Origin of the sequence: Devosia crocina (genome assembly GCF_900116545.1) — a bacterium.
GTDB lineage: Bacteria > Pseudomonadota > Alphaproteobacteria > Rhizobiales > Devosiaceae > Devosia > Devosia crocina.
The window spans coordinates 909,781-964,807 of the sequence record NZ_FPCK01000001.1 but is presented as its reverse complement, the minus strand read 5'-3'; the positions used below and the strand labels follow the sequence as shown (position 1 = coordinate 964,807).

At 61.5% G+C, this 55,027-nt stretch carries 59 protein-coding genes (2 of these 59 running past the window's edge); 32 read left to right on the top strand and 27 right to left on the bottom strand.

All coding sequences use genetic code 11. The features are described 5' to 3' along the window. Nucleotides 1-180: the 5' end (the start) of an RNA polymerase sigma factor RpoD gene (rpoD, locus tag BM364_RS04490; RefSeq protein WP_092421425.1), read on the bottom strand. 1,881 nt of this gene lie to the left of the window's left edge; only the first 180 of its 2,061 coding nucleotides appear in the window; its start codon is at nt 178-180; the stop codon falls past the left edge of the window. A 188-nt stretch (nt 181-368) separates the two neighbouring features. After that, nucleotides 369-2,300 carry a DNA primase gene (dnaG, locus tag BM364_RS04485; protein WP_092421422.1) on the bottom strand — a complete coding sequence of 644 codons (1,932 nt, stop codon included), beginning with the start codon at nt 2,298-2,300 and terminating at the stop codon, nt 369-371. 55 nt (nt 2,301-2,355) lie between these two features. On the opposite strand from dnaG, the gene BM364_RS04480 reads away from it, so the two are divergent. Continuing rightward, the gene (locus BM364_RS04480; RefSeq protein WP_139232482.1) at nt 2,356-2,748 is read left to right on the top strand and encodes a hypothetical protein; all 393 of its coding nucleotides are present in this window, start codon (nt 2,356-2,358) and stop codon (nt 2,746-2,748) included. A gap of 6 nt (nt 2,749-2,754) precedes the next feature. Here the strand turns inward: BM364_RS04480 and BM364_RS04475 are convergent, their stop codons facing one another. Beyond that, nucleotides 2,755-3,315, bottom strand: a complete 561-nt coding sequence (locus BM364_RS04475; RefSeq protein ID WP_092421417.1) for a DUF308 domain-containing protein — start codon at nt 3,313-3,315, stop codon at nt 2,755-2,757. Nucleotides 3,316-3,488: 173 nt separating this feature from the next. Between BM364_RS04475 and BM364_RS04470 the strand changes: the two genes are divergently transcribed. Both BM364_RS04470 and BM364_RS04465 read left to right on the top strand, forming a co-directional pair. Then, nucleotides 3,489-4,673, top strand: coding sequence for an MFS transporter (locus BM364_RS04470; protein ID WP_092421414.1), 1,185 nt, complete (start codon nt 3,489-3,491; stop codon nt 4,671-4,673). A 102-nt stretch (nt 4,674-4,775) separates the two neighbouring features. Continuing rightward, on the top strand, nt 4,776-5,924 hold the full coding sequence (locus BM364_RS04465) for a GGDEF domain-containing protein (RefSeq protein ID WP_175528459.1): 1,149 nt from the start codon (nt 4,776-4,778) through the stop codon (nt 5,922-5,924). Nucleotides 5,925-5,982: 58 nt separating this feature from the next. Here BM364_RS04465 and BM364_RS04460 read toward each other — a convergent pair whose 3' ends face one another. Then, a complete protein-coding gene (locus BM364_RS04460; RefSeq protein WP_244542765.1) occupies nt 5,983-6,465 on the bottom strand; it encodes a GatB/YqeY domain-containing protein in 483 nt (160 codons plus the stop codon). A 163-nt stretch (nt 6,466-6,628) separates the two neighbouring features. On the opposite strand from BM364_RS04460, the gene carA reads away from it, so the two are divergent. From carA to BM364_RS04445, 3 genes are read left to right on the top strand one after another with little or no spacing between them, the layout of a single operon-like run. Continuing rightward, nucleotides 6,629-7,834 carry a glutamine-hydrolyzing carbamoyl-phosphate synthase small subunit gene (gene carA, locus BM364_RS04455; protein WP_092421408.1) on the top strand — a complete coding sequence of 402 codons (1,206 nt, stop codon included), beginning with the start codon at nt 6,629-6,631 and terminating at the stop codon, nt 7,832-7,834. A 27-nt stretch (nt 7,835-7,861) separates the two neighbouring features. Beyond that, entirely contained in the window at nt 7,862-8,560 is a 699-nt protein-coding gene (locus BM364_RS04450; protein ID WP_092421405.1) for an AzlC family ABC transporter permease, read from the top strand. After that, the gene (locus tag BM364_RS04445) at nt 8,557-8,874 is read left to right on the top strand and encodes an AzlD family protein (protein WP_425284876.1); all 318 of its coding nucleotides are present in this window, start codon (nt 8,557-8,559) and stop codon (nt 8,872-8,874) included. The genes BM364_RS04450 and BM364_RS04445 overlap by 4 nt, the downstream gene beginning before the upstream one ends. Here BM364_RS04445 and BM364_RS04440 read toward each other — a convergent pair. Continuing rightward, nucleotides 8,871-9,377: a cupin domain-containing protein gene (locus BM364_RS04440; protein ID WP_092421399.1), complete on the bottom strand. Its 507-nt coding sequence runs from the start codon at nt 9,375-9,377 to the stop codon at nt 8,871-8,873. The two genes, BM364_RS04445 and BM364_RS04440, sit on opposite strands and share 4 nt — an antisense overlap. A gap of 9 nt (nt 9,378-9,386) precedes the next feature. After that, on the bottom strand, nt 9,387-10,307 hold the full coding sequence (ypfJ, locus tag BM364_RS04435; RefSeq protein ID WP_092421396.1) for a KPN_02809 family neutral zinc metallopeptidase: 921 nt from the start codon (nt 10,305-10,307) through the stop codon (nt 9,387-9,389). A 267-nt stretch (nt 10,308-10,574) separates the two neighbouring features. On the opposite strand from ypfJ, the gene BM364_RS04430 reads away from it, so the two are divergent. Next, nucleotides 10,575-12,551: a bifunctional 2',3'-cyclic-nucleotide 2'-phosphodiesterase/3'-nucleotidase gene (locus BM364_RS04430; RefSeq protein ID WP_092421393.1), complete on the top strand. Its 1,977-nt coding sequence runs from the start codon at nt 10,575-10,577 to the stop codon at nt 12,549-12,551. 104 nt (nt 12,552-12,655) lie between these two features. Further along, a complete protein-coding gene (locus BM364_RS04425; protein WP_092421390.1) occupies nt 12,656-13,651 on the top strand; it encodes a ribonuclease T2 family protein in 996 nt (331 codons plus the stop codon). Nucleotides 13,652-13,683: 32 nt separating this feature from the next. Here BM364_RS04425 and BM364_RS04420 read toward each other — a convergent pair whose 3' ends face one another. Beyond that, nucleotides 13,684-14,127: a MarR family winged helix-turn-helix transcriptional regulator gene (locus BM364_RS04420; protein ID WP_092421387.1), complete on the bottom strand. Its 444-nt coding sequence runs from the start codon at nt 14,125-14,127 to the stop codon at nt 13,684-13,686. A 105-nt stretch (nt 14,128-14,232) separates the two neighbouring features. On the opposite strand from BM364_RS04420, the gene BM364_RS04415 reads away from it, so the two are divergent. Both BM364_RS04415 and BM364_RS04410 read left to right on the top strand, forming a co-directional pair. Continuing rightward, nucleotides 14,233-14,673 (top strand): organic hydroperoxide resistance protein, encoded by a 441-nt coding sequence (locus tag BM364_RS04415; protein ID WP_092421384.1) that lies wholly within the window; start codon nt 14,233-14,235, stop codon nt 14,671-14,673. Between the two features lie 89 nt (nt 14,674-14,762). Continuing rightward, entirely contained in the window at nt 14,763-15,230 is a 468-nt protein-coding gene (locus BM364_RS04410) for a GNAT family N-acetyltransferase (RefSeq protein WP_092421381.1), read from the top strand. 9 nt (nt 15,231-15,239) lie between these two features. On the opposite strand, the gene BM364_RS04405 is transcribed toward BM364_RS04410, so the two are convergent. The 3 genes from BM364_RS04405 to motA form a co-directional block, all read right to left on the bottom strand. Continuing rightward, a complete protein-coding gene (locus BM364_RS04405) occupies nt 15,240-15,413 on the bottom strand; it encodes a DUF1328 family protein (RefSeq protein WP_092423865.1) in 174 nt (57 codons plus the stop codon). A gap of 65 nt (nt 15,414-15,478) precedes the next feature. After that, on the bottom strand, nt 15,479-16,420 hold the full coding sequence (locus BM364_RS04400; protein ID WP_244542764.1) for a flagellar motor protein MotB: 942 nt from the start codon (nt 16,418-16,420) through the stop codon (nt 15,479-15,481). Nucleotides 16,421-16,459: 39 nt separating this feature from the next. Then, on the bottom strand, nt 16,460-17,323 hold the full coding sequence (motA, locus tag BM364_RS04395) for a flagellar motor stator protein MotA (protein ID WP_092421376.1): 864 nt from the start codon (nt 17,321-17,323) through the stop codon (nt 16,460-16,462). Between the two features lie 185 nt (nt 17,324-17,508). Between motA and BM364_RS04390 the strand changes: the two genes are divergently transcribed. From BM364_RS04390 to BM364_RS04380, 3 genes are all read left to right on the top strand, one after another. Further along, nucleotides 17,509-17,940 carry a hypothetical protein gene (locus tag BM364_RS04390; RefSeq protein WP_139232481.1) on the top strand — a complete coding sequence of 144 codons (432 nt, stop codon included), beginning with the start codon at nt 17,509-17,511 and terminating at the stop codon, nt 17,938-17,940. A 135-nt stretch (nt 17,941-18,075) separates the two neighbouring features. After that, nucleotides 18,076-19,179 carry a THUMP domain-containing class I SAM-dependent RNA methyltransferase gene (locus BM364_RS04385; RefSeq protein ID WP_092421370.1) on the top strand — a complete coding sequence of 368 codons (1,104 nt, stop codon included), beginning with the start codon at nt 18,076-18,078 and terminating at the stop codon, nt 19,177-19,179. Between the two features lie 102 nt (nt 19,180-19,281). Beyond that, nucleotides 19,282-19,650: a DNA-binding transcriptional response regulator gene (locus BM364_RS04380; protein WP_092421367.1), complete on the top strand. Its 369-nt coding sequence runs from the start codon at nt 19,282-19,284 to the stop codon at nt 19,648-19,650. 43 nt (nt 19,651-19,693) lie between these two features. On the opposite strand, the gene BM364_RS18355 is transcribed toward BM364_RS04380, so the two are convergent. Then, complete coding sequence (locus BM364_RS18355; protein ID WP_175528458.1) at nt 19,694-19,831, bottom strand: hypothetical protein; 138 nt, start codon at nt 19,829-19,831, stop codon at nt 19,694-19,696. A gap of 233 nt (nt 19,832-20,064) precedes the next feature. Between BM364_RS18355 and BM364_RS18150 the strand changes: the two genes are divergently transcribed. The 4 genes from BM364_RS18150 (at nt 20,065) to catB (ending at nt 25,089) form a co-directional block, all read left to right on the top strand. Continuing rightward, the gene (locus BM364_RS18150) at nt 20,065-20,289 is read left to right on the top strand and encodes a hypothetical protein (protein WP_139232479.1); all 225 of its coding nucleotides are present in this window, start codon (nt 20,065-20,067) and stop codon (nt 20,287-20,289) included. After that, nucleotides 20,289-20,597, top strand: coding sequence for a hypothetical protein (locus BM364_RS04375; protein ID WP_092421364.1), 309 nt, complete (start codon nt 20,289-20,291; stop codon nt 20,595-20,597). The genes BM364_RS18150 and BM364_RS04375 overlap by 1 nt, the downstream gene beginning before the upstream one ends. Nucleotides 20,598-20,813: 216 nt before the next feature. Continuing rightward, complete coding sequence (gene carB, locus BM364_RS04370; RefSeq protein ID WP_092421361.1) at nt 20,814-24,125, top strand: carbamoyl-phosphate synthase large subunit; 3,312 nt, start codon at nt 20,814-20,816, stop codon at nt 24,123-24,125. A 340-nt stretch (nt 24,126-24,465) separates the two neighbouring features. Further along, nucleotides 24,466-25,089, top strand: coding sequence for a type B chloramphenicol O-acetyltransferase (gene catB / locus BM364_RS04365; protein ID WP_092421358.1), 624 nt, complete (start codon nt 24,466-24,468; stop codon nt 25,087-25,089). A gap of 1 nt (nt 25,090) precedes the next feature. Here catB and BM364_RS04360 read toward each other — a convergent pair whose 3' ends face one another. The 3 genes from BM364_RS04360 to BM364_RS04350 all read right to left on the bottom strand — a co-directional run bounded on the left by BM364_RS04360 (nt 25,091) and on the right by BM364_RS04350 (nt 27,825). Continuing rightward, entirely contained in the window at nt 25,091-25,690 is a 600-nt protein-coding gene (locus tag BM364_RS04360; protein ID WP_139232478.1) for a hypothetical protein, read from the bottom strand. Between the two features lie 89 nt (nt 25,691-25,779). After that, nucleotides 25,780-26,796 carry a low-specificity L-threonine aldolase gene (gene ltaE, locus BM364_RS04355; RefSeq protein ID WP_092421352.1) on the bottom strand — a complete coding sequence of 339 codons (1,017 nt, stop codon included), beginning with the start codon at nt 26,794-26,796 and terminating at the stop codon, nt 25,780-25,782. A 51-nt stretch (nt 26,797-26,847) separates the two neighbouring features. Continuing rightward, a complete protein-coding gene (locus BM364_RS04350) occupies nt 26,848-27,825 on the bottom strand; it encodes a class I SAM-dependent methyltransferase (RefSeq protein WP_244542763.1) in 978 nt (325 codons plus the stop codon). 499 nt (nt 27,826-28,324) lie between these two features. Between BM364_RS04350 and BM364_RS04340 the strand changes: the two genes are divergently transcribed. Further along, a complete protein-coding gene (locus BM364_RS04340) occupies nt 28,325-28,534 on the top strand; it encodes a cold-shock protein (RefSeq protein ID WP_092421346.1) in 210 nt (69 codons plus the stop codon). Between the two features lie 60 nt (nt 28,535-28,594). Here BM364_RS04340 and BM364_RS04335 read toward each other — a convergent pair whose 3' ends face one another. Continuing rightward, nucleotides 28,595-29,740, bottom strand: coding sequence for a PQQ-dependent sugar dehydrogenase (locus BM364_RS04335; RefSeq protein ID WP_092421344.1), 1,146 nt, complete (start codon nt 29,738-29,740; stop codon nt 28,595-28,597). Between the two features lie 289 nt (nt 29,741-30,029). Between BM364_RS04335 and greA the strand changes: the two genes are divergently transcribed. The 5 genes from greA (at nt 30,030) to BM364_RS04305 (ending at nt 35,716) form a co-directional block, all read left to right on the top strand. Continuing rightward, the gene (gene greA, locus BM364_RS04330) at nt 30,030-30,503 is read left to right on the top strand and encodes a transcription elongation factor GreA (protein ID WP_092421342.1); all 474 of its coding nucleotides are present in this window, start codon (nt 30,030-30,032) and stop codon (nt 30,501-30,503) included. Between the two features lie 154 nt (nt 30,504-30,657). Continuing rightward, complete coding sequence (gene trxB, locus BM364_RS04325; protein WP_092421340.1) at nt 30,658-31,608, top strand: thioredoxin-disulfide reductase; 951 nt, start codon at nt 30,658-30,660, stop codon at nt 31,606-31,608. 113 nt (nt 31,609-31,721) lie between these two features. Next, nucleotides 31,722-32,615: a LysR family transcriptional regulator gene (locus tag BM364_RS04320; RefSeq protein WP_092421338.1), complete on the top strand. Its 894-nt coding sequence runs from the start codon at nt 31,722-31,724 to the stop codon at nt 32,613-32,615. 21 nt (nt 32,616-32,636) lie between these two features. After that, nucleotides 32,637-33,344, top strand: coding sequence for an HAD family hydrolase (locus BM364_RS04315; RefSeq protein ID WP_092421336.1), 708 nt, complete (start codon nt 32,637-32,639; stop codon nt 33,342-33,344). A 1,259-nt stretch (nt 33,345-34,603) separates the two neighbouring features. Continuing rightward, complete coding sequence (locus BM364_RS04305; protein WP_092421332.1) at nt 34,604-35,716, top strand: hypothetical protein; 1,113 nt, start codon at nt 34,604-34,606, stop codon at nt 35,714-35,716. 10 nt (nt 35,717-35,726) lie between these two features. Here BM364_RS04305 and BM364_RS04300 read toward each other — a convergent pair whose 3' ends face one another. Further along, complete coding sequence (locus BM364_RS04300) at nt 35,727-36,929, bottom strand: pyridoxal phosphate-dependent aminotransferase (RefSeq protein WP_092423861.1); 1,203 nt, start codon at nt 36,927-36,929, stop codon at nt 35,727-35,729. A gap of 176 nt (nt 36,930-37,105) precedes the next feature. Here BM364_RS04300 and BM364_RS04295 point away from each other — a divergent pair, with 176 nt between their 5' ends. Both BM364_RS04295 and BM364_RS04290 read left to right on the top strand, forming a co-directional pair. Further along, nucleotides 37,106-37,405: a hypothetical protein gene (locus BM364_RS04295; RefSeq protein ID WP_092421330.1), complete on the top strand. Its 300-nt coding sequence runs from the start codon at nt 37,106-37,108 to the stop codon at nt 37,403-37,405. Nucleotides 37,406-37,537: 132 nt separating this feature from the next. Continuing rightward, nucleotides 37,538-37,969 (top strand): CBS domain-containing protein, encoded by a 432-nt coding sequence (locus BM364_RS04290; protein ID WP_092421328.1) that lies wholly within the window; start codon nt 37,538-37,540, stop codon nt 37,967-37,969. A gap of 153 nt (nt 37,970-38,122) precedes the next feature. On the opposite strand, the gene BM364_RS04285 is transcribed toward BM364_RS04290, so the two are convergent. The 7 genes from BM364_RS04285 to BM364_RS04255 all read right to left on the bottom strand — a co-directional run bounded on the left by BM364_RS04285 (nt 38,123) and on the right by BM364_RS04255 (nt 43,847). Next, the gene (locus BM364_RS04285) at nt 38,123-38,767 is read right to left on the bottom strand and encodes an SH3 domain-containing protein (protein WP_175528456.1); all 645 of its coding nucleotides are present in this window, start codon (nt 38,765-38,767) and stop codon (nt 38,123-38,125) included. 106 nt (nt 38,768-38,873) lie between these two features. After that, complete coding sequence (locus BM364_RS04280; RefSeq protein WP_092421324.1) at nt 38,874-39,512, bottom strand: SH3 domain-containing protein; 639 nt, start codon at nt 39,510-39,512, stop codon at nt 38,874-38,876. A 110-nt stretch (nt 39,513-39,622) separates the two neighbouring features. Continuing rightward, nucleotides 39,623-40,306, bottom strand: coding sequence for a beta/gamma crystallin domain-containing protein (locus tag BM364_RS04275; RefSeq protein WP_092421322.1), 684 nt, complete (start codon nt 40,304-40,306; stop codon nt 39,623-39,625). A gap of 79 nt (nt 40,307-40,385) precedes the next feature. After that, nucleotides 40,386-40,778 (bottom strand): acyl-CoA thioesterase, encoded by a 393-nt coding sequence (locus BM364_RS04270; RefSeq protein WP_092421320.1) that lies wholly within the window; start codon nt 40,776-40,778, stop codon nt 40,386-40,388. Continuing rightward, nucleotides 40,775-41,371, bottom strand: a complete 597-nt coding sequence (locus tag BM364_RS04265) for a thymidine kinase (RefSeq protein WP_092421319.1) — start codon at nt 41,369-41,371, stop codon at nt 40,775-40,777. The genes BM364_RS04270 and BM364_RS04265 overlap by 4 nt, the downstream gene beginning before the upstream one ends. Before the next feature lie 110 nt (nt 41,372-41,481). Next, nucleotides 41,482-42,387 (bottom strand): DMT family transporter, encoded by a 906-nt coding sequence (locus tag BM364_RS04260; protein WP_092421318.1) that lies wholly within the window; start codon nt 42,385-42,387, stop codon nt 41,482-41,484. 236 nt (nt 42,388-42,623) lie between these two features. After that, on the bottom strand, nt 42,624-43,847 hold the full coding sequence (locus BM364_RS04255; protein WP_092421317.1) for an aminotransferase class V-fold PLP-dependent enzyme: 1,224 nt from the start codon (nt 43,845-43,847) through the stop codon (nt 42,624-42,626). Between the two features lie 142 nt (nt 43,848-43,989). On the opposite strand from BM364_RS04255, the gene BM364_RS04250 reads away from it, so the two are divergent. Continuing rightward, a complete protein-coding gene (locus BM364_RS04250) occupies nt 43,990-44,181 on the top strand; it encodes a hypothetical protein (RefSeq protein ID WP_092421316.1) in 192 nt (63 codons plus the stop codon). Between the two features lie 224 nt (nt 44,182-44,405). Here the strand turns inward: BM364_RS04250 and BM364_RS04245 are convergent, their stop codons facing one another. Then, on the bottom strand, nt 44,406-44,711 hold the full coding sequence (locus BM364_RS04245) for a PRC-barrel domain-containing protein (protein ID WP_092421314.1): 306 nt from the start codon (nt 44,709-44,711) through the stop codon (nt 44,406-44,408). Nucleotides 44,712-45,144: 433 nt separating this feature from the next. Here BM364_RS04245 and uvrB point away from each other — a divergent pair, with 433 nt between their 5' ends. Together uvrB and BM364_RS04235 are read left to right on the top strand one after the other, a co-directional pair. Further along, on the top strand, nt 45,145-47,523 hold the full coding sequence (uvrB, locus tag BM364_RS04240) for an excinuclease ABC subunit UvrB (RefSeq protein WP_425284875.1): 2,379 nt from the start codon (nt 45,145-45,147) through the stop codon (nt 47,521-47,523). 425 nt (nt 47,524-47,948) lie between these two features. Then, nucleotides 47,949-49,520: an ORC-CDC6 family AAA ATPase gene (locus tag BM364_RS04235; protein WP_092421312.1), complete on the top strand. Its 1,572-nt coding sequence runs from the start codon at nt 47,949-47,951 to the stop codon at nt 49,518-49,520. A 112-nt stretch (nt 49,521-49,632) separates the two neighbouring features. Here BM364_RS04235 and BM364_RS04230 read toward each other — a convergent pair whose 3' ends face one another. After that, the gene (locus BM364_RS04230; protein ID WP_092421311.1) at nt 49,633-49,989 is read right to left on the bottom strand and encodes an endonuclease domain-containing protein; all 357 of its coding nucleotides are present in this window, start codon (nt 49,987-49,989) and stop codon (nt 49,633-49,635) included. Between the two features lie 145 nt (nt 49,990-50,134). On the opposite strand from BM364_RS04230, the gene BM364_RS04225 reads away from it, so the two are divergent. The 4 genes from BM364_RS04225 to BM364_RS04210 all read left to right on the top strand — a co-directional run bounded on the left by BM364_RS04225 (nt 50,135) and on the right by BM364_RS04210 (nt 52,387). Continuing rightward, nucleotides 50,135-50,530, top strand: a complete 396-nt coding sequence (locus BM364_RS04225; protein WP_244542762.1) for a hypothetical protein — start codon at nt 50,135-50,137, stop codon at nt 50,528-50,530. Between the two features lie 98 nt (nt 50,531-50,628). After that, a complete protein-coding gene (locus BM364_RS04220; RefSeq protein ID WP_139232477.1) occupies nt 50,629-51,018 on the top strand; it encodes a hypothetical protein in 390 nt (129 codons plus the stop codon). A 537-nt stretch (nt 51,019-51,555) separates the two neighbouring features. Further along, on the top strand, nt 51,556-52,005 hold the full coding sequence (locus BM364_RS18350; RefSeq protein ID WP_175528455.1) for a DUF1236 domain-containing protein: 450 nt from the start codon (nt 51,556-51,558) through the stop codon (nt 52,003-52,005). A gap of 91 nt (nt 52,006-52,096) precedes the next feature. Further along, a complete protein-coding gene (locus BM364_RS04210; RefSeq protein ID WP_139232476.1) occupies nt 52,097-52,387 on the top strand; it encodes an SH3 domain-containing protein in 291 nt (96 codons plus the stop codon). Nucleotides 52,388-52,390: 3 nt separating this feature from the next. On the opposite strand, the gene hemH is transcribed toward BM364_RS04210, so the two are convergent. Together hemH and BM364_RS04200 are read right to left on the bottom strand one after the other, a co-directional pair. Next, nucleotides 52,391-53,410, bottom strand: coding sequence for a ferrochelatase (gene hemH / locus BM364_RS04205; RefSeq protein ID WP_092421295.1), 1,020 nt, complete (start codon nt 53,408-53,410; stop codon nt 52,391-52,393). A gap of 129 nt (nt 53,411-53,539) precedes the next feature. Further along, nucleotides 53,540-55,027, bottom strand: the 3' portion of a protein-coding gene (locus BM364_RS04200; RefSeq protein ID WP_092421293.1) for a HoxN/HupN/NixA family nickel/cobalt transporter. Its footprint extends 180 nt past the window's final position; 1,488 of the gene's 1,668 nt are visible here — the last part of the coding sequence; its start codon lies off the right edge, out of view; the stop codon is at nt 53,540-53,542.

Here is a 55,027-nt window from a genome sequence, read left to right as displayed (position 1 = left end):
AGGCAGAACGGCATTCAGCTCTTCATAGGTCACATAGCCGCGCTTCTTGGCGACCTTGATGAGCTTCTTGACGGCCGCATCGTTCTGATCGATCAAAGGACTGTCGTTGGAAGCCTCCGGAGCCCCGGATTCGGGCTTCTCGGTTTCCTTGCTGGCTTTGTTCGCTGCCTTGGTGGCCATCTGCTACTCCTCGGGGCCCGTGGGCTTCGGGCGCCGGACTTGTCATAGGTGGTGACGACTCAAGACAAGGTAAAGGTTTGGTCACCGAGGCGTTAACACACCAGGGTTATCATGGCTCGCCTCGGGACGCATCGGCCGTACCGCCATATGCGAAATCGCGCGTCTTCGCCGGCCTTCAGAGTCATGCTCTAAAAACTGCGAGTCGCGCGTCCTGATAACGAACCAAATCCTTCGATCAATGCCTCTGTGCCATCGACAGTGGTAATCTGGTTCTTGATGTCTCGCAGCCTTTCAAAGGTTTCATCGCTCGGGTCTTCGCCCAGCGCCGCTTCGGCTGCCTTGAGTTCCCTATTTAGCTGAACTTTCTTGTTATGCAAGGCCAGGGCATGACTTAATCCTGTTTCCGCATCGGCCAGCGCCGTGCTGCTGCTCACCTGCCACACGCCTTGGCGCACCAGAGTGTCGGCCATGCGCCCAAGCGTCGGCCCATGGCCGCGGATACCCAGCGCCGCCTGCAGGTCATCGGCAGAGATATCGTGGTGCCGAACCACAAGTGTCAGGATGTCGCTGAGGACCTTCTGCGCCGCCGGCGTTTCGCAATCGAGCGCCGCCAGGGCCTCGAACTTGTCTTCCACAAGCGCGGGATGATTGACGAGCGTCAGGATGATCGTCGCCTCGCGTGGGGTGGGATCGATTCCGGCACCACCCCGGACAAGGCGTGAATTGCGCAATGTGTCCGAGACCACCGAGCGGGGCGTACCGCGCGAGGGAAAGCCATAGGCCCCGCTCTGCCCATAGGATGGGCGCCCCCGCCCGCCATCCCTGCCCTGGCGGATCGGCGCGAAGAACGCCTTCAGCTTCTCGTCGAACGCCTGCTGGTAGTGGAAGCGCACGGTAGCGTCCTGCACCGAATTGGCGCGCTCGCGCAAACGCGCCTGCAGCGCCGCGCGCTCTTCTGGCGCATCCGGCACCAACCCTCCGGTTTCCAGGCTCCAGATCATGTCCGAAAGGCTGCGCGCCTTCTCGATCACCTCGGCAAAGGCTGCGCGTCCATGGGACTTGATCAGGTCATCGGGGTCCTGCCCCTCCGGCAGCGTTGCGATCTTGACGGTCTGGCCCGGCTTGAGGTGCGGCAGCACCAGATCCATCGCCCGCTCGGCCGCCTTGAGACCCGCCTTGTCGCCATCGAAACACAGCACCGGCACATCGCTCATGCGCCACAGCAGCTGCAAATGCTCTTCGGTCAGGGCCGTTCCGAGCGGCGCGACCGTGCCTTCGAACCCCGCCGCCACTGCAGAGATCACGTCGAGATACCCCTCGACCACGATCACGCTCGCCCCGTCCCGGGCAGCAGTACGCGCGGACTGCCCGTTGTAGAGCGTCTGCCGCTTGGAAAAGAGACTGGTTTCCGGCGAGTTGAGATATTTGGCCGGCACATCCGGGCTCAGCGCGCGGCCGCCAAACGCGATGATGCGCCCGCGGAAATCGGTGATCGGAAACATCACGCGATTGCGGAAGCGATCATAAGTCAGTGGATCATCATCCCGGCTGGTAACGAGCCCCGCATCGACCATGGCCTGAGCCGAAACCCCGTTGGCCGCCAGATGCTCCTTCAGCCCATTACGACTATCAGGGGCAAAACCGATGCGGAAACGCGTCTGGCTCATAGGCGAAACACCGCGGTCGAGCAGATAGCCCCGAGCTCGCGCCCCGATATTGTGGGCCAGTGCTGCCTCGAAATATCTGGTTGCGAGCTCCATGACCTCGACGAGACCCTTTTGCGCCGCTTCGCGCTTTTCGGTCCGTTCGTCGCGAGCGGGCATGGGAACACCGGCCATTCCGGCCAGCTTTTCCACCGCTTCCGGAAAACTCATCCCGGCCTTTTCGGTCAAAAAGCGAAAGTGATCCCCGCTCGCTCCGCATCCGAAGCAATGATATATCCCGCGCCGGTCATCGGCATGGAAGCTCGGGCTTTTTTCGGCATGGAAGGGGCAGCAGGCCCACATGTCCCCTTTGCCGGGCTGCGATTTGCGCTTGTCCCAGAGCACGTGTTCGCCCACAACCTGCGTGATCGGCAGGCGCTGGCGGATCTCGTCGAGGAACTGATCAGAAAAGCGCATCGGCTAACTAGGCACTCAACCAGCAAAAGTCACGCAATAGGTTAGGTTATGCACCATGGCTCCTCGTTCCAAGATGCCACCGCTCGTGCTTATCGGCCTCACGCTCGGCCCGGCGCTGGTGATCGGCGCCACGCTCTGGATCGTGGCCGATCTTGTGCCCACCTGCACCGTTGAAGAGCAGGAACGCCTGACATCTCCGGACGGCCGCTTCGACCTCGTCATTTTCTCGCGCGAGTGTGGGCAAACCGAGGCCAATACCCAGGCAGCATTGGTGCCGGCGGCTGAAGAGATCCCCTTCGACGCCGCCAGCTTCTATTCAGTTGCGGCCAGTGCCGCTCTGGAGCCCGCCTGGATCGATGCCCATGCCATCGCCCTGACGGCCCCAACGGGAACAGCCCCCCTGCGAGCCGACGACACTGTCGCGGGCGTCAGCGTCAGATATCGCTAGATCCGCCTACCCTCTGCTCGATTGGTAGAGCCGCCAGGCCCAGCCGAAAAGCCCCAGAGAAAACATCACGAGCAAGAAACCACCAAGGATCATGCCCACTGTCGCCGTCAACAGCGGAAACAGCAGGAACACCAGTCCCAGAAGCACATAGGCGATGCCGGACAGCACCACCGGCCAGATGCGGGCATAGCTTTCCCGCTCCCGAACCACCACGACGATCTGCATCACACCCACAAACAGCGCAGCGAGCCCGACAACGGTGCCGAGAAACGTCGCTGTAAAGATCGTTGCGATCAGCGGCTGGATGAAAAACAGCACGCCCAGAAGCAGCGACAGCGCATTGCCGATGATATCGAACCAGTAATTGCCGCTCTTGCCGCCGCCGAAGGTAAGGCTCCACAGGCCCAGCGCGCCGTCGATGATCAGCAGGACGCCGCCGAACAGGATCAGCACCGTTAAAGCATCTGCCGGAAAAAGGATCGCGTAGATCCCGGCAATCAGCATCAGCACCCCGCGCAAGGCGGTCGCGAAGGCGAAGCGACGTTTGGTTGTCTGCGAAATAGCCATGGAATATCCCCTGATTGCCCGCGATAAGCTTAAACTGGGATTGTCTTGCCACCAAACGATTGCCGCTCCATTGCAGATTTTCTAAAGCGGGCCAGGCAAAATATGGATTGTGCCGCCTTGCCTGCCATGGAAAGAGACGCGCTCAATTGGAGCCGCCACGGGCGGTCGAAACGATGTCCCTGCCCCTGATCGCTCTTTTCCTTGCGGCCTTCGCCTTTGGCACCGCAGAATTCGTCATCGCCGGCATTCTGCCCGATGTCGCGAGGGGACTGGGTGTGACGATCCCTGTCGCCGGATACCTGATCTCCTTCTATGCCATTGGCATCGCCATCGGTGGACCGCTGCTCGCCGTTGCCACCAAGAAGCTGACCCGCAAGGTCCTGATCCTGCTTTTGGGCAGTGTTTTTGTCGTCGGACAGGTTCTGTGCGCCATTGCCCCGACATTTGAGCTGCTGATGCTGGCCCGCATTCTCGTTTCGGTGGTCCATGGCGCCTATTTCGGCATTGCCGCCATCGTCGCGGTCAGCATCGTTGCGCCAGAAAAGCGCGGCTTTGCGGTAGCGCTGATCCTTTCGGGGCTGACCGTTTCCAACATTCTCGGGGTCCCCGGCGGCACAGCTATCGGCAATGCCTTCGATTGGCGCGCAACTTTTTGGGCCGTGGGCGCCATTGGCTTGGTGGCGACGCTGGCTGTCGCATTTTTCCTGCCGCGCAATGTGGCAAGCGCCACGACCTCGGGCAGCTTCATGCGCGAGTTCAGGGTGCTCGGCCGCCCCCCGATCATTACCTGCCTCGCCATCACCGTTCTGGTGATGATCGGCCAATATAGCCTTTTCACCTATGTCGCCCCGCTCCTGACCGAGGTGACCGGGCTTGATGAAGGTCTGGTGCCATGGCTCTTGCTGCTTTATGGCGTCGGCTCGACGGTCGGCGTCTTCATCGGCGGGCGCCTCGCCGATTGGCGGCTCATGCCATCGCTGATCACCATTCTCGCGCTTCAGGCGGTGATGTTCACCGCCATGTATTTTGTCAGCCCCTATCCGATGCTGATGGCCGTCACCACCATCATCTGGGGTGGCGTCAACTTCGCCTTCGGGTCGCCTGTCCAGTCCCGCGTCCTTGCCTGGGCAGCCGATGCGCCCAATCTGGTTTCAGCGCTCATCCCCACTGGCTTCAATGTCGGCATCGCCATCGGCGCCATCCTGGGTGCGGCTTTGATCGATGCCGGCTTTGGCTATGGCGTACTGCCACTGATCGGGGCGGCATGCTCGGCTCTATCGGCAGCAATTGCTTTGCTGTCGGCCATTTGGGATCGGCGCACCGGCGCCACCCCGCCTATTCCTGCTCCGGCGGAATAGGGTTATCAAAAGTGTGATTATCGACTGGTATAATTGCGCATGCGCCTTTAGGGAGCATTGTGAGTTTGGCCGCTAATAATGGCCGTAGCGGTCGGAGTTCTTATGGTCATCGACAATGCGACACTGTTGATCGGCATCGCGTTCTCAAGCGCATCGCTCCTTTTCGCCCTGCTCATCGGCTGGTTGAACGCACGCTCCGAGACCTACCTCGTCCTTGGCGCCATGGGCATGGCGTTTATCGTCACGGCGGTGATGATCATGGGCTTGCGGGCCGGTCACTATGGCCTCGCCCAGCATCTGGTTCCCTATACGCTGATCCTGATCGGCTTCAGCTTCGTCTTTGCCGGCGTGCGCAAGTTCCGGAGCCCTCTCGCCAGCGTGCGACCGCCCATCGTTCTCGGCACGATCATGGTGATTGCCAATGCGGTACCGTTTCTGCTCGGCTATACCGGCATCGGCCTTATTCTGCTGAACACCTTCTCGGCGATCCTGCTCACTCTTTGCGCCGTCGAACATTGGCGTAGCAAGGGCCATGCGCGTGTGGCCCTCAATGCCAACGCCATCATATACTGCGTCACCGCATTCTCGTTTCTCGCCTGCGCGCTAGTAATTATCTACGAAGGCGAATTGGTCGTCACCGCGCCGCCCGAAAACTGGGCTGAGGATTTCAACTCCATCATGTCCCTTGTGGGCCTGACCGGCATCGGGGCCCTGACGCTGACGCTGCACCACGCGCGCGCCGCCGATCGCCACCGTACCGAGGCGAACACCGATTCGCTCACCGGCACGCTTAACCGTCGGGCCCTTTTCGAACTCTTCGGCAATGCCTCCCCTGCTCCGCGCACGGCCGTGCTGATGTTCGATCTTGATCATTTTAAGCAGGTCAATGATCGCTTCGGCCATGCCGGCGGCGATCGCGCGTTGCAGCAATTTGCCCAGATCTTGCGCGCCGAGCTACGCCGCGGGGACATCGCAGCCCGCCTCGGCGGCGAGGAGTTCTGCGCTGTTCTGCCCGCCATCGACCAGGAAAGCGCCAAGCTGATCGCCGAACGCATCCGTGCCGCCTATGCCGCGCTCGGCATGCTGCTCGATGATGAGGGGCTCTCCGCGACCGTCAGCATCGGCCTTGCCATAACTGGTCCCGAGGAAGATTTTTCGGCCCTCCTCAGCCGCGCCGATGCCGCGCTTTATCTCGCCAAGAACGGCGGCCGCAACCAGGTTCGCCTTGCCGCCCTGCGGCTGGTCGCCTGATCCACAAGCTACCCGCGCCGCAGCGCAGTCCCCGGGAGACTGCGCCGCCCACCATAGATCAGCCTTTCGCCGCCAGCGCGTTACGCACCTGACCGCTCACCTTGCCGAAATCGATTCGGCCGGGATAGTTGGCTTTCAGCAAGCCGATCACCTTGCCCATGTCCTTGGGTTCAGCCGCACCGCTCGACACGATGGCAGCCTCGATCGCAGCGGCGACTTCATCATCGCTCAGCGGCTTGGGCAGGAACTCGTTGAGAATGTCGATCTCTTCCTTTTCGACCGTCGCAAGGTCCGCCCGGCCCGCCTGGGCATAGATGGCAAAGCTTTCCTCGCGCTGCTTCACCATCTTCTGGATCATCGCCAAAATCTCGTCATTGGTAGCAGGACCCTTGCCGTCGCCACGATTGGCAATGTCCCGATCCCCGATCGCCGCGTTGATGGCGCGCAGGGTGCCCGTCCGCCGCTGGTCGCGGGCCTTCAATGCCGTCTTGAGGCCTTCGCTGATCGTTTCGCGCATCTTGGTGTGCTCCTTGCCATGCATTTTGTTGTCCCCATATAGGCGTGAAACAGGAAGCGCGCTACTTGCGCTATCGGGCTTGGCCTTCTAAGAGGAGGCCTCAACCGACAGCTTCCGCAGCGCTCCCGCACCGGCTCCGGCCGGATCCTTGGCGCGCGAATGTGTGAAACAAGCATGGAGACCCACCGTGACCGGCTGGCAGCAATCCCCCGCGACCGCAGTTCTTATTCTCGCTGACGGCACGCGCCTCGAGGGCCAAGGCATCGGTGCAGTCGGCCACGCCGCCGGTGAAGTCTGCTTCAACACTGCCATGACCGGCTACCAGGAAGTCCTCACCGACCCCTCCTATGCCGGCCAGATCATCACCTTCACCTTCCCCCACATCGGCAATGTCGGCACCAATGATGAAGACATCGAAACGGTCAACATGGCCGCACTCTCCGGTGTCCGTGGCGTCGTGCTCAAGGCCGATATCACCAATCCGTCCAACTACCGCGCCGCCGAAAAGCTCGATGCCTGGCTCAAGAAACGCAACATCATCGGCATCGCTGGCATCGACACGCGTGCCCTGACTGCGCGCATCCGCGAGCACGGCATGCCCAATGGCGTCATCGCTCACGAGCCGACCGGCCAGTTCGATGAAGGCTCGATGAAGGCCGAGCTCGGTGCCTTCCCCGGTCTTGAAGGTCTCGACCTCGCCAAGGAAGTCACCACCGCCCAGACCTACCACTGGGATCAGACCGGCTGGCAGTGGGACAAGGGCTATGGCACGCTCGACAACCCCGAATTCCATGTGGTTGCCATCGATTACGGCGCCAAGCGCAATATCCTGCGTTGCCTCGCCGATCAGGGTGCCAAGGTCACCGTCGTGCCCGCCACGGCCACGGCGGCTGACGTTCTTGCGCACAATCCTGACGCCGTCTTCCTTTCGAACGGCCCCGGCGATCCGGCCGAGACTGGCAAATATGCCGTCCCGACCATCCAGAAACTGATGGAAACCGGCAAGCCCATGTTCGGCATCTGCCTCGGCCACCAGCTCCTGGGCCTAGCCCTTGGCGGCAAGACCAGCAAGATGCATCAGGGCCATCACGGCGCCAATCACCCCGTCAAGGACCTGACGACCGGCAAGGTCGAGATCACCTCGATGAACCATGGTTTCGCGGTCGATGCGGACACCCTGCCCGCCGGCGTCACTCAGACCCACATTTCGCTCTTCGACAATTCCAATGCTGGTCTCGCTGTCGACGGCAAACCGATCTTCTCGGTGCAGTATCACCCTGAAGCCAGTCCCGGCCCGCAGGACAGCCACTACCTGTTCACGCGCTTCATCAATCTGGTGCGCAAGGAAAAGGGCCTGCCCGAACGCGCCGAGTTCGAGGCGCCTGCCGCCTGATCAGCACGGCAAGCAGGGGGACGGGATATGAGCCGCGGCGAAATGGCCGAGGGGCTGCGGGGCGGCATGATCGTGGCGCTCTCGACGGCTCCGTTTGCAGTCCTTTTTGGAGCTCTGGCCGTCGATAACGGCATCAGCGTTGCCGAGGCGACGCTGATGAGCACCACCATCTATGCCGGCGCGAGCCAACTCGTCGGCATCGAGCTCTTTGGCAATCACGTTGCCCCGTGGCTGATTGTCCTTTCGATCTTCGCGGTCAATTTTCGGCACCTGCTTTATTCGGCTGCCGTCACCCGCTTCATCCCGCACTTCACCCTCGGCCAGAAGCTCGTCGCCTTTTTTCTCCTCATCGATCCCCAATTTGCCGAAACGGCGCGACGGGCTGAAGCCGGCAAGACCATCACCTTTGCCTGGTACGTTGCCTTCGCTCTCGCCATCTACATTCCCTGGATCATCTTCAGCACACTCGGTGCCGCCTTCGGCTCGCTGATTGGCGACCCTCAGGTCTGGGCCATCGACGTGCTGCTGCCGGTCTACTTCCTTGGCATCACGATAGGCTTCCGGCGCAAGCCCGGCTTCTATCCCGTCGCCATCGCCGCCTTTGTCGCGTCCATCGCGGCCTATGTGCTCGTGGGCTCGCCCTGGCATGTCAGCATCGGCGCGGCTTTCGGCGTCCTCGTCGGCGCGCTTCTGCCGTTGCCAGCTCCTGCCGAGGCAAGCCACTGATGGACCTCTCGCTCGAACCCACCATCGTCTGGATCGTTCTTGCCGCGGCCGTTGCGACCTTTGCCACCCGCATCGGCGGCTATGTCTTGATCGCGCGCTTCCGCGCCATCCCTCCGCGCGTCGAGGCAGCACTGAACGCTGTGCCTGCGGCGGTGCTGACCACGCTCTTCGCGCCGGCCTTCTTCACGGGAGGCCTCGAAATTAAGCTCGCAATGATCGCCGGCCTCTTGGTCAGCCTGCGCTATCCTGGCCTGATCGCCATCGTCGCCGGATGGGCCACGGCGATGATTGCCCGGCACGTTTTCGGTCTTTAGCGCCAGCGCTCGACCACGGGGCCGCCCTGCCCTCCGACCGGATCGGTCTTCGGCAGCGGCACGCGCGCAATCCGCTCGTCTGCCTCCGGCCTCTCGCCCTCCCGGCCATAAAGCATGTCGGCCTCGCCGCCGGGCGGATAGGCGCCTACCACAAGAAAATCCTCCGTAGAACCGACGTTCTTGTGGCCCGTTCCCGCTGGCAGTACTACCACATCGCCTGCTTCGAGACTGAACACCCGCCCTTCCGGTCCGCCCAGGTGCAGCTGCGCAGAGCCCGCCACCACGCCGAGGCATTCGTGGGTGGTGGAGTGGTAGTGATGATAATCGTAAACGCCGTAGCGCCAGGCGCTCGGCCAGCCATTCGCATCGAAAAGCGCTTCCATTCTCTCGGGCGTCGGCTCGGCCAGCGCACCCTTGTAGATCACGACCGGCAAGGCACTGTTGGGGATGTCGCCGTCGCGTGAAAAGTGTTCGAGTTTGATGTTTGAAAGATTGCCCAGCATCGCTGCCTCCTAGACGCTGCCTGAGAAGGTGTCGCAGTCGCTCGGATTGCCCGAGCGATAGCCCCGCTCGAACCAGGATTCGCGTTGCGCCGAAGTGCCGTGGTTGAAGGTCTTGGGCACCGCGAAACCCTGCATCCGCTTCTGGAGCGTATCGTCGCCGATCTGGCTGGCGGCATTGAGGGCTTCGTCAATATCCCCGCTCTCGAGCAGGTTCTGCTGGCCTGCATAATTGGCCCAGACCCCCGCATAGCAATCCGCCTGCAGCTCAACGCGCACAGAATAAGCATTCGCCTCGGTCTGGCTCATGGCCTGCCTGCGCCTGTTGAAGTCCGGCAGCACACCGGTCAGGTTCTGAATATGATGCCCCACTTCATGAGCCAGGACATAGGCCTGCGCGAAGTCTCCGGGAGCGCCGAACTCACGGTGCAACTGATCGTAGAAGCTGAGGTCGATATAGACCTTGGAGTCAGCGGGGCAGTAGAACGGCCCGACGCTCGAATCTGCAACGCCGCATCCCGAATTGGTCTGGCCGGTAAACAGCACCACCTGCGGCTCTGGATAGTCTTCACCCGAGGCGGCAAACACCTGTGTCCAGAGGTCCTCGGTTTCCTTGACCACCACGCCCACGAAATCGGCAAGCTCGTCCTCGCCTTCTGCCGGAAGTTGCCGGAATGTGGTGCTGGAGGGTGCGAACCCGGTAGAGGAGCCGCCGGACAGCATGTCGAGCGGGTTCTGGCCCGAAACCAGCCAGAGAATGCCCAGGACCACGACGATCCCGAGCACCCCGCCGATGCCGCCGCGCGATCCGCCGCCCATGGGAATCCGCATTCCGCCACCCCGGCCGAGCATGGGCCCGCCAAAGCCGCCCGTCCGCCCCGCCCCGCGGCGATCCTCGATATTGCTGCTGCGCTGCCGACCACGCCACTTCATGACGGTCCCCTCATCTACCCACAATCAGACCAATAAGGCGCCATGGTTCAAACAGGTTGCATAAGGCTGCACGCGGCCACACGACTGTCATAAATTGACCAGCCGGTAAAATTTCCCTAGCCTCGTTTGGCTGCCGTCATGCGATCGTCACCGAACCTCGTCATGAGCAGGCCGCTCCCCGCAGAGGGAGCGCCCGGAGCCGGACCAGCCGGCCATCGGGGCACACTCACCCCAGGCTCTCGTGGCATTGTTCAGTGGAGATGATCGATGAACTTTCTTCCCAGCATTTCTCGACGCAGTTTTCTGGCCGGCTCAGCCAGCATAGGGGCCATGGCCGTACTTCACCCATTCGCCGTTCAGGCACAGGCCAATCAGGCCCATCTGCGCATCCTGGAAACAACTGACCTGCACGTCGCCGTCTTTGCCTATGACTATTTTGCGGACGCGCCGAACGACACCATGGGTCTGGCCCGCACCGCATCGATCATTGAATCGATCCGCGCCGAAGCCGGCAATTCCATGCTGGTCGACAATGGCGACATCATCCAGGGCAACCCCATGGGCGACTATATCGCCTATGAAAAGGGCCTCGATGGCAACGTCCATCCCGTGATAGCCGCCATGAACACGCTTGGCTACGATGCAGCGACCTTGGGTAATCACGAGTTCAACTATGGTCTCGAATATCTCGATAAGGCCATTGAGGGTGCAAATTTCCCCTTCGTTTCCGCCAATGTGGTCCGGGGCGAGCTGGCGGCCGATCCGCTCGGCGACGACACCTACATCCAGCCCTATCTGATCGTTGAGAAAGAACTGACCGACGGCGCCGGCAGCAACAAGACCATCAAGGTCGGCATCATCGGCTTTGTTCCGCCCCAGATCATGACCTGGGACGCCGCCCATCTGGCAGGCAAGACCAATGCCCGCGATATCGTGGAGACCGCAGAGGCCTATGTGCCCAGGATGCGCGAAGAAGGGGCCGACATCATCATCGCCCTTTGCCACTCCGGCATCGCGGCCGACCAGACCACCGGGGCTGAAAACATGGCGCTGCAGCTTGCCGCCGTCGAAGGGATCGATGCCCTGCTCCTCGGCCACCAGCACCTCGTTTTCCCCGGCCCGAACTTCGAAGGCATCGAAGGCGTCGACGCGGTCGCAGGCACGCTCAACGGCAAGCCTGCCGTCATGCCGGGCTTCTGGGGCAGCCACATGGGGCTTCTGGATCTTCTGCTTGAGCAGGACGCCGATGGTAAGTGGACCGTCGTGTCCCACACCGCCGAAGCCCGCCCGATTTCCGAGCGGGTCGATGGTCAGGTCAACGCCCTTGTGGAAGACGAGCCCGAAGTGCTCGCCGCGGCGCAGGAAGACCATACCGAAACGCTCGAATATGTGCGTCGCGCCGTGGGCGAAACCTCGGCCCCGCTTTATTCCTACTTCGCCCTTGTTGCCGATGATCCCTCGGTTCAGATCGTAAGCCAGGCCCAGACCTGGTATATCGAACAGATGATGCGCGGCACCGAGTGGGAAAGCCTGCCCATCCTTTCGGCGGCAGCCCCCTTCAAGGCTGGTGGTCGCGGCGGCCCGGACTACTACACCGACGTTCCCGTGGGTCCGATCGCCATCAAGAACGTGGCCGATCTCTACCTGTATCCGAATACGATCCAGGCAGTGAAGATCACCGGTGCCGACGTCAAGAACTGGCTCGAGCGCTCGGCGGGCATGTTCAATCAGGTCGAGGCAGGCGCAACCGATGCCGAACTGATCAATCCCGAGTTCCCCTCGTACAACTTCGACGTGATCGATGGGGTGACCTACAAGGTCGACCTGACTCAACCCTCGAAATATTCGAGCGATGGCAAGGAAGAGATCAATCCCGACGCCAACCGCATCATCGAACTGATGTATGACGGTGCCCCGATCGATCCGGCGCAGGAGTTTATCGTCGCAACCAACAATTACCGCGCCAGCGGCGGTGGTTCGTTCCCCGGCATCACGGCAGACAAGATCGTCTTTGTCGGCCCCGATACCAATCGCGACATCATCATCCGCTTCATCGTCGAAAACGGCACCATCTCGCCGACGGCGGACGCGAACTGGTCGCTCGCCGAGATCGGCGACACCACCGTGCTCTTCACCACCGGCCCCAAGGGCGCCGATTACGTCGATGACGTCGAGGGTGTCAGCATCGAAGCAACAGGCGAAACCAATGAAGAAGGTTTCGGCGTCTATCGCATCACGCTGTGATTTGATCTGATCGCACAACACATCTCACCACCCGGCATGTCCGGGTGGTGCATCGGGGGTGCACTGGAGTGCCCCATTCAGTCTGGCGATGACGGGATAAAACTATGGCAGAGCGCAACTGGCTTCGGCGGGTCATCCCCCTTTTCGCCCTGTTCCTCCCGGTTATCCCAGCCCAGGCCGAAGTGCCTCTCGATGGCACGTTTACCGCCGCGAGGGCCTGCCCCGCCCTCCAGTCGATCAACCGGCAGACCAATCCTGGCGGGATCACCATAACGCCCGGCGCCACCTACGCTCTGGTCGCCGCCAACAAAGCGAATCCCACCCACTACCGCATCGTCATCCCTAATGCCGAACCTGACCGCCGCTGGGTCGAGGTCGCATGTGGCACCCTCCCGGCCGATGCCCGGGGGACAACAGCGGAAGTGCCCACCCCTCGTCCCACCTCCAGCGCTCGATATGTTCTCGCGGTCAACTGGCAGCCCGCCTTTTGTGAACTCAGCCCGCGCAAACCCGAATGCCGCAACCAGGGCGCGAACAGTTTCGAAGCCACCAACTTCACCCTTCACGGCCTTTGGCCCCAGCCGCGCAGCAATGAATATTGCGATGTCGTCTTAGCGGATCGCATGGCGAGCGAAGACGGCCGCTGGCGCGACATCGCGCCGCTCGACCTGCCGCTCGCCCTCCGTCGCGAACTCGATCGCGTCATGCCCGGTAGCCAGTCTGGGCTTGATCGTCACGAGTGGATCAAGCACGGCACCTGCTACGGCACGGACGCCCGCACCTACTATCGGGATTTACTCGATCTCATGACCGCCCTCAACACCTCGCCGGTCGCCGATCTCTTCGCGGGCAATATCGGCAGGCGCATCACCCTGCGGCAAATCCGCTCCGCCTTCGATGATGCCTTCGGCTCTGGCGCCGGAGCGCGCGTGCGCGTCACCTGTGCCGAGGATGGTAACCGCACCATCATCACCGAACTCACCATCAGTCTTGCAGGCGAGGTCGACGGCTCCGCATCGCTCCCGCGCCTCATCGCCGCCGCGCCTCCTACCGATGGCGGCTGCGATGCCGGCGAGATCGACGCGGTCGGAACCCGATAGTCCCCCCAAAAAAGACTGAAGTCGGTTGAACTCTATTCGCCGGCCCCGTTCAGCCGCTCCCGCAACGCCACCAATTCGAGCCGCATTGCCTCGGACGCTTCCAGCGACTGACCCGTGCCTTCAATCACCGCCAGCGGGATCGCCAGCGCTCGTTCTTGGAGCGCCCTACCCGCTTCGGTGAGCTGAATGCGCACCTGACGCTCATCCTTCTGGTCCCGCTGCCGCTGCACCAGCCCACGGGCCTCAAGGCGCTTGACCAGAGGTGTGATCGTGCCGCTGTCGAGGAACAATCTCTCCCCCAGGGCTTTTACCGTGATGTCGTCCTTCTCCCACAAAACGAGAAAGGCGAGATATTGCGGATAGGTCAGATCCAGCGCTTCGAGCCGCGGCTTGTAGAAACGGGTAAAGGCATGCCCCGCTGAATAAACGGCGAAGCACAGCATCTGGTCGATCGTGGGCATAGGCGTTTCGGTCATGATCTTACCTCTCGCGATCACATTGCCACAAAACCCTATTGCACACAATTAAATTGTGCACTATCTATTAGGGGTCAACGCCCCCTTCCCCTTCAGGAGTTTTCCATGTCCTCGATCAAGGCTGCAGTTTACACCGCCCATGCCCACACCACTGGTGGCCGCACCGGCACCAGCAAGACCGACGACGGCCGCCTGTCCGTCACCCTCGACACCCCGGCAGCAATGGGCGGCAATGACGGCGCCGGCACCAATCCCGAGCAGTTGTTTGCCGCAGGCTATTCCGCTTGCTTCCTTGGCGCGCTCAAGGCGGTGGCACGCAGCGAGAAGGTCAAGATTCCCGATGAAGCCACGATCGATGCCGCCGTGTCCTTTGGCGAAAACGCCAACGAAGGCGGCAAGGGCTTCAACATCGCCGTTGAACTCAAGGTCACCATTCCCGGTTTCGAGCGTGACCAGGCCGAAGCTCTGGTTCACAAGGCTCACGAAGTCTGCCCCTATTCCAACGCCACCCGTGGCAATGTCGACGTGAAGCTTTCTGTCGCCTGATCACTCCAGGCCGCGCCCCTAAGGCGCGGCCTCGCCCTCCAAAAGGTCCCGTGCTAGTCCGCGGCCATTTGAACCCGCTGAGGTTACTCATGCCCGAACTAGCCTTCCGCGATGCTCGGCCAGACGACATCGCCACTATCCTCATGCTCAACCATGCGGGCGACGCCCGCGGTGCGGACACGCCGCCGCTCGATCCGGCAACACTTTCCGACCCAAGATATCGCGTCGCCTTCGACGCCATCGCGACTGACCCCAACAACCGCCTGATCGTTGCCGAGCGTCATGGCGAGGTTGTCGGCACGCTGCAGATCAGCGCCGTGCCCGGCCTGCCGCGCTTCGGCATGAAGCGAGCGATCCTGGAAAACGTTTATATCCGCGCCGATCAGCGCGGCACTGGCCTCGGCACCGAAATGGTTCGGTGGGCCATCGAAGAGGCCCGGTCCATGGGCTGCGGCATAGTCCAGCTCACATCAAATAAAGTGCGGCTCGATGCGCATCGCTTCTACGAGAAGCTTGGGTTCCGGAAGTCGCACGAGGGGTTCAAGCTGTTCCTCTAGTGCCGTGCGCTAGAAGATGATCGTGAGCCCCATGAAGGCCAGCACAAGGATGATGCCGATCCCGATCAGCATCACCACGAAAACGATCTTGGCAAGGTTCGCCGCCCCTGCAGCAATCCCGGTGAAACCCATCGCGCCAGCCACGAGGGCAACCACGACCAGTATAAGAAGAAGCTGCAGCATGGTGCCGTCCACATCCCAGATTGCGTGGACAGCAACGCGTGGATTGAACGAGCGTTCCGGCCCGCCTAGGGGCGCAAACCCATTGGCACGGGGGGCGCTGTCCGCAAGACCGTAATACGCACCCGCTCATTGGCGGCCATATAGGGGTCGTTGGTGAAAAAGGGTTCGTCCGTCGCCCTTCCATTGACCGATTTGATCCGGTCATCGGTCAGACCGAATTCACCAAGGGTCGAGCGCACCACATTGGCCCGGTCCGAGGAAAGCTCCCAGGCGCCATAGCGCGGGTTTTCATAGCGGCCGCCGGCTGCGGTATGACCGGAAATCACCATTTGCGAATTGAGCTGCTGCAGATAGGGCGCCATCGCGGCGATGGCGGCACGCGTCGGCTCCAGCGGATATTTCGAACCCTCCGGGAACATGCGACGTCCCTGCTGGTCGACAATCTGGATATCGAGCCCTTCCTCGGTCTCCTCGACCAGGAGATTGTCCATAAACGGCGTCAGCTCCGGCATCGATTGCCAGGCCTGGCGAATGCTGGCTGCCGCAGAGTGAAACTCCTGGGAATCCACGGCCTTGAGATTGAATTCTGAATCGCTGCTGGCCTCGAGCTCGCTGCCATTTTCACGCGCTTCACCACCGACCGACAGCTCGGCCTCGCCGGAGGTAGCTTCGGCAGGCGATGCTGGTTCACGCGCTGTGATGTCGGACGCAGAGCCCGACATGCTCGCGCCGGCATTGTCCATGGCCTGCCCGCCCATCACCCCGCCAGCTCCGCTCGAAGACAGGCTTACCGAAGGCGGAGAAAAGTAGTCGGCCAGACCCTGCTTCTGCTCGGCCGTGGTCATGTTGATCAGCCACATGAGCAGGAAGAACGCCATCATCGCCGTCACGAAGTCGGCATAGGCGATCTTCCACGCCCCGCCATGGTGACCATGGCCACCCTTCTTGACCTTCTTAATGATGATCGGCTGTTCGTAATTGGCCATAAGATGTCTCTGGATAGGCATGGCCCGGACCTTCGGCCCGGGCGGAAAGCAAAGTCTGGATCAGGTGGCGGCGGGAAGAGCTGCGGTTGCTTCTTCGACCTCGTTGAAGGTCGGGCGCACATCGCTCATCAGGGCCTTGCGGGCGAACTCGACAGCCATGACCGGCGGCTGGCCGCTGATATGGGCCAGAAGCCCCACCTTCATGGACAGGAAATACTTGGACTCGGCCTCGAAGATGCCGCGCAGCGACTGCGCCATGGGCCCGAAGAAACCATAGGCGACGAACACGCCGAAAAACGTACCCACGAGTGCGCCGCCGATCAGGTGGCCGAGCACTTCGGGCGGCTCGGTGATGGCGCCCATGGTCTTAATCACGCCGAGCACGGCGGCCACGATCCCGAGAGCCGGCGTTCCGTCCGCCAGCGCCTGCATGGCACCGACGAGCTGCTCCTGCTCCTGATGGTGAGTTTCGAGCTCCTCGTCCATCAACGCTTCCATTTCATGGGCGTTATTCGTGCCCATGGTCACCATGCGCAGATAATCGCACATAAACTCCACCGCATGGTGGTTCTTGGCAAAGGTGGGGAAGCGGTTGAACAGCTCGGATTCGTGCGGGTTCTCGATATGCGGCTCGATGGCGAGGACACCCTTGGCTTGGATCAGCTTGTAGAGGCTGAACTGCAGGCCCAGCAGCTCCACATAGGCGGCCTTGTTGTACTTCGGTCCCTTGAACAGCGTACCGAAGATGCCGACGGTGGACTTCAGCACCCGCCCGCTATTGCCGATCACATAGGCGCCGATCGCGGCGCCCAGAATGATCACGAATTCCCATGGCTGCCAGAGCACTTCGACATGCCCGCCCATCGCCGCGTAGCCGCCGAGAACGCAGGCGAACACGAACACAATACCGATAATCAGACGCATGAAACCCGACCTGAACGCAATACTACAAAGATGCGGGGGAGCAGAGCGAGCCTGTCTTCTCCGGCAGTGCCATAATGCGGACACAGGCTTAACGGCGGGTATATTTTGCTGCCTGTCTTGCACTTGCGGCGAATTGGATCAGTATCGCGTCCGCCGTTTCCATGCGGCTTCCAGAGGATCACACCATGCTGCGCACCCTCGCATCTGCACTGCTCACGCTCGCTCTTCTCGTGCCCGCCAGCGCCAGCGAAGAAGAAGTCTACATTTCCATCGAAAATATTCACGGCGATGCCGATGGCTTCTTCGATGTTTTTTCTGGCGTTCAGGATGCAGCGATGTTCAATCCGATCGATATCGCCGGCTATGGACTTTATCCGATGACGATCAACGCCAATGGCGAAGTCTACGATATCTTGGAAGAACAGGACCTCATCGACAATTTCGACACCCTCGTCTATCCCGAAACCATCGACGCAATCCTTGGTCAGGATGTCGACGATCTCATCGTAACTTCCGAAGGCGTCGGGCTTGCCAATGGCGCCCTCTGGATCACCAATATCTGTCTCGACGACGCCTGCAGCGAAACCCAATGGGGCGTATTCTCGATCAACAACTGACCGCGCCGAAAGACACCCCGCACCGTCATTGCCGGGCTCGTCCCGGCAATCCATCCCGCCCGCACAACCCATGCAGTGACGCCAAGGCAAGCTCACCCCATTGCTCCAATCGCCGCTCCTCGCTACTGCTGCGCGATGACCGCCACCTTTCCCATCTTTCTCGTTTCCACCCCCGGCCTTGAAGCCCCGCTCTGCGCCGAAGCGCTCGAACAGGGCTTTGCCGGCGCAACCGTTGTCGATGGTGGCGTGAGCTTCTCCGGCACTTGGAACGACGTCTGGCTCGCCAATCTCACTTTGCGTGGCGCAACCCGCGTCCTTGCCCGCATCGGCGAGTTTCGCGCCATGCATCTCGCCCAGCTCGATAAGCGCTCCCGCAAGATCCCTTGGGGAGATTATCTCGACCCGAGAATCCCGTTGCGGGTCGAGGCCAGTTGCAAGCGCTCGCGCATCTATCATGCCGGGGCCGCCGCTCAGCGCGTCGCCACTGCCATCAGCGAGGAACTCCGCGCGCCGATAGCCGAAGATGCCGACCTGCGCGTCATGGTCCGCATCGAGGATGACCTCGTCACCCTCAGCCTCGATACCACCGGCGCCTCGCTCCACAAACGCGGTTTCAAGGAAGCGGTGAACAAGGCACCCATGCGCGAGACCATGGCCGCCATGTTCCTGCGCCAATGCGGATTCGACGGGTCGTTCCCCGTTCTCGACCCCATGTGCGGCTCGGGCACTTTCGTCCTCGAAGCTGCCGAGATTGCACGTGGTTTCAAACCGGGCCGGGAGCGCGACTTCGCCTTCCAAACCCTGCCCTCTTTCGATCCTCAAGCTTGGCAGGCAATGCGCGCCGCCCCGACACCACAAACGACGACCCGAACCTTCCATGGATCAGATCGCGATGCCGGCGCCATCCGCATGGCCCGCGAAAACGCCGAACGGGCGGGTGTCGCTGACATCACGGCTTTCGAGCAGACGCCCATCGAGGCCCTTGAGCCGCCCCCCGGCCCGCCTGGCCTTGTCATCCTCAACCCGCCCTATGGCACGCGCATCGGTGACAAGGCCCCACTCGTCACCTTGCACCGAACGCTCGGCAAAGTGCTCAAGACCCGCTTCAGCGGTTGGCAGGTGGGCATCATCACCGCCGACAAGAGCCTTGCACAGGCAACCGGCCTTAAATTCGAAGCGCCGCTCCCCCCGGTCCTTCATGGGGGCATCCGGGTCGGCCTCTACCGCGCCAGGCTCTGAAATTTTAAATCAAATGGTAACCATGTTGGCAGCCATGCGCTCGCAACATGCAACGATCGATCTTTTCCCGCGCTTGTTTGGCATATGCCATGGGGAAGACCGATGAATACTATTCACAGAGTTCTCGTCGTCGAAGACAACCCGATCCTGCTTCTTGATCTGTGCGACCAGTTGATCGAGTTCGGGTATGATCCAGTCCCAACCTCAAGCGCGGCAAGCGCCGCCCGCCTCCTTGATCAGTCCATTTCCGCGCTCGTGACCGATATCGAGCTCGGTGTCGGCCCCGATGGTCTGGCGCTGGCGCGATTGGCCGCCCGCGCCCTGCCCGGCCTGCCCATTGTCGTGGTCTCCGGCGGTGTCTATCCAAAGCCCTCCGACCTCGCGCCGAACGCCGTCTTCGTGCCCAAGCCCTATAGCGTTGCCCACATCGCCGCCGCTCTCGAGCGAAACGCCCATGTCGAGGCCGCCTGAAAATTAAAGCCCCGGTCTTGGCCGGGGCTTTTTGATGATACCGTCAGGATGGAGGCGGCGCAGCCGGTGTCGCTGGCGTCGTCGTGTCCGCTGGCGGATTGGCTGGCGGAGCATCGCCTCCACAGGCCGCCAGAGCCAGTGCAGTGACGACCGCAAAAGCGGCAACTCGTAGATTTTTCATTTCAACCTCATTGTCAGGGCGCGGACAGCCCAACGCTGGTCCGGCGCAGAAATGCAAACAGTCGAAGATCGCACAAGCAATCACAGCGATGTGAGCCACCAATATGGGCAACTGTTTGACTGCGGCGAGGCGGTTTGAGGGCAATCGGGCCGGGCGTTTTCCGATGTCTTCCGGGCCGCCACCAGCCGAACACAATCCCCCGGCTACAAGGAGCCAATCTTGCCGGAAGTACCATGCGCCCTATCGTTTTGATCCTTGCCACTCTTTTAATCGCCACACCCGCTGCAGCGACAACCTCTATGGTCGAAGCGCAGCTTTGCCGGTCCCAGCTGAGTTTGCTTGTGTCCGGCAACAAGCTGACTGAAGAGGAGATCGAACGCTTCGAAAGCCAGTGTGCATGTCTCGAGCAATCCGGCGAAAGCGCAGGACAGTGCTCCGATTTCCTTGGTGACCTCTGATGAAGCGTCTCATCCCGCTATTGCTTTTGCTGGTCGTTCCGCCTGCATTCGCCGAAGAGCAATCTGCCTGGCAGCAGCAAAAATGCGCTCTTTATGCCGACGCGTGGAGCCGCGCGCTCGAGACTGTCGGGCCGGATGACATCAACTACAACTTTCTTGCCAGCAACGAGAATTTCATAGCTTCGGGCTGCATGGAAAGCGCCGGTATTTGCCCGCGATCCAACCGGGAACGCGATATCGCTGATCTTCTGACCATGGTGCTGATGAACGAGGGAGCCGCCAGCACTTTTGCCCCATTCCGTTGTTGATTGGAGTGAACGATCCCTGCCAAAGCGGGAACAAGCATAACCCGCCCCTTCCCATCTGCCGACTCTTCGGTTAGACAGCCCACCTAACCGCCATGTCCGGTCTTCCCTCCCGTGCCGCAGCGCTCAGTTGCCGTGCGGGTTTCGCGCGGATAGGTGTGTCCGGGCGAGTCCCCTCTCCTCGCCCGCTGCCAAAATTGCTAGAACAGAGCGAGCGCCATGCCAAAACGTACCGACATCAAATCGATCCTGATCATCGGCGCGGGACCCATCATCATCGGGCAGGCTTGCGAATTCGACTATTCCGGCACCCAGGCGTGCAAGGCGCTCAAGGAAGAGGGCTACCGGATCATTCTGGTAAACTCCAATCCGGCAACGATCATGACCGATCCGGATCTCGCCGACGCCACCTATATGGAGCCTATCACCCCCGAAGTCGTCGCCAAGATCATCGAAAAAGAACGCCCCGACGCGCTCCTCCCCACCATGGGCGGCCAGACCGCGCTCAACTGCGCCCTGTCGCTGCGCAAGATGGGCGTCCTTGACAAGTTCAACGTCGAGATGATCGGCGCCACCGCCGAAGCCATCGATAAGGCCGAAGACCGCGAGCTCTTCCGCGACGCCATGAAGAAGATCGGCCTCGACACTCCGCGCTCCATGCTGGCCCACAACACCATTGAGGCGCTGCAGGCGCTCGAGGTCATCGGCCTCCCCTGCATCATCCGCCCCTCCTTTACTCTGGGCGGCACGGGCGGCGGCATCGCCTACAACCGCGAAGAATATCTCAACATCTGCGAATCCGGCATCGATGCCTCGCCGACCAATGAAGTCCTCGTCGAAGAATCCGTTCTCGGCTGGAAGGAATACGAGATGGAGGTTGTCCGCGATAAAAAGGACAACTGCATCATCGTCTGCTCGATCGAGAACATCGATCCCATGGGCGTCCATACCGGCGACTCGATCACCGTTGCCCCGGCCCTGACGCTCACCGACAAGGAATACCAGATCATGCGCGACGCCTCGCTGGCGGTGCTGCGCGAGATCGGCGTCGAAACTGGCGGCTCCAACGTCCAGTTCGGCATCAACCCGGCTGACGGGCGCATGGTCGTCATCGAGATGAACCCGCGCGTCTCGCGCTCCTCGGCGCTCGCCTCCAAGGCCACCGGCTTCCCGATCGCCAAGGTCGCCGCGCGCCTTGCCGTCGGCTACACGCTCGATGAACTCGAAAACGACATCACCGGCGGCGCTACCCCCGCGAGCTTTGAACCCACGATCGACTACGTGGTGACAAAAATCCCGCGTTTCGCCTTCGAAAAATTCCCCGGCGCCGACAACCGTCTGACCACCGCCATGAAGTCGGTCGGCGAAGCCATGGCCATCGGCCGCACCTTCCAGGAATCGCTGCAAAAGGCTCTCCGCAGCCTCGAAACGGGCCTCACTGGCCTCAACGAGATCGGCATTCCGGGCCTCGGCGAAGGCGAAGACAAGAACGCCATCAAGGCAGCGCTCGGCACACCTACGCCCAGCCGCCTTCTTCATGTCGCCGAAGCCATGCGGCTTGGCGTCTCCAACGAAGACATCTTCGAAGCCTGCAAGATCGACCCTTGGTTCCTCGAGCAGATGCGCGGCATCGTCGACACCGAAGCCAAGGTCAAGGAATTCGGCCTGCCCAAGGACGCGGCCAACCTGCGCAAGCTCAAGTCCATGGGCTTCTCCGACGCCCGTCTCGCCCAGCTGGCCAATGTAAAAACTTCGGACGTGCGCAAGCTGCGCCACAGCCTCGAAGTGCGCCCCGCCTATAAGCGCATCGACACCTCCGCGGCCGAATTCGCGTCACCGACCGCTTACATGTATTCGACCTACGAGGCCCCCTTCGCTGGCGCCGTCGACGACGAAGCGCGTCCCTCCGATCGCAAGAAAGTCGTCATCCTCGGCGGCGGTCCCAACCGCATCGGCCAGGGCATCGAGTTCGACTATTGCTGCTGCCATGCGGCCTTCGCGCTGGCCGATGCCGGCTACGAAACCATCATGGTCAATTGCAATCCGGAGACTGTGTCGACCGATTACGACACCTCCGATCGCCTCTATTTCGAGCCGCTGACCGAAGAAGACGTCATCGAAATCCTGCTTACGGAAAAGCAGAACGGCACGCTTCACGGCGTCATCGTCCAGTTCGGCGGCCAGACCCCGCTGAACTTGGCCGAAGCCGTCGCCAAGGCCGGCGTGCCGATCCTCGGCACCCAGCCTGAGGCCATCGACCTCGCCGAAGACCGCGACCTGTTCATGAAGCTGCTCAACCGTCTCGAGTTGACTCAACCCAAGAACGGCATCGCCTACAGCCTTGAACAATCACGCCTTGTTGCCGAGCGGCTGGGCTATCCGCTGGTTATCCGCCCGTCCTATGTTCTGGGCGGCCGCGCCATGGCCATCGTTCATTCGGCCAAGGAATTCGAGACCTATATCCAGGACACCCTGACCGGCCTCGTCCCGCCCGACATCCTCCAGCGCTACCCCAACGACAAGACCGGCCAGATCAATTCGGTTCTTTCCGACAATCCGCTTCTCTTCGACGCCTACCTCTCGGGCGCCATCGAAATCGACGTCGACGCCCTTTGCGACGGCAAGGACGTTTTTGTCGCCGGCATCATGGAACACATCGAGGAAGCCGGCATCCACTCGGGCGATAGCGCCTGCTCCCTGCCCCCGCGCTCGCTGCCGCCTGAAGTCATCGAGGAACTCAAGCGCCAGACCCGCGAGCTCGCCTTCGCCCTCAAGGTCGGCGGCCTGATGAACGTCCAATACGCCTACAAGGACGGCACCATCTACCTCATCGAGGTCAATCCGCGCGCCTCGCGCACCGTGCCTTTCGTTGCCAAGGTGATCGGCCAACCCATCGCCAAGATCGCCTCGCGCGTCATGGCCGGTGAAACGCTGGCGAGCTTCAACCTCGTCGAGAAGAAGCTCAAGCATGTCGCCGTCAAGGAAGCCGTCTTCCCGTTCAACCGCTTTCCCGGCGTCGACACGGTTCTGGGGCCCGAGATGAAGTCGACCGGCGAAGTCATCGGTCTCGATAGCGATTTTGCCGTCGCCTTCGCCAAGTCCCAGATGGGCGCCGGCCAGAAGGTCCCGACATCGGGCAAGGCCTTCATCTCGGTGCGCGATGACGACAAGCAGTACATCGTCGAGATGGCCCGCCACCTCGTCGAAGCCGGTTTCGAAATTCTCGCGACCGGCGGCACCCAGCGCTACCTCGTCGACAACAACGTCCCCGCGACCAAGATCAACAAGGTCCTCGAAGGCCGTCCGCACATCGTCGATTCCATGAAGAATGGCGGCGTGCAGCTGGTGATCAACACCACCGATGGGCTCAAGTCGGTCAGCGACAGCCGCGACATCCGCCGCACCGCGCTCCTCGCGAAAATCCCCTACTACACGACCATCGACGGCGCCCTGGCCGCCGTCGAAGGCATCGTCGCCCTCAAACAAGGCGGCCTCCAGGTCCGCGCCCTGCAGGAATACTTCGCGGACTGACACAATCCCTGCACCTCCCCCTTCTGAAGGGGGAGGACGGTCCCATTTGGGAAAGCTGATGCTCGTGAGCCGCCATACCTCTCCCTCTGGGGGAGAAGTGGCTCGGCAAAGCCGAGTCGGTGAGGGGGCGGACCTGCCAAATGCGAGTGCCCCCACTGCCACCCTACTCGACATCCCCACCCGTCTGCGCTACCAAAAGCGCACCATGAAGCGCACAGACCGAACCAGCGCCATCGCGTTCCCCCGCGCCTGACCCGCGCAAGGAACGCCGCCTCTACCGGCCACAGCGCCGGCGCCTTGTCGCGCGCGCTGTTTGTTCAGTTCTCTTCATGGATCAATCATGTCCAACTATTTCGAAAGCCCGTTCCTGGGCATCCCGCTCGATCGCCAGATCACCAATCCCAATATCGTCGTGGGCCGCTATAGCTACTATTCCGGCTATTATCACGGCCACAGCTTCGATGATTGCGCCCGCTATCTCATGCGCGAGCCGGGCGTCGATCGCTTGATCATCGGCGCCTTCTGCTCGATCGGCTCCGGTGCCGCCTTCATCATGGCCGGCAATCAGGGCCATCGGAATGACTGGGTCTCGACTTTTCCCTTCGCCTTCGTCCCCGACGCGCCCGAGTTCGCCACCGGCAACAATGCCTTCCAGCCCGCTGGCGACACGGTCACCGGCAACGATGTATGGATCGGCTCCGAGGCCATCGTCATGCCCGGCGTGAAAATCGGTCATGGCGCCGTGCTCGGCACCCGCGCCCTGGTCACCCGGGACGTAGAGCCCTACACCATCGTCGGCGGCAACCCAGCCAAGCCAATCCGCAAGCGATTTGCCGAACACGACATTGCGCTGCTGCTTGAAATGAACTGGTGGGACTGGCCGGTCGAACGCCTGAGCCTTGCCATGCCGCTCCTGACCTCGGCCGATATCAAGGGGCTTCACGCCTTCTGGCGCGCGGGCTAGCTCAAGCGCAGGGCAGCGTCTCCGTCTGGCTCGACAGCATCCCATCGCTGACAAAGACGACGCTGGCTTCGATGCTGAGCTGGCCGGCACCGGCCTCGCAGCTGTCGATATAGACATCAGGAAGCGTCTGGGTCACCTCAGGCGTTTCGCCCACGCTGACCACTGCAAGCCCGATGGTCTGCGTCCCCATATTGTAAAAGCCCATTTCGAGGATGACTTCGTCGATCCCGTCTCCATCGAGGTCCCGTGCGGTCACGGCGCGGGAATACGCAGAATCCTCGGGAAGCGCCCAATCGGCAATTTGGGCGTCACCGGCAAAAATCACCAGTCGCTGCGCGACATCGGGAAACGGATCGATTTGCGATGGCACCTCGGTGCTGACGAGATAGGCGATTTCCTCGGCCCCCGCCTCGGTGAACGCTCCGCTGACCTCCCCAAGCACCACGACATCGCCGCCGATCCGCTCGCCGACCGGCTCCCATTGCGCAATATCGGCCATGTCGAGCACCGAACTGTCCCGATAGTCCAACACGACATCATCCTGGGCCAGAGCCGGCGCCACCATCGCGCCAAGACCCATCAAAATCGCGATTGCCCGCATTGCCGATCCTCCTCTGCGGTCCATGATCTGAGCATCGAGCGGTAAAAACGCGTCAACACCATGGCCTTCGCAACGATTAGCTGTCCAGTTCAAGCAAAGTGCTGATCCACCAACGTCAATGCAGTGTCCACAGCCTCATCGCTGATGTCGAGATGCGTCACCCAGCGCTGGCTGCCATAGCGCCCCATGACGCCGATGCCGTTCTCTTCGAGCAACCGATCGAACCCCTCGGCCGCCTCCTGAGCCACGGTCACCCAGATAATGTTGGTGTCGGGTACGCTCACCGTCAACGCCTCATGCCGCGCGAGGCCCTCGGCCAACCGCCGCGCCCGGCGATGATCATCGGCAAGGCGCGCAACATGATGATCGAGGGCATAAAGCCCCGCTGCTGCCAAGAGGCCCGCCTGCCGCATGCCGCCGCCCAGCATCTTGCGATGCCGTCGCGCCGTGTCGATCAGATCCTGCCGCCCGATGAGCACCGAACCAACTGGCGCCCCCAGCCCCTTGGAAAGGCAGATCGACACGGTATCGAAGGGCTCGACGAACGTGCTGATATCCATTCCCAGAGCGATCGTCGCATTAAAGGCCCGCGCCCCGTCAAGATGCAGCCCCAGCCCATGTCGTGCGGCAATCTCGGCCACGGCGGTCATGTAGCTAACCGGCAGCACCCGTCCACCGAACGTGTTTTCGAGCGCGATCACCCGCGTCCGCGCATAGTGGCTGTCGTCGGGCTTGATCGCCGCTTCGATTTCTTCGAGCGCCATGGTCCCATCGGCAAGATGCGCGATCGGTTGCGGCTGGATCGAACCGAGCACCGCCGCGCCACCCGCCTCGTTGAGGTAAAGATGCGCCTTCTGCCCGGCAATGAACTCGTCGCCCCGCCCGCAATGGCTCATCAGTCCAAGCAGGTTCGACATGGTCCCCGACGGCACGAATAGCGCCGCGTCCTTGCCAAGGAGGCCAGCCATGCGCTGCTCAAGCCGGTTGACGGTGGGATCATCGCCGAACACGTCGTCGCCCACATCGGCAGCAGCCATAGCAGCCCGCATGCCCTCGGTTGGCCGGGTCACGGTGTCGGAGCGAAAATCGTAGCGGATCGCATCCATCAAAAGGGCCTCCAGTCAGAAGGCCCTTGTGCCAAGTGTCAGGCGCTTTGGCTAGGCCGCGACATTGCCGCCTTCGGCTCCGTCATTTGCCGCCGACAGCTCCACCGGTGGCTTGCGCGCGACGACGAGTATTCCGGTGATCGGCGCGCCCCGATCGAAACGCAGCACGGCCGTTTCGAAGCACATGATGTCGAGCCCTGCCACCACCAGCGCATCGCGCGCTGCCGCGACCCCATGGGCGTATCGCAGGCTGGGCCGCAGAAAGAGCGCTTCCTCGCCGTCATGCGCTTCGAGCGAAAACGCCACGAGCCCACCGGGCTTGAGCGCCGGCACCAGCGCCGCAAGCACCGGCTGCAGGTCGCCGCAATAGATAAACACATCGGCCGCCGTCACCAGGTCAGCTTCGGCGCGCCGCGTATTGAGCGCTGCCACCAGCTCGGCCTTCTGCAGGCTGTCATAAATCCCCTTGCGCGCCGTCTCCGCGATCATGGCCGCAGAGATATCGACGCCTTCGAGAAAGTCGACGCGACCGCGCAACTTTTCCCCCATCAGTCCCGTGCCGCATCCAAGATCGACCGCCTTGGCGAAGCGCTCGATCCCGACCGTGGCGGCACATTGAGCGACCCTGGCATCGAGCATTTCGGGCACGCGATAGCCGAGCTTGCCCACCAGCGCATTCTCGAATTGCGGTGCATATTGGTCGAACAGCGCTTCGACATAGCTCACCGCTGTGCCCTCGCCGGCCGCCCCGGCATTGTGCGCTGCCAGCTTCAGCCGCGCGCCGAAAGTGCCGTTGTCGTCAAGCGCTTCGAGCCGCCGCCAGGCAGCAATGGCAGAGGCCACATTGCCGCTTTTCTCGTGGAAGCTGCCGAGGCGATCCCACCCCGCCGCCCAGTCGGGCACGATTTCGAGGGCCTGCTCCATGAGTTCGGCCGCAGCGGCATGGTCACCGCCTTCGGCCAGCATGCGGGCATAATCCGCGCGCCGGTCGGCGATCACGTCGCCGGATGAGTAAAACGCCTTGGTCAAGACGAGAAGCTTTCGAGAAAACCACTCTCCTTCGGAGCGGCGCGCGGGATTTGCCGGAAATCGCTGGGCTTGGCAAGACAAATGAAGTGCAGAACTTTGTGAGGCAGGAGCTTTGCGGGTTTTGCTGCCCGTCCTGCTGCGTTACAGTGCCATCATCTTTGTGGAGCAGACTGCTTCATGGATTGGGGCCCGCAGGATTCGCTCCGCCTGCCCCTTCGTTCCGCCCGCCCAGGGTTTGGAACACTGCAAGCGTGACCCTGTCGCCCACTCGGCTGGAATGGAAATTCCGCCGGGCGCTTTGTCGTGCAAAATCGCCATATTGAAGAACGGTGGTTTTCACGCTAGGGTGATCAAATCGAATATTGCGGCAGACTGAACTATAGACGCGAAGCTATTCGCCGTTGCTGACGTCCACTTCCGTTATTTCGATACGTCTTGGACCTGGATCGGGTGCATCGATCGGGGTCTAATAGCACTGACTGCACGAGGGAACGCGCACATGGCAACGGGCACCGTTAAGTGGTTCAATGGCCAAAAAGGTTACGGATTCATCCAGCCGGACGAGGGTGGGGCCGATGTTTTCGTCCACATTTCCGCTGTCCAGCGCTCGGGCCTCAATGGCCTGGATGAAGGTCAAAAGGTGACCTACGAGATCGTCAAGGACAAGCGGACGGGCAAGTCCGCCGCTGACAATCTCACCGCCAGCTGAACCACATCGATTGAGTGGTCGGGCGCGTTTCCCTTGGGAGGCGCGCCTTTTGTTTGCATTTTACTGCCCCTCGGGCGCCACCCGGATCAGCCGCCCATTGCCCGCATCGGTAACCAGATAGATCGCGCCGTCGCTGCCTACCCGCACGTCCCTGATCCGCCCCAACTGACCTTCGAACAGCCGCTCTTCACCCACGACGCTATCCCCCTCCATGTCGAGCCGCACCAGCGCCTGCCCGCTGAGCGCGCCGGTCAGGAGGTCACCCCGCCACTCCGCCAGAAGCTCGCCTTCGTAAAAGACGAGCCCCGATGGCGAAATCGAGGGGTCCCAATAGTGGATAGGCTGCTCCAGCCCCTCCTTTTCCGTCCCTTCCCCAATCGGCAGGCCGGAATAGTCGACGCCATAGGTGATGATCGGCCAGCCAAAATTGTCGCCTGCCTCAGGCATGCTCAATTCGTCTCCACCGCGCGGACCGTGCTCGACCGTAAACAGTGCGCCATCCGAAGGGCGGATCGTGGCGCCCTGCGGATTACGATGCCCGATGCTCCAGAACGCCTCGTGCCATCCCTCGGGCCGCGGATTGTCGGCGGGTATGGTCCCGTCCGGCGCGATGCGCACCACGCCGCCCGCCAGATCCCCCGCATCCTGCGCCCGGTCCATGTCGCCCCGGTCGCCAAGCGTAACAAAGAGATTACCATCCTGGCCAGTGGCGATGCGCGATCCGAAATGGCGCGTCGAGTTGCTGTAGCCGTTCATGCGGAAGATCACTTGCTGATCCTCGAGCCGCCCGGTCTTACCCGAGATCACGAGCTTGGCCGCCATCACGGCAGTTCCCGTGCCGCGCTGCAGGCCAGCCGCCTCCGCTGGTTCGGCATAGGTGAGGTAAATCCTGCCGCTTGTCTCGAAGTCCGGTGCAAGCGCCAGGTCAAGCAAACCGCCCTGCCCCTGCGCCACGACCGCGGGCACACCCTCGATCGCACCGGCAACCACACCGCGCTCGATCAGCAACAGGCGCCCGCTGCGTTCAGTAACAAGAAACCGCCCATCCGGCAGCAGCGCCAGCGCCCAGGGATGGTCGAGCCCTTCCGCCAGCACCGTCGCCGCCACCGGCCCAGCGCTCGTCTCGCTCGTTTGCGCCCCTGCGCTTGCAACCGGCACCATCAGCACGGCCGAAACAAGAGCAAGCGATCGGATCGACAGCGTCATGATAGGACCTCCCTCCGTTTTTCTCTTTGGGCGGGCACCTTTCTGGCCTGCCCCCATCTGCTTTCACACACCGGCTTGACCGCAACGCGTCCTCCGGGCAAGTTGGCTTTCATCTCCCCCAAAACTTATCGTGAAGCGGAGGCCGAACGGCGTTTGGCGGGAGATGTCATGCAGGGTAGCGATCCACGATCGCGCCCACCCACAACCTGATCAAGGCGCGCAGTGGCGGTCCAGTGGATTCGTCAGGGCGCGCCGGATTCATTTGCCATGCCCATTGGAGGCAGACGACATGGACAAGATCCCAATGACAGTTCAGGGGCACAAGGCCCTGACCGCGGAATTCGAGCACCGCACCTCCAACGAACGCCGGCGCATCATCGATGCGATCGCAGAAGCGCGTGCTCATGGGGACCTGTCTGAAAACGCTGAATATTCCGCCGCCAAGGAACAGCAGAGCCTCAATGAAGGCCGCATCAAGGAACTCGAGACCATGCTCGCCCTTGCCGATATCATCGATGTCAGCAAGCTCTCGGGCACTTCGGTCAAGTTCGGCGCCACGGTGACCTATATCGACGAGGACACCGAGGAAGAAAAGACCTACCAGGTCGTGGGCGATCCGGAAGCCGATGCTTCCGCTGGCCGCATCTCCATCTCCTCGCCCATCGCTCGCGCCATGATCGGCAAGTCCGAAGGCGATTCGTTTGAAGTGGCAGCGCCCGGCGGCGCCCGCAGCTACGAAATCCTCAAGGTTCGCTACGTCTGAAGCGTAATTTCTGAGCCTGCCGCGATATACTGTGACTTTCCGGCATTTTGACGGGTCCCATCGGGACCCGTTTTCATGATTGCCTTGAAACAATCCCCCTTCGCCTCTTAAGTAGAGGGCGAGGGAGCAATCCAGCTTGCAAAGAGGCGTCGCGATGCACGCGAAAGTCATCATCATCGGGTCCGGTCCGGCCGGCTATACGGCTGCGATCTATGCCGCGCGCGCCATGCTCGAACCGGTAATGATCCAGGGGCTTCAGCCCGGTGGCCAGCTCACCATCACCACCGATGTCGAAAACTATCCCGGCTTTGCCGACGTCATCCAGGGGCCCTGGCTCATGGATCAGATGAAAGCTCAGGCCGAGCATGTCGGCACGCGCATGGTCAACGACATCATCACCCATGTCGATTTCGACCGCCGCCCCTTCGTGCTCACGGGCGATAGCGGCGACACCTACACCGCCGATAGCCTCATCATCGCCACCGGCGCTCAGGCCAAGTGGCTGGGTCTGCCGTCCGAGCAGAAATTCCAGGGCTTTGGCGTCTCCGCCTGCGCCACATGCGACGGTTTCTTTTACCGCGGCAAGCAGGTACTTGTTGTGGGCGGCGGCAATACGGCGGTGGAAGAAGCCCTCTTCCTCACAAATTTTGCCGAGAAGGTGATCATGGTGCATCGTCGTGGTGAATTCCGCGCCGAGCGCATCCTGCAGGAACGCCTCTTCAAGAACCCCAAGATCGAAGTGCGCTGGCACACCGAGGTCGTCGAGGTCGGCGGCTCTCCCATGCCCCCTTCAGTCAATTCGGTTACGCTCAAGGACAATGCCACCGGCCGCACCTATGAGCAGCCCATTGATGGCGTCTTCGTCGCCATCGGCCATGCGCCCGCCACAGCCGTCTTTGCCGGCAAGCTCGACATGAAACCGGGCGGCTACCTGCAGGTGAAGCCCGGCACGACTGAAACCAATATCCCCGGCGTCTTTGCCGCGGGCGATGTGACCGACGATGTCTATCGTCAGGCCGTCACCGCGGCCGGCATGGGCTGCATGGCAGCGCTCGATGCAGAGCGCTTCCTCGCGGAACACGAACTCGCCGAAGCGGCAGAATAGGCTGCGACAGCATGTCCGGGCAAAAGTGGATCATCGTCACAATGGCTGCTCGAAGCTCGGATAGGTCGAGCCACCTGCTGACTGGCTGACCGTACACAAGAAAGCGTCAAGAAATGCTCGACTGGGACAAGCTCCGTATCTTCCACACCGCTGCAGAGTCGGGCAGCTTCACGCATGCGGCCGAAAAGCTGGGCATGAGCCAGTCGGCCGTCAGCCGTCAGATTTCGGCCCTTGAAGACGACCTGTCCTTGAAACTCTTCATCCGCCACGCCCGTGGCCTCGTCCTCACCGAAGTGGGCGAACAGCTCTTCCGCACCGCCCATCGCATGCATTGGGAGCTGCAGCAGGTCGAAACGCAGATGTCCGAGAGCCAGGACGAGCCGACCGGCCCGCTGATCGTCACGACCACCGTGGGGATCGGCTCCACCTGGCTCAGCTCGCGCCTCGACGAATTTCTCAAGCTCTATCCCCTGATCCAGCTCGAAATCCGTCTCAACGATGCCGAACTCGATCTCGCCATGCGCGAAGCCGACGTCGCCATCCGCCTGCACCGGCCCAACCAGTCCGAAATGATCCAGCGCAAGCTGTTCACGGTCCACAATTACTTCTACGCCAGCAATCGCTATGTCGACGAACATGGCATGCCGCGCTCGGTCGAAGATCTCGACAATCACCGGATCATCAGCTTCGGCGAGCCTGTGCCCTCCTATCTCGGGGACATCAACCACCTCGAGCGTCTCGGCCGCTCTGATTCCAGCCCGCGTCGCGCCGTGCTCAAGGTCAACGCCATCTACGGCATGAAGCAGGCCTGCAGCGCTGGCATAGGCATTGCCATGCTTCCCGCCTATGTCACCGAGGAAACCGACGGGCTCGTGCGCGTGCTGCCCGAGGTCGAATTGCCGGCCTACGAAGCCTACTTCGTTTATCCCCCTGCCCTCAAGAATTCCAAGCGCGTTGGCGTCTTCCGCGATTTTCTGGTGTCCAAGGCCCGCGAGTGGAGCTTCTAGGCTCCGGCAGGAGACCGAAAATTGCCGCGCATCACCACCATCGCCTTCGATGCCGATGACACGCTCTGGCAAAACGAGCAGTTCTTCCGCCTCACCGAGCAGCGCTTTGCCGATCTTCTGCGTGATTACACCGATCGTCCCGATCTCAAAGAGCGCCTGATCGCCGCGGTCACGCGCAATCTCCAGTTCTACGGCTTCGGCATGAAGGGCTTTGCCCTATCCATGGTCGAAACCGCTCTTGAGGTGACGGACCACCGCGTGCCCGGAACCGTCATCGCCGAAATTCTCGCTGCTGGCCGGGAACTGCTCACCTACCCAATCGAGACCCTGCCCTATGTCGATCAGGCGCTCGCTTCGCTGGCCGATCGATTCCGCCTCATCCTGATCACCAAGGGCGACATCTTTGATCAGGAGCGCAAACTCTCCGCCTCCGGCCTCGCCGAATATTTTGCAGCCGTCGAAATCACCGCGGCCAAGGACAAGGCAACCTACGAGCGCATCTTCGCGCGGCACACCGAGGGCGCCGAGAATACGGTGATGATCGGCAACTCCCTCCGCTCCGACATTGTTCCCGCACTCGCTGCTGGGGCATTTGCCATCTATGTGCCCCACGACCTCACCTGGGCGTATGAGCATGCCGAAGAGCCGCTCAACGATCCGCGCTATCGGCGCATCGCCCATCTCGGCGAACTCGACGCCGCGATCGGCCACTTGCTCGGCACCCGTTGAAGATTGCGTAATGCAGCGGCAGGGCTCCTCGTAAGCAGAGGAAAATCTCACCATGCGTCAGTCCGCCACACGTGACGCTATGTACGTTGTTTCCGCTACAGAATTTCCCCTCGCATGCACAAACCGCATATCTGACATGTCAGCAACCTGGTTGGCGAATGGGCACCGAGCCCATATATCGAGCACATCACAGCGCGGATGTTTCTCCTCCTCCCTTGCATCGCGCTGCGTTCCCTCCTAGCGGGCTCTGCCCGCACCCTCCTAAGGCTTCGCTCTCCCCTCGGGCGAAGCCTTTCTTTTTGCCCTCCTCCCAGAATACCGCGCAACCTTCCTCATGGAGCAGCGTTGCGTCTGAAACCGTGCACCCACGCTCGGCTATGCAAAAATGCATGGCTGACATGTCAGTCTCGGCATTGCCTACTGAACCGGTAGAGTTCATATAGGTCGTGTCGCTGAGACGCGCTCCGAACTCCTCCTCCCTCGGACCCCGTATCGCGACATCGAGCTGCGGATCTTCCTCCTCCCTGATCCAAAGCTCACGGCAGATGGCATTTCCTCCTCCCTTGCCTCTGCCCCACTTTCGATTTGGCTTCGGCCCAGTCATCAGGCTCCAACCTCGGTTGGAGCCTCTTTTTTTGCCCAAAGCATCATCAATCCCAACTCCCATACAAGTTGCCCAATTTTTGGACACATTGTCGCTGTGCCTAATGCATAGCTGACATGTCACATCGTGCATTGCTGACCAGAAGGTCAAAATCTATATTCGGTCTTGTCGATGCGACGCCGCTCCTTTTCCTCCTCCCTAGGACCCGCGACGCTCGGCACCGGACAGCAACCGAATCCTCCTCCCTCGGTTGATGTCCACCCGCTCGGCGCAAATCCTCCTCCCTTGTGCCCGGGCAAAACTTTGGATTTGGCTTCGGCCCTATCATCAGGCTCCAACTTCGGTTGGAGCCTCTTTTTTTTGCGCTCCATTTCTGCATGGCTGCTCTTCCCATTCGGCGTTTGTGCCGATTCGAGAGCAGGCAGATAGTGGTGGCGAAGGCGGCAATCGTGGTGGCCGCCCCTCCAAGGTCAGCGGCCTTGCCGACGACCCCTGGCCTCGCCCATCCCCTCGGGCGAGGCCTCTTTGTTCCCGGTCTGGATTTGCCGGGCAAGACTTGCCCACTGCCCTTTCCCTGCGCCTACCGCCCCTTGATTCCACGACGAAATTTTGCGGCACGCCCCTTGCATCCTCATGCGGAGCAAGGAGCTCTGCCATGGTTGCTGTCACCAACACCTACTATTCCGCCTATCGGACCGGCAGCGCCGCAAGCATGGCCAGGACTTCTGCCGCATCTTCGAACGCGACCCACAGCACCGCTGAAACCAGCGCCACATCGGTCACGCTCTCCGAAGAAGCCAAGGCCGCCCTGAGCGAGAAGTCTTTTGCCGGCGTTCTGGCCGAGGCGCGCAGCAAACTCACCGGCCTTCTCAAAGCCGCCGGTCGCACCACCCCGCTCGAGAAGGGTCAACTGGCCCTCGATCTCTCGACCATCGATGCGCGCGAGATCTACGCTATCGCCAGTGATTCAAGCTTTTCGGCCGACGAGCGCGAGGCGGCGGAACTCGAAATGCAGCGCCGCCTCGAGGCCGCCCTTTCCGGCCCCCATGCCATCGCCAAGGTCACCGGCGATTTCACCAGCCTCTACACGGCCGCCGCGTCCTTCCTCGACAGCCTGGGCCCCGAAGAAAAGGCCAGCGCAGATTGGCAAGCTTCGCGCAGCGCCGTTGCCGACGGCCTCAAGCAACTGGAGAAAGCGCCGGGTAAACTCCCGCAAGCCGGCGAAGACGATCCCGTGGCTCTTTATATCCAGCTCGTCGACATGCGCGGCGCGCTCGACCAGAGCCTTGATACGCTTGCTGCCAATGCCCGCACAGCGCTCGATCAGCGCTACGCAGCCATCACGGCAAATGGCCGCATTCCCTCGTTCAAGCCCGGCGCTTCGCCCGCCAACGCGGTCGATCTCTCCGGACTGTCGAGCCGCACCCTTTCGGCCATCGTGCTCAACGAGGGCGATCAGTTCTCGACCCAGGAAATCCAGGCCGCCAAGGCGAACCTGCGCACCAAGTCGAGCGCTGCCCTGATGGCGGGCCTCAAGTCTGCTAGTCAGTCAGGCGATCCCACCGCCTTCAGCCAGAACGTGATCGCAGCCTTTTCCTCGCTCAGCCCCGAAGAGCGCCTCGCGGCCGGCTGGTCGGACAAGCTCTACGAAGCGGCCGTCGCCAATTACGCGACCTCGAACAAGCTCTTATCCATGCTCGATCAGTTGGGCGGCTCAGGCACCGGCAAGACCGGAACGGGTCTTGCCGGCCTGCTCGGCAATTGGTGACACAGCGCCCTCAGGCGATGCCAGCGCAGAACTGCTGGATACGCTTGACGGCCTCGGTGAGTTCCGCCTCGCTCGCCGCATAGCTGAGCCGGAAGTGGCCGGCGAGCCCGAAGGCCGTCCCATGCACGAGCGCCACGCCAGTCTCCTCGAGCAGCCCGAGAACGAAGTCTTCGTCTGTCGCGAGCACCCTGCCCCCAGCGCTCTTTTTCCCCAGCAACCTCTGGCACGATGGGAAAACATAGAACGCCCCCTCGGGCGTGAGGCAGTCGAGACCGGTATTGGCATTCAGCCCAGCCACCACCATGTCGCGCCGGTTCTGGAACACCTGACGCCATTCGCCAAGGAAATCCTGGGGTCCCTCCAGCGCAGCCACGGCTGCCCATTGCGAGATGGAGGAGGGATTGGTGGTCGATTGGCTTTGCAGCTTGGTCATGGCGGCTAGGAGCGGCCGCGGACCCGTACAATAGCCGATGCGCCAGCCGGTCATCGCATGAGACTTCGAAACGCCGTTCATGGTCAGCGTGCGCTCCTGCAGCGCCGGCTCCACCTGCGCCAGCGTGGCAAAGCGCCGGTCGTCATAGACCAGCACTTCATAGATGTCGTCGGTCAGCACATGAACATGCGGGTGCTGCATCAGCACCGCGGCGAGCGCCTTGAGCTCGTCTTCGCTGTAAGCCGCGCCGGTGGGATTGGATGGCGTATTGAGGATCAGCCACTTGGTACGCGGACTGATCGCGGCCTCGAGCACGTCCGGCGCCAGCTTGAACCCGGTCGCCGCATCGGCGCGGGCAAAAACCGGTTCGGCCCCGCAGAGCCGCACGATTTCGGGATAGCTCACCCAATAGGGAACGGGGATCACGACCTCGTCGCCCGGATTGAGCGTCGCCATCAAGGCATTGAAAATGATCTGCTTGCCGCCCGAGGAGACGAAGCAATCGGCCGCCGAAACGTCGAGCCCATTGTCCCGCTTGAACTTTCGGGCAACGGTCTCCTTGAGCTCGGCAATGCCGTCGACATTGGTATAGCGCGTCTTGCCTTGGTCCATGGCTGCCTTGGCGGCGTCCCGCACATGCACGGGAGTGTCGAAATCGGGCTCGCCGGCTGAAAGGGCGATGATGTCGCGGCCCTCCTGCGCCAATACGCGCGCCTTTTGGCTGATTGCTACCGTGGCCGATGGTGCCACGCGCCCAAGTGCATCCGAAAGAAAGGCCATTTCTGTCTCCAAATTCGCGTGCATCATTAGGCAACGGCGGGCAAAGCGGCAACTGCTCCGTTTTCCGCGCCACACTTCCGCCGGCAAAAGATCAGCCCGGCTCCCTATTGGGTCACAGAGGAACCTCATTTGAGTGGTTCATTGGCCCCGAGTTAATCGAACACGACGCTGGTCCCATGCAAGATACCCCGTCTCCCAAGCCCCGGAACTTGAGCCGCAAGGCTGCCATTGCCACCGGCCTTGCCGCCGTACTTGGCGGCGGTGTCGCGGCAGTCACCGGCGCCGTTCCGGCGGCCGCCGCAGATCTCGCGCAGCAGCCCGATACGCAGATCGCGGTCTTCATGGTCCCGGTAACGCTCCTCATGGCCGTCATGATGTTTGAAGTCGGCCGTTTTGCCTGGCGCAACCGCATTCCGGACATGACGCCGCAACGCCGGCGTCCAACCAATTGGTCAAGCGGCAAGTCTGCTCGCTGACCGATCGGCCAGCGCCCTGCCCAGGCGCTGCAGCTTTCCTCCAAAGTCCTCCTGGCCAGCCGCAAGGCTGGCCATTTTTCTTGCCTGGTTGGCTAGAGAGGCGCAAACTCTCTCCGCAAGGAGGACCAGGCCATGAATGTCGATACCATCCTGCAGACCAAGGGTACGGCCGTTTACACGCTCGGCGAGAGCCACACGCTGGCAGACGCTGTCGCCCTGCTCAACACTCACAACGTCGGTGCCGTGGTTGTCGTCAGTTCGTCTGGCACCGTGCTCGGCATCGTGTCCGAGCGCGACATCGTCCGCCAGCTTGGCAAAGCTTCGCCGGGAACGGCGCTGACTATCCCTCTCGGCACGGTCATGACCCGGGACATCATCGTGGCCAGGCGAACAACGTCCATAGCCGAGGTGATGGAGGGCATGACCCGCAGCCGCATCCGGCACATGCCTGTGGTCGAGAGCGACCGTCTGGCGGGCATCATTTCCATCGGCGACGTGGTCAAGCTCAAGATCGAGGAAGTCGAGCACGAAGCCGAGGCGATGCGGGAATATATCGCTAGCTGACCCTTGTCTCTAGGCACCATTCGCTGTGGGGTGCACGCGTTGTCACGCCCACCATGCGTCCCTCGGGCTAGACCCGGTGGTTTGATCCGGAGCTACATCGCCTCGTCAGGACTACCCGTGGCCGCGGCTCCTGCCCCGTGGCCGGTGTGCTGACTACTGCTCGTCGCCGTCGCCACCGCGCTCCGACGAGATCGGGCTGGACGTATCGAGCGGCCGCGTCGTGCCGCCACCATAGACGCGGAACGAGGAAAGATTGCTCGCAAGAAACTGATTGAGCACCGGCTGGCTCTCGACGATCCGCTCGCAATAAGATTGGAAGCTGCGGTCCCGGCAGGCTGCGGCATTGACCGAACCGATCACCTCGACCGAGCGGAAGCGATTGTCATAGCCGTAAAGGGCGAGATCGTTGAACACCTGCCCCGGCTTGCCGCAGAGTGAAGCGCCGCTATAGCTGGTGCCTTCATAAAAGCACACGAGCCCTGGCCCGGCATCGGGATGGTCCGGTGCAATCACGAAAAGCGGGCTATGCGGATTCAGTCCGAAGCTGACGAGTTCGCGGCTCGTCCAGCCACGCTGGCCTTCCCCATCGACGACGCACCAGTTCACCTGGCAGCGCACGATGCGGATCGCGACTTCTCCGGGGATCGCCCCCGTCACGTCATAGGCGGCACCCGGACCGCTGCGCAGCGTCAGCTCCGCGCGGCTCCAGCCGTGCGATCCGGTGGTCTCGGCTAAAGCGGGCGAGAGCGCCGAAACGGCGAGAGCTGCGGCAAGGGCGATAGTCTGAAAAAGCTTCATGAAAAAAAGTCCGCTGGCGAAGACGCGAGCGGACCTTACCTTGTTGCTTGCTCCCGGCCAAGAGCCGGCAGGCCGGCGCCGCGCTTTTAGGCGGCGCCAGATGCAATTAGCGCACACGAATCGAGATGATGTAGTCGTCGAAATCGCCGAGCTGGGCAGCGCTGGTCGTGTAGGTGCGGCAGTTGCGGAAGCGCGATTCCGAACAGACCTGCACCGAATAGCCGCCATCGTTCTGGAGCGACGAGATCCGGTCGCCCCACTGGCCGAGATCGGGAATGCTCTCGCCGGGCGACATGCAGAAGCTCGCACCGCGATAGCGGCTGCCGTCATAAAAGCACACATCCTGCACCGGCACGGGAGCCACGACGGGCGGACGCGGCGAGCCGACACCGATATTCACGTTCGGACCACCCGGTCCGACCGAGAAGCCGAACGACAGGCCAGGCTGGCTCGGATTGACCGGACCACCGCTGGCGCTGAGATAATTGGCCGAAACCCAGCCATCCGGACCCGGCTTGCTGATATAGCACCAGGAGCCCTGGCACTGCTGCACGTCGACCTGCTGGCCGCGGCGCGCTGTGTCGACTACGGCAAAATTCGTGCCCGGACCCGAGCGCACATTCACATTGCTGGTGACGGTTCCGGGCGCTGCCTGTGCAGCGGGCAGGAACACCACTGCGGCCATCGCCGCGACGGCGACACCGGTAGCGAGATTGAGCACATTCTTGCGCGTGTGACGATTCATTGATTGACCCTCCAGGCTCCGGCTGCGACGCAATCGTCCGAAGCGAATGATTATGTTGGAAAAACGAGCACGATACCGTTGGGTTCCGGGCTCATCCACTTTCCAAGGCTTCAATAGTAAACTTCGACCGAAGAGACGCGACGCTCCACTCCGCTCGGCAGGCGCCCGGTGTCAGACCGAACCGTCACGCAGTTGCCGTAGAAATTGTTGTCGCTGCACAGGTCGACAGAAGCTCCGCCATAGACCTCAACGGAGCGGATGCGATCGTTCCAGTCGCGCGGCAGTCGCGCATATTGCTGCCCTTCTTCAAGGCAGAAGCTCGCGCCCCGGAAATTGCGCTCGGTAAAGAAACACGCACCCGCTTCCTCGTAGACCGGCTGCGGCCGGGGCGGCTGCGGCTGCGGACGTGGCGGCGGCACGGGATTGCCGAAGTTGAAGTCGAACGACCAGTTCGGGCCATTATTGCCGCCGGGAAATGGCTGCGGCGCCGGCGGACGCGGCGCGCGCGGCGGCGCAGGCTCGATACCGGCATCCGAAAAGGTTACAAACCGCGACTCCATCCAGCCGGCGAAGCTGTTCCGGCGATCGGTCCCCGTCACCTGGCACCAGCCTCGCGGATCGCAGTTCGCATCGAGTTTGGCACCCTGGGGCGCATAGCCGATCACCGGGCTGTCATAGGACGGCCCCTGCCGCACATCTGCTCCCGAATTGGCGAAAGCGGGCGCAGCGGAAGCCGACGAGACACCCGCAAGAAGTCCGATAGCCAACGCGGCACTAGCTGCGACGAGTTTCATGAAACGTCCCTCCGGACACGATACTGATGTAGGTAAACCATTGTCACCTCTCCGCTGAACGCAGGCTGAACGGCTCGGTTCAGCTTCTGGCGATCACCCGCTTCTGCCCGTTCTCGTCGAGCGAGACATAAACAAAGCGGCCCTCGGTCACCTTCTGCCGGTCATCGAGCCGATCGCGCCGTACCCAGGTCTCTAAACCGATAGTGATCGAGGTTGTCCCCACCCGTTCGATGACTGTGTAGACGCAGAGCACGTCCCCCACCTTGACCGGCGCGATAAAGGTCATTGCCTCGACGGCAACGGTCACGACCCGGCCCTTGACCTCTTCCACCGCCGCTATGGCCCCGGCGATGTCCATCTGGCTCATCACCCAGCCCCCGAAGATGTCGCCGGCCGGATTGGTGTCCGCTGGCATCGCCAGCGTGCGGATGGTCAATTGCCCCCGCGGTTCCCCAGGTGTCGTCTGCATCATTCTGGTCCCTTGACTGGCCAGCGGCCCACTTCTTCTTCCCAGTGCTTGCGGCAAAGCGAGAGGTAGACCGATTTTTCGATCGCGACCTGGTCGCCATCGGTCAGCACGCGCCCATCCATGCCCTGGCGCACCACCATGGTCGCCTTGGCTCCGCAGGTGCAGATCGTGCGAATCTCGCGCAGCGAGTCCGCAATCGCCAGCAGTTCCATGGAGCCGGGAAAGAGCTTGCCCTGGAAATCGGTGCGCAGCCCATAGCACATCATGGGAATATTGAGCCGATCGGCCACGCGCGCCAGCTGCCACACCTGCTCGCGCGTCAAGAACTGCGCTTCGTCCACGAAGACGCAATCGACCTTGGACTCCTCGTGGAAATCCCGGATTGACTGGTAGAGATCATCGCCCGGCGCATAGAGCTCGGCCGCTTCGCTGATGCCGATGCGCGAGGAAATCACCCCCACCCCACCTTCGGCATAAAGCGCCGAAGTATAGAGCAGCGGCCGCATGCCCCGTTCGCGATAATTATACGCGGCCTGCAGCAGCAGGGTCGATTTGCCGGCATTCATTGCCGCGTATGAAAAATAGAGTTTCGCCATGGTCCGCCCCGGAAGCGCCCATTCCTTGTGACCCAGACTGATCGGAGCAGCGAGCCTATTTTCCGCAGGTCCACAAAAAAGGCCGCTCGACATGTGCCGCGCGCCGGAGCCTAGTTCGTCGCCTTCATCTCGGCCGGTCGCCGCCGCGCCAGCAGGGCGGGAACCGCTTCCACCATCAGGATGGCGAGGAACAGCAATGTGGCGCCCGCATAGCCCACCGCGGGCAGGCGATCGCCCAAAAACAGCGCGCCACCCAGAGCGGCAAACAGGCTCTCTGCCGAAAGGATGATCGCGGCATTGGCCGAGGGCACATATTGCTGGCCGATGGCTTGCAGCGTGAAGCCCACGGCCGTCGACAGCACGGCGGCATAGGCCAGCTGCATCCACGCCCCCGAAATCTGCGCCATGGTCGGGGCCTCGAGCGGCACCGCAATGGCGGTGGCCAACGTTCCCGCCACAAGAAAGCTGATCGCCGAAACAAAGATCGGCAGCCCCGTTATCCGCGCCAGATGCCCCAACGTCAGCACATGCATGGCCCAGAAGACGGCACTGATGACGACGAGCCAGTCCCCGCCATTGAAGCTGTCTATGCCCCCGCCATTGAGGAAGTAGATGCCGATCAGCGCCAGCGGCACGCCCACATAGACCACCGGGTGGGGGCGGCTGCGAAACACGAAAAAGCCGATCACCGGCACAAAGAAAACGTAGAGCCCCGTCAGGAACCCCGCATTGGTCGCGGTTGTCGTTGCCAGCCCCGCCTGCTGCAGCCATGAACCGAAAAAGAACGCGAGGCAGAGAACCCCGACAAGTCCCCATTGCGCCGGGCTCAGAACCGTCCGTCGCCGCCGCCATTCCCAGATCGCCAGCGGCAATACCAGCAGTCCGCCGATGATGTAGCGCACCCCGGCAAAACTCAGCGGCCCCATCGACCCCATGGCCGATTTCTGCGCCACAAAGGCGAACCCCCAGAACATGGTACAAAACAACAGCAACAGGGCCGCCACGGGACGCGACATATCATTTCACTCGTTTGGTGCGCTCGCCTGCGGAGCGCTTGAAGCAAGACAGCAGAATGCTCAGCCAGACACCATCAACAGAGAGCCCCTATCCTCCCCCTTTCAGGGGAAGACCAGATGGGGGTCCGTCCACCACCCTCAGCGGGCACAGCCCTGCGGGCTGAGAGGCCCACTCCGATCAAGCGCAGGGAACGCCTGGCGCCCGACCAAATGCGCGGCGCCACCGGACTCATTCTCTAAAGCACCCGATCCAAAGCCTTGATCAGACTCTCGATTTCTTCCGGGCTCGTGTAATGGACGAAGCTCAGGCGCAAGACGCCGTGCTGCGGGTCGATGCCGAGCGCCTCCATCAGACGCCACGCGTAGAAATTGCCCCCCGCAGCCATGATCCCGTGCTCGGCAAGCCGCCGCGCAACCGCCGCACCCGGCTCTGCATGATGCAGGGCGATGGTCGGCGTCCGAAGGTCCGGATCGGCCGGCCCGATCAGCTTCATGTCATTCCGCTCGGCGAGATAGGCGAGCAGCGGCCGCGACAGCGCTACCTCCTGCGCGCGCATGGCAGCATGCGCCCGGCGGAACGGATCCGTCTTGCCGGAACCGGCTATTTCGGCCACCTGTTCCAGATAGTCGGCGATACCGGCGCAAGCGGCGATCTGCGCGTGGTCTGGTCCGGCTGGCGTCAGCCGGTAGCGCGGCTTGCCGTCGTTGAAAAAGTGCCCCTGATTAGGCAGTTGCGCAGCCAGTTCCGGCCGCACCGCCATGACGCCCTGATGTGGCCCATAGGTCTTATAGGCCGAGAACAGGTAGATATCGGCCCCGAGTGCCGCAAGATCGGGCAGACCATGGGGCGCATAGCTGACCCCATCCATTGCCAGAACGGCACCGAGCCCGTGAACCCGTTCGGCGACTTCTGCCACCGGATTGATTTCTCCCACTACGTTGGAGCAATGCGGCATTGCGACGAGCCGCACTTTCTCGTCCAGCACCGCATCCAGTGCAGCAAGCGCCAGGCGCCCGGTCTGGCGATCGACGCCCCATTCGCGCACCTCGATTCCCCGCTCCGCCAGCCGCCGCCAGGCGCCAGAATTTGCTTCGTGATCCTGATTGGTCACCACGATGGCGTCGCCCGGCTTCAACCAGCCCCCAAACGCATTGCCCAGCACATAGCTATTGGCCGAACTGGACGGCCCAAAGTGGATCCAGTCCGCGCTGACATTGAAAGCCTGGGCGATCCGCTCATAGGCCAGGTTCATCGCCTCGCCCGCCTCGATCGAAGCGGGATAAACGCCATAGGGCTGCACTTTGGTCTGCCGATAGTAGCGATCGAGCCGGTCGAGCACCGCCTGCGCCGTATAGGAGCCGCCGGCATTCTCGAAAAATGCCTGTCCTTGCAAGCTCGGCTCTTCGAAAGCAGGAAAAAGTGCGCGAATGCGCTGCGGGTCGAGTGGCAGTGTGGTCATGACCGGGTCCAGCAGAAACTCACCCGAGTGGTAGTGGAGCGCACCACAAAAGCAAGCCCTCTCCAAGCCTGCGTTACCGCCCGAGCTTGTGATGCACCCTTTGCCCCGACGCGCCGTTGCTTCCCATTGAAAGGAGACTGCCATGAATGAACAAAAGCCCAAGGGCCCAGCTCAGCCGGCTCAGATCGATCAGGCGCAGAAACAGACTGCCCAGCCCGATCGCGGCTCCAGCAGCAAGACCGGCGCCAAGGACGCGCACAAGCAACAGTCCGAGGACATGCCCGGCGCCGAAGGTCCGCTATCGGCTCGCGCCGATCAAGACACCTACGATTGAGAGGCAGCCATGAACGCGGATGCAAAAAAGACACCCCCGCCCCGTCCCATGACGGTGCGGGGGCCGGACGGACGTCCCCATATGTCAGATGATGCCGAACAGCGTGCCGCCGATGCCCAGAACGCAGACCGGGACCGGCCAAGGCCTCTCCCATCGCGCCCTCTTGGGTCTCCAGACTGAATGGTGCGCAAGAAAAAGGCCCGGCATTGCCGGGCCTTTTTTCGTCAGTGGTGCGAGTGACGATGCTCGGGAAGATCTTTGAGCTCATCCTTGGTCCAGGATGTCGTCGCGTGGACCTCACCCTTTTCGTCGCGCATGAATTCGAGTTCATGCAGCGGCAGCGCAACCGGCTTAGCACCGATGCCAAGAAAGCCGCCGACATCGACAACGGCCGTGCTTTCCATGCCGGTGCCGTGAATATGGTCGACCTTGCCGACCTTTTCGTCGCCGGCTCCGTAAATCGTTGCGCCTTCCAGCGTGGACGGGATCAGTTCTGCGCTCGAAAGGCGCACGTGATTGCTGTGGTCCATGATTGATCTCCTTTCGACTACAGGGGAAATCCCTGTCCACGGGTCTGCGTTCCATATCCCGGTTCACAAACCTGCGCGGTCGCACCCGTTCCGTTTCCGTTCACAATATGTTAACAGCCGTGATCCGATCCCCTGCTGACAATGCGTGACAGGACACCCATCTAAGGGTTCTCCTGCCCCACCCGTCCTGCTGAGAAGAGCCATGGCCCCAAAGTCCACACGCCCCGGCAAAGCCGAATTTTCCATCGACGAGTTCTTCGCCGAGATCGAAAAGGCCGAGGACCTGCAGGCATCGAAGCCGCTTTACGCAGAGCGTATGAAGAACAAGCGCGCTCTCGACCGCGCCGAGGCTAAGGAAAAAGAAGCGGCGGCCCCGAAGACCGCTCTTGAAAAGCGCCGCACCACCAAGGCGAACTACGACACCGCCACCGGCATGGCGCCCAAGTCCGGCAAGACCAAGATCAACTCCGTCGACCGCGTCAACTTCGACGGCTTCGGCGAAGCCCCGCAAGCCGGCTTCGGCCACGTCCCCTCTTCGCGGGTCGTAAGAAGTCCTCTACCTGAGGAGGCGCAGAGCCCCGTCTCGAAGGACGAGGGCGAGATCGCCGCTGCTCTGGCTGCCTCTGTCAAAAAGAACAAGGCGCGCAAAGGCGAATCCCTCGAAAACGCCCAGACCGTCGGCATCACCGCCACGGTGAAGGCCCTCGAACAGATCATTCTGCACGGCCGCAAGGAGGTCGAAGGCTCCTCCCCCTGGGTGCCGCACCGTCCCACGCGTCCCGAAAAGCTCGAAGGCGGCCGCCCCTTCAAGCTCGCCACCGACTACGTCCCCGCCGGCGACCAGCCCACCGCCATCGCCGACATTGTCGAAGGCATCGAGAACGGCGAAACCGACCAGGTCCTCCTCGGCGTCACCGGCTCGGGCAAGACCTTCACCGTCGCCCAGACCATCCAGCGCACCCAGCGCCCAGCCCTGATCCTTGCCCCCAACAAGACCCTAGCCGCCCAGCTCTATGGCGAGTTCAAGCACTTCTTCCCCGACAACGCCGTCGAATATTTCGTGTCCTACTACGACTATTATCAGCCGGAGGCCTATGTGCCCCGCACGGACACCTATATCGAAAAGGAATCCACCATCAACGAGCAGATCGACCGCATGCGCCACTCGGCGACGCGGGCGCTGATGGAGCGAGATGACGTCATCATCGTCGCCTCGGTCTCGTGCATCTACGGCATCGGTTCGGTGGAAGGCTATTCCGCCATGATCGTCGACGTTCACCAGGGCGCCAGCATCGACCAGCGCGAAATGCTGCAAAAGCTCGTCGCCCTGCAATATAAGCGCAACGACCAGAGCTTCACCCGCGGCTCCTTCCGCGTCCGCGGCGATACGGTCGAAATCTTCCCGTCCCACTATGAGGACGCCGCCTGGCGCGTGTCGCTCTTCGGCAATCAGGTGGAAAAGATCGTCGAGTTCGATCCGCTCACGGGAAAAACCGTGGGCGAGCGCAAATTCATCCGCATCTACGCCAATTCCCACCACGTCACCCCCCGCGCCACCACCACCGGCGCCATCAAGATGATCCGCTCCGAGCTCGCCGCGCGCCTTCAGGAGCTCAACGGCGCCGGCCGCTTCCTTGAAGCCCAGCGCCTCGAACAGCGCACCCTGTTCGATCTCGAAATGATGGAAGCCACCGGCTCCTGCGCCGGCATCGAAAACTATTCGCGCTACTTTTCCGGCCGCAAACCCGGCGAGCCGCCCCCGACCCTGTTCGAATACCTCCCTGACAATGCCTTGGTCTTCGTCGACGAATCCCACGTCACCATCGGCCAGCTCGGCGCCATGTATCGCGGCGATCTTCGGCGCAAGGCGACGCTGGCCGAATACGGCTTCCGCCTCCCCTCCTGCATGGACAACCGCCCCCTCCGCTTCGAGGAGTGGAACGCCATGCGCCCGCAATCGGTCTATGTTTCGGCCACTCCGGGCTCATGGGAAATGGAACAGGCCGGCGGCGTCTTTGCCGAACAGGTCATCCGCCCCACCGGCCTCATCGATCCCCCGGTCGAAATCCGCCCCGCCACCCATCAGGTGGACGACGTCATCGACGAGATCCGCCAGACCATCGCCAGGGGCTATCGCACCCTCTGCACGGTGCTGACCAAGAAGATGGCCGAAGACCTCACCGAATACATGCACGAGCAGGGCATCAAGGTCCGCTACATGCACTCGGACGTCGACACCATCGAGCGCATCGAAATCATCCGCGATTTGCGCCTCGGCGCATTCGATGTTCTTGTGGGCATCAACCTCCTCCGCGAAGGCCTCGACATCCCCGAATGCGGTCTCGTCGCCATTCTGGACGCCGACAAGGAAGGTTTCCTCCGCTCCGAAACCTCCCTCATCCAGACCATCGGCCGCGCCGCGCGCAACGTCGATGGAAGGGTCGTCCTCTACGCCGACAAAGAAACCGGCTCCATGGAACGCGCCCTCGCCGAAACCACCCGCCGCCGAGAAAAGCAGATCGCCTACAACCTCGAACACGGCATCACGCCCCAAAGCGTCAAAGCCCGCATCAACGACATCGTCGACAGCGTCTACGAACAAGACCACGTCACGGTCTCAATCGGCAAAGGCAAAGACGGCAAGGAAAAAGTCGTCACCGGCGATAATCTGGCGACGGTCATCAAGGATCTTGAGCGCGAGATGCGTGAAGCTGCGACGAACCTTGAGTTTGAGAAGGCCGCCCGCCTCAGGGATGAGGTCAAGCGCCTTCGCGAGATGGAACTCGATACTTTGGACGGCGAGATCTCGTAGGAGCTTCCTACAACTCTTGGACTTCGAGCTGGCTGCGCAGCAGCAAATCTCTCCGGTGGAGAGATTTTAGTCGAAAGGGCCGTGAGAGCTATGCTCGAACGGCGGAGAAGGCTGCAAGGCTCGGCGACGAGGTCAAACGGTTGCGCGAGATGGAGTTGGACAGCCGACAAATCGCTCCAATACACCGATCTGAGGTAAGAAGACCATGAATGCCATATTGGATTGGCTTACTGGGTTGCGAAGGATAAAAGTCGATATCCTACTAATATTAGCTTCTTAGCCAAAACCAGCCGAACTGCGCAACCATCTTACCCATTTAGTCAACCCGCGTCGTCACACGGAATCAAAATCAGGTGCAAATTTCAGTTCGATAGCAATATACATCGAATATCAAACACGTATTTCCACGCAGCAGACGGTCGCAGATGCTTTCTGAAGAATTAAAAAAAATCCAGTCATCTCTAATCGGATTTGAAACACGCGCTGAAAAGGCTAGTGCGGAAAAACTAACTGAGACGTTTGTCGATGCGGAACCTCTCTTTGCTCTTCTTAGCACCAATAATCATCAAGTCGTCTTTGGTAGACGCGGCACTGGCAAAACTCACGCCTTACGCTACCTAGCTCAGTCTGTTGAAAAAGCTGGCGATGTCTCTGTGTATCTCGATCTCAGAACCATCGGTTCGAACGGATCCATATACACCGATCAAAACATACCTTTAGAGCAGAGAACGAGCACGCTTCTAACGGATGTATTGGTGGCCATTCATGACAGTCTATTAGAGATAGCCAATCAGCAGTATAGTTTTCTCAATAGTCCTGTCAGCGTAACCAAAGCTTTTGATGCGTTTGCGGACGTCATTGGGTCGGTGAGGGTGGTTGGTGAAACGACAATCGAAACTCATAACAATGAGCAGACGGCGAATAATAAGGGGTGGTCTTTCTCTGGAGTGCTTGGAGCGTCGCCCAGTGCAACAGGGGGAGCGAAAAGCGAAAATAATACCGTATTATCCCGTGCAGAATCACTACGCACAGTTGGTAGTAAAAGATACTATATTCAATTCGGCGCTATTCAGAACACGCTCTCCAGACTCATTGACGAACTTGGGCTAAGCAAGGTCTGGCTTCTACTTGATGAGTGGAGCGAGGTACCTGTTGCGCTCCAACCATATTTGGCCGATATGCTGCGGAGAACAATCCTCCCGACGCCCTATATTGTAGTTAAGATCGCTGCAATTGAGCATCGGTCAGATTTTATGCTCCCGCTTGAACAAGGTGCGTATATCGGCATTGAGCTTGGGGCAGATGCTGGCGCAGACTTAAACCTTGATGATTTTATGGTGTTCGACAATGACAGCTCTAGATCCGTCGAATTTTTCAAAAGCCTAATTTTCAAACACCTGAGCTCGACAGTGGACACGGCATTCTCCACCCCCGATCAAATGGTACAAGCGTTATTCAAACAGTTTCCTGTCTTTGAAGAGTTCGTTCGCGCATCTGAAGGCGTGCCTCGAGACGCAATTTACTTGATATCACAAGTTGCACGAGCAGCATTTGGTGAAACAATCTCTGTAAACCATGTGAGATCTGGTGCTCGACAGTGGTACTCGCGCGACAAGTCGTCTGTGCTCAAAAACAATCCTGATCTATCATCGCTGCTAAATCACATTATCGACGACGTTATTGGCCATCGTAGAGCACGCGCTTTTCTACTACAAAGTGAGATCCGAGAGGACAGGATAGATCGTCTCTTTGATAGTAGGCTACTACACATCTTAAAGAAAAATGTGTCTGATCGCGACAATCCCGGACGACGGTACGATGTCTACAAGCTCGATTATGGATGCTATGTGGACTTGATCAACACGACAAAAGCGCCATTAGCGTTGATGTTCGACGAAGGGGAATCGGGAGAAGACGACCTTCTTGAAGTGCCGCCTGATGATTACCGATCAATTCGGCGGGCCGTTTTAGACTTGTCGACAATACTAGGAGGTTGAGAGGAGCGTTCCCTAGATGCAAGCCTCGGTCCTTTGGAGCGGCTGGTTTTTCCAACCTGCACGCGAGGACGGTCCCCGATTGCCGCTAGTAGGAAACGGAAATTGGGGCTGCCTAGCTCCTTAGGTCCGGCTCGCCCAAGACCCTACGCAGCGCCTCAAACACACCTTCATCACTGTCCAGCACATTATCATTGCTAAATCGCACCACGGTATATCCAAGCCGCCGCAGATACGCCGTCCGCGCAATGTCGCGCTCGATCCCCTCATCGAAATAATGGCTGTCGCCATCGATCTCAAAGATCAACTTCTCCCGCTTGCAGACAAAATCCACCACGAATGGACCGATCGGCGCCTGCCGCCGAAAGTGCCAGCCGGCCGTTCGCCACGGCAGCAGCAAGACCCAAAACCGCCGCTCGGCCGGCGTTTGGTCCCGGCGTAGTTTTCGCGCGAAGGTGGTTTGATCGTCCATTTCGTCCCCCACGGGAGCGTAGCAGGACCACAGGCTAAGTGAACCCCCACCTTGCCTCCCCCTGGCAGGGGGAGGGATCTTCCGGCGGCTCTCCAAAACCCCGGCAAGAACCGCAGCGTCCCTCCCCTTCCCAAGGGGAGGCTAGGTGGGGATCGGGATATCGCCCCCAAAGACCGATCACCCGGTACCATCCGATTGGCCGACCTACGCCAAACAACGCATTGCCCGCGCTTCGCTGTCGCGCCACCCTGCCCTCATGTCCACCCTCTCCAATGGCGGCCCGCCACTCGACGATGACGACACCCACACCCCGCCCTGGGGCAAGAACGGCATTGGCCGTTATTTCGAATGGGCCGCTGCCAAAAAGCGCGCCTTCGATGCGCCGATGGACATCGCAAAACTTCGCGCCCGCCGCGCCGCGATGATCGGTCTGACATACGACGAATACGTCCTAGAGATTCTGGAACGCGGCCGTTACCTCTCCGCCGCCGATGGCACCCGCATTGCCGAAATCATCGCCAAACGCCCGGTGCGCTACTAAGCCATCCACAGCCAGTGGACCACCCGCATCCCGCGCTCGCCTCCTTGTCCCCGCTCCGTGCCGTGGCTGTATCCTTGCGCGTTGCACAGGAGCGCGAAATGCCCGAAACCAACCGTCTGAGTGACCGCCGTATCGTCAATTACAACCGCCTGCAAAGCGATGTTGCGGCGATGAACTACGTCATCCGTTTTGCCAAACCCAGCGGCGCGCTGGGGCTTGCGACCATCCGCGCCTGCAATCGCATGATCTCTGTCGCCAATCGCCTCTACAAGCGCGAACACGGCATGCCCCAGTTCCGCCTCCTGATCGAGGACGAGCCGCTCTACCTCGCCGACCTGCAGATCCTCGTCACCCGGCTTACCGCCGCCGGCAATACTTTTGAGGCCCGCTACGCCCACTACAAGGCCGAAGCGTTACGCAAGGCCGCCGAGGAGCGCGAGCGCCTGCTCAAGCTCGACGCCGACGGCTTCCCCTCGAAACACCCGTGAAGCGCACTTCCTCCTTTCAGCAAAACTCTTGTCCTCGTTCACCTTGCAGCCGCCTACATCAACGATGTCATTGGATGGGAAAGCGGAAAGGCCACCCGCCAAAAAACTTATCCCCGCCACCAGCCTCCACCCTCATACTGGCCGTGTTCCGCCATCACGCGGCCCGCACGCAGGGCCGGGCGGAATGGCCGGAGGACGGGGGCGCCTGTCCAGGCGGGGATATGAATGCGGCAGCCGCACCTGAAATAATGGATGCGCCTGAACCGGACCCGCTGGCAAAATCCGGATCGTGACGGGCGGCCCTTGGCTCCCTCTTGTCCTAAACAGGCCGAGTCAACGGCCGCCCGTTACCCGTTCCGCAACCGCCGTCCCCCGGGCCGGGCGGCAATTCCGCACGCCTGCATTTCCATGGAATTTCAAATATTTGCGTTTAAAATCAGTGATTTGTCAGCTTCTTGTAAGGTTAAAACGCGGAACCTATTCCGCTCTCCTCCATTTCTTCGCCATTGCCAACAGCGAGAGCTAGAGGAAGTGAAAATGAAGAAATTTATCATCCCAATCATTGCATCGGCAGCCCTGCTCGCCCCCACCCTGGCCCAGGCCCAGATCATCAAGGATTCCAATGAAGCCGAAGCCGGCGGCGCCGTCGTCGGCGGCACGGCAGGTGGCGTCAGCGGCGCCATTGTCGGCGGTCTGATCTTCGGGCCGATCGGCGCTGCCATCGGCGGCTTTACCGGCGCCACCATCGGCGCAGCCGGCGGCGTAGAAGCCTCCTCGGTCGATTATGTCCGCATGCACCCGACCGATCCCGTCGTGATCGACGGCACCATCGATGTCGGCTACGCGGTTCCCGAAGCCATCGTGATCCACCCCATCGAGGGCGATCCGAGCCATGGCTACTTCTACACCAATGACCGCGTCTACTTCGTGGATATGAGCAACCGCGCCGTGGTGTATTCCCCCGGCATCGTGGTTGCCGCAGAATAATCTACTCAGCAACGGTCGCCTCCGGGCGGCCGTTCTCTCTTCCCGCTTGGGGCACTTGCGCTATACTGCGCCGGGCAAACGGAGCGGCACCATGCGTATCGTCTTTTCCCTGGCGCTTGTCGCCCTGGCGTTCACCCCGGCCCTCGCAGCGCCCACCGCGCGCGTCAGCGGCGGCAATGTCGCCGTCCGCTCCGGCCCCGGCATGGGATATGGCATCATCGGCCGCATCCCCAACGGCACCGAGGTCAGCCTCGATTATTGCACCCGCAACGATCGCTGGTGTCTTGTCACCGATAGCGGCTGGGTCGATGCGTCCTGGCTCGTCGGCTGGTCCGCCAAGATCCAGGCTACCCCGCCCGACTTCATGGGCCCCGGCTGGTAGCGCTCAGAGCCAGCCACCAAGTTCGCGCCGCACCATGGCTTCGATCATGTCCATCCCGGCAGGACTGTCGTTGAGGCACGGAATGTAGGCATAGTTTTCCCCGCCCGCTTCCATGAACGTATCCTTGCCGCCCATGGCGATTTCTTCCAGCGTCTCGATGCAATCGGCCGAAAAAGCCGGCGCCAGGATCGCCACCTTCTTGACGCCCCTGCCCGGCAACTCCTCGAGCGTCTTGTCGGTGTAGGGCTGCAGCCACTCGGTTGGCCCAAACCGGCTCTGGAACGTGACCATCAGCTTTTCCTTGGGCCAGCCAAGATACTCCCGCACCAGCCGGGTCGTCTTGAAACACTGGCAGTGGTACGGGTCGCCTTTCTTGAGATACTCGACCGGCATGCCGTGATAGCTGGTGATCACCAGATCCGGCTCGAAATCGAGCCCGGCGACACCGTCGCGGATCGAATTGGCGAGGGTCTCGATATAATTGGGGTCCTCGAAATAGGCCGGAGCCGTGCGCACCGCCGGCTGCCAGCGCATGTTTCGCAGCGCATCGAACGCCTTGTCGTTTGCGGTCGCCGTCGTGGTCGCCGAATATTGCGGATAGAGCGGCACAAGCAGAATCTTCTGGCACCCTGCGGCCTGCATGCGCTCGAGCACGCTGCGGGTCGAAGGATTGCCGTAGCGCATGGCATATTCGACCATCACGCCGTCGCCGCTCATCCGCTCGGCCAGAGCCTCGGTCTGTGCCCGCGTGATCACGCGCAACGGGCTTTCATTGCGCTCCTTGTCCCAAATCTGCGCATAGGCGTGCCCTGCCTTTTGCGGCCGGAAGTTGAGGATCACCAGATTGAGGATCGGCCACCACAGGAGCCTGTTGGTCTCGATCACCCGCGGATCGGACAGGAACTCCTTGAGATAGCGCCGCACGCTCCAGAAGTCGGTGGCGTCGGGCGTACCGAGATTGAGCAGCAGGACGCCAATTTTTTGCGCTGGAACTTTGGGATGGTCGGGAGGCAGATGGGACATGGGGCGCCAGTTTGGAACTCTTCCAGAATGGCGCGCAACATACCCGCTTCGCGCCGCTCCGCAAGGCGGCTATGGGTCGCGCTTGGGCGGCGGACGGGATACCTGCCCACCGGGATAAGCGGAGTGGCGCTAGAAGCTTGCCAGCAACAGCAACACACCGAAGAACAGCACCAGAACCGCGCCGACCAGCTCCGCCCACCAGACGATCCCCCGGGCAAGGGCGCTGTCGGTGCCGCCGAGCCGGCTCGCAAGGCCCTTTGCACCCACTGCCAGCGAGGCGAGCGCTGCAACCGTGATGGCTGTGCCCACGCCCATCAGCAGCACCGAAACGATACCTGCAGCCAGCACACCCTGCGACAGCGCAAAGACCATGACGACCAAGGCTCCCGAACACGGCCGCAACCCCACCGCCAGCACCACGCCGAGCTGTTCGCGCCAGCTCCCATTGAGATCGGCAGGCGCAACCGCGTGGTGCATATGTTCGCCATGGTGGTGGTGGTGATCGTGATTGCGCTCATGCCCATGGTGGTGGTCGTCACTGTGGTGCCCATGCTCGCCATGGCCGTGCTCGTGATCATCGTGCCAGATGTCGCGGCGGACGGGCTCGGGCGCGTGATGATGGTGGTGGTGACCCCACCCAAAAAGCTTCCGCGCCACCAGCCAAAGCCCCAGAAGCGCAACGAGGCCATAGCTGAGCACGCTCACCCAATAGGCCGCATCGCCCATCGCCGTGCTCGTCAGCCGCAAGACGCCCGCAAGCACCAGCACAAAGCCGATCGCGACAAGCGATTGAAGCAAAGCCGACAACGCGCTGAGGGTAATGCCCTGCCGCAACTGCCGCTCGCTCGCCAGCACATAAGACGAGATCACGACCTTGCCGTGCCCGGGCCCTGCGGCGTGAAACACGCCGTAAAGAAAGCTCAACCCGCCCAGCACCCAGAACGCGGTCCAGTCCGTCCGCATCTGGTCGAGCGCGCCGGTCATGGCGCCATAGAACTGGCGCTGCTGCTCCTGCAGCCAGCCGAAAAACCCGGTCCGCGGAAGGTTGAGGCCCACTTCCGGTGGAGGCCCGCTAAAGGGGGCTGCGGGCCGGGCCTGTGCCACCTGCTCGGTTGCTTCGAGCGCCGTGCTCGGCACAGGCGCAGCGCCACAGGCAATGCGGATCGCTCCTTGTGTTCCACGCATTGCGGCCGCGAGATCAGGCGGCAGTTCCAGCACTTCGGGCCCCAGCGCATAAAGCCGCGCTTCGGTCTGGGGATCCATGGGATGGGGGGGTATGAGATCGACGCGGCAGCTGTCCGGCGCGTTGACAAGGGTGACATCCCCGGCATCGGCAAAGCCGATCGCCACGTAATATTCGGCATCGTAGATCCCGAGTTCGAAATCCGAACCCGGCGCCACCGGCTGCGTGGCATTGATCGCATAATCGAGCGTGACGCGATTGTCCTCATAGCGCATGCGCTGGTCGCCTGCGGCGGTGAACGCCATCCCGTCCCCGGCAAATGTATAGAAGCCATAATCGGCAAGCCCGATCATGTTCTCGTCGGCCAGCTCCTGCATTTCCTCGGTGCTGACAATGCCGTCGCCATTGGTGTCGAGCCCCTGCACCATCCACAC

Excerpts from the sequence above, each read along its gene's own strand:
- ltaE (WP_092421352.1), bottom strand. The coding sequence starts at position 26,796 with ATGGATGCGATCCGCTACGATTTTCGCTCCGACACCGTGACCCGGCCA.
- BM364_RS04280 (WP_092421324.1), bottom strand. The coding sequence starts at position 39,512 with ATGAATCGTCACACGCGCAAGAATGTGCTCAATCTCGCTACCGGTGTC.
- BM364_RS18350 (WP_175528455.1), top strand. The coding sequence starts at position 51,556 with ATGAAGAAATTTATCATCCCAATCATTGCATCGGCAGCCCTGCTCGCC.
- BM364_RS04250 (WP_092421316.1), top strand. The coding sequence starts at position 43,990 with ATGAATGAACAAAAGCCCAAGGGCCCAGCTCAGCCGGCTCAGATCGAT.
- BM364_RS04425 (WP_092421390.1), top strand. The coding sequence starts at position 12,656 with ATGGCAGAGCGCAACTGGCTTCGGCGGGTCATCCCCCTTTTCGCCCTG.
- BM364_RS04420 (WP_092421387.1), bottom strand. The coding sequence starts at position 14,127 with ATGACCGAAACGCCTATGCCCACGATCGACCAGATGCTGTGCTTCGCC.
- BM364_RS18355 (WP_175528458.1), bottom strand. The coding sequence starts at position 19,831 with ATGAAAAATCTACGAGTTGCCGCTTTTGCGGTCGTCACTGCACTGGCT.
- BM364_RS04290 (WP_092421328.1), top strand. The coding sequence starts at position 37,538 with ATGAATGTCGATACCATCCTGCAGACCAAGGGTACGGCCGTTTACACG.
- uvrB (WP_425284875.1), top strand. The coding sequence starts at position 45,145 with ATGGCGCCCAAGTCCGGCAAGACCAAGATCAACTCCGTCGACCGCGTC.
- BM364_RS04335 (WP_092421344.1), bottom strand. The coding sequence starts at position 29,740 with ATGACGCTGTCGATCCGATCGCTTGCTCTTGTTTCGGCCGTGCTGATG.
- BM364_RS04460 (WP_244542765.1), bottom strand. The coding sequence starts at position 6,465 with ATGCATGGCAAGGAGCACACCAAGATGCGCGAAACGATCAGCGAAGGC.
- BM364_RS04235 (WP_092421312.1), top strand. The coding sequence starts at position 47,949 with ATGCTTTCTGAAGAATTAAAAAAAATCCAGTCATCTCTAATCGGATTT.
- BM364_RS04440 (WP_092421399.1), bottom strand. The coding sequence starts at position 9,377 with ATGCTGGGCAATCTTTCAAACATCAAACTCGAACACTTTTCACGCGAC.
- hemH (WP_092421295.1), bottom strand. The coding sequence starts at position 53,410 with ATGTCCCATCTGCCTCCCGACCATCCCAAAGTTCCAGCGCAAAAAATT.
- BM364_RS04475 (WP_092421417.1), bottom strand. The coding sequence starts at position 3,315 with ATGGCTATTTCGCAGACAACCAAACGTCGCTTCGCCTTCGCGACCGCC.
- BM364_RS04480 (WP_139232482.1), top strand. The coding sequence starts at position 2,356 with ATGGCTCCTCGTTCCAAGATGCCACCGCTCGTGCTTATCGGCCTCACG.
- greA (WP_092421342.1), top strand. The coding sequence starts at position 30,030 with ATGGACAAGATCCCAATGACAGTTCAGGGGCACAAGGCCCTGACCGCG.
- BM364_RS04390 (WP_139232481.1), top strand. The coding sequence starts at position 17,509 with ATGCTGCGCACCCTCGCATCTGCACTGCTCACGCTCGCTCTTCTCGTG.
- carB (WP_092421361.1), top strand. The coding sequence starts at position 20,814 with ATGCCAAAACGTACCGACATCAAATCGATCCTGATCATCGGCGCGGGA.
- ypfJ (WP_092421396.1), bottom strand. The coding sequence starts at position 10,307 with ATGAAGTGGCGTGGTCGGCAGCGCAGCAGCAATATCGAGGATCGCCGC.
- BM364_RS04220 (WP_139232477.1), top strand. The coding sequence starts at position 50,629 with ATGCCCGAAACCAACCGTCTGAGTGACCGCCGTATCGTCAATTACAAC.
- BM364_RS04285 (WP_175528456.1), bottom strand. The coding sequence starts at position 38,767 with ATGAAGCTTTTTCAGACTATCGCCCTTGCCGCAGCTCTCGCCGTTTCG.
- motA (WP_092421376.1), bottom strand. The coding sequence starts at position 17,323 with ATGCGTCTGATTATCGGTATTGTGTTCGTGTTCGCCTGCGTTCTCGGC.
- BM364_RS04465 (WP_175528459.1), top strand. The coding sequence starts at position 4,776 with ATGGTCATCGACAATGCGACACTGTTGATCGGCATCGCGTTCTCAAGC.
- BM364_RS04450 (WP_092421405.1), top strand. The coding sequence starts at position 7,862 with ATGAGCCGCGGCGAAATGGCCGAGGGGCTGCGGGGCGGCATGATCGTG.
- trxB (WP_092421340.1), top strand. The coding sequence starts at position 30,658 with ATGCACGCGAAAGTCATCATCATCGGGTCCGGTCCGGCCGGCTATACG.
- BM364_RS04360 (WP_139232478.1), bottom strand. The coding sequence starts at position 25,690 with ATGCGGGCAATCGCGATTTTGATGGGTCTTGGCGCGATGGTGGCGCCG.
- BM364_RS04275 (WP_092421322.1), bottom strand. The coding sequence starts at position 40,306 with ATGAAACTCGTCGCAGCTAGTGCCGCGTTGGCTATCGGACTTCTTGCG.
- dnaG (WP_092421422.1), bottom strand. The coding sequence starts at position 2,300 with ATGCGCTTTTCTGATCAGTTCCTCGACGAGATCCGCCAGCGCCTGCCG.
- BM364_RS04415 (WP_092421384.1), top strand. The coding sequence starts at position 14,233 with ATGTCCTCGATCAAGGCTGCAGTTTACACCGCCCATGCCCACACCACT.
- BM364_RS04320 (WP_092421338.1), top strand. The coding sequence starts at position 31,722 with ATGCTCGACTGGGACAAGCTCCGTATCTTCCACACCGCTGCAGAGTCG.
- BM364_RS04405 (WP_092423865.1), bottom strand. The coding sequence starts at position 15,413 with ATGCTGCAGCTTCTTCTTATACTGGTCGTGGTTGCCCTCGTGGCTGGC.
- BM364_RS04340 (WP_092421346.1), top strand. The coding sequence starts at position 28,325 with ATGGCAACGGGCACCGTTAAGTGGTTCAATGGCCAAAAAGGTTACGGA.
- BM364_RS04400 (WP_244542764.1), bottom strand. The coding sequence starts at position 16,420 with ATGCCTATCCAGAGACATCTTATGGCCAATTACGAACAGCCGATCATC.
- BM364_RS04385 (WP_092421370.1), top strand. The coding sequence starts at position 18,076 with ATGACCGCCACCTTTCCCATCTTTCTCGTTTCCACCCCCGGCCTTGAA.
- BM364_RS04230 (WP_092421311.1), bottom strand. The coding sequence starts at position 49,989 with ATGGACGATCAAACCACCTTCGCGCGAAAACTACGCCGGGACCAAACG.
- BM364_RS04270 (WP_092421320.1), bottom strand. The coding sequence starts at position 40,778 with ATGATGCAGACGACACCTGGGGAACCGCGGGGGCAATTGACCATCCGC.
- BM364_RS04305 (WP_092421332.1), top strand. The coding sequence starts at position 34,604 with ATGGTTGCTGTCACCAACACCTACTATTCCGCCTATCGGACCGGCAGC.
- BM364_RS04260 (WP_092421318.1), bottom strand. The coding sequence starts at position 42,387 with ATGTCGCGTCCCGTGGCGGCCCTGTTGCTGTTGTTTTGTACCATGTTC.
- BM364_RS04265 (WP_092421319.1), bottom strand. The coding sequence starts at position 41,371 with ATGGCGAAACTCTATTTTTCATACGCGGCAATGAATGCCGGCAAATCG.
- BM364_RS04375 (WP_092421364.1), top strand. The coding sequence starts at position 20,289 with ATGAAGCGTCTCATCCCGCTATTGCTTTTGCTGGTCGTTCCGCCTGCA.
- catB (WP_092421358.1), top strand. The coding sequence starts at position 24,466 with ATGTCCAACTATTTCGAAAGCCCGTTCCTGGGCATCCCGCTCGATCGC.
- BM364_RS04295 (WP_092421330.1), top strand. The coding sequence starts at position 37,106 with ATGCAAGATACCCCGTCTCCCAAGCCCCGGAACTTGAGCCGCAAGGCT.
- BM364_RS04245 (WP_092421314.1), bottom strand. The coding sequence starts at position 44,711 with ATGGACCACAGCAATCACGTGCGCCTTTCGAGCGCAGAACTGATCCCG.
- BM364_RS04470 (WP_092421414.1), top strand. The coding sequence starts at position 3,489 with ATGTCCCTGCCCCTGATCGCTCTTTTCCTTGCGGCCTTCGCCTTTGGC.
- BM364_RS04300 (WP_092423861.1), bottom strand. The coding sequence starts at position 36,929 with ATGGCCTTTCTTTCGGATGCACTTGGGCGCGTGGCACCATCGGCCACG.
- BM364_RS04255 (WP_092421317.1), bottom strand. The coding sequence starts at position 43,847 with ATGACCACACTGCCACTCGACCCGCAGCGCATTCGCGCACTTTTTCCT.
- BM364_RS04380 (WP_092421367.1), top strand. The coding sequence starts at position 19,282 with ATGAATACTATTCACAGAGTTCTCGTCGTCGAAGACAACCCGATCCTG.
- BM364_RS04410 (WP_092421381.1), top strand. The coding sequence starts at position 14,763 with ATGCCCGAACTAGCCTTCCGCGATGCTCGGCCAGACGACATCGCCACT.
- BM364_RS04430 (WP_092421393.1), top strand. The coding sequence starts at position 10,575 with ATGAACTTTCTTCCCAGCATTTCTCGACGCAGTTTTCTGGCCGGCTCA.
- BM364_RS04210 (WP_139232476.1), top strand. The coding sequence starts at position 52,097 with ATGCGTATCGTCTTTTCCCTGGCGCTTGTCGCCCTGGCGTTCACCCCG.
- BM364_RS18150 (WP_139232479.1), top strand. The coding sequence starts at position 20,065 with ATGCGCCCTATCGTTTTGATCCTTGCCACTCTTTTAATCGCCACACCC.